Annotated in this window: 51 protein-coding genes and 5 pseudogenes (1 of these 56 only partly in view); 32 read left to right on the top strand and 24 right to left on the bottom strand. The window is 61.0% G+C overall.

Annotated elements, in window-relative coordinates:
* The first annotated feature begins 232 nt into the window (after positions 1-232).
* From P1Y20_RS15165 to P1Y20_RS18780, 7 genes and pseudogenes are all read left to right on the top strand, one after another.
* Positions 233-406: a DUF1059 domain-containing protein gene (locus tag P1Y20_RS15165; protein ID WP_304449548.1), complete on the top strand. Its 174-nt coding sequence runs from the start codon at positions 233-235 to the stop codon at positions 404-406.
* Positions 407-408: 2 nt separating this feature from the next.
* Positions 409-1,014 carry an OsmC family protein gene (locus P1Y20_RS15170; RefSeq protein ID WP_304449549.1) on the top strand — a complete coding sequence of 202 codons (606 nt, stop codon included), beginning with the start codon at positions 409-411 and terminating at the stop codon, positions 1,012-1,014.
* Between the two features lie 15 nt (positions 1,015-1,029).
* Entirely contained in the window at positions 1,030-1,797 is a 768-nt protein-coding gene (locus P1Y20_RS15175; RefSeq protein ID WP_304449550.1) for a methyltransferase domain-containing protein, read from the top strand.
* A 5-nt stretch (positions 1,798-1,802) separates the two neighbouring features.
* Positions 1,803-2,300: a hypothetical protein gene (locus P1Y20_RS15180; protein ID WP_304449551.1), complete on the top strand. Its 498-nt coding sequence runs from the start codon at positions 1,803-1,805 to the stop codon at positions 2,298-2,300.
* A 29-nt stretch (positions 2,301-2,329) separates the two neighbouring features.
* Positions 2,330-2,527, top strand: a complete 198-nt coding sequence (locus P1Y20_RS15185; protein ID WP_304449552.1) for a hypothetical protein — start codon at positions 2,330-2,332, stop codon at positions 2,525-2,527.
* 261 nt (positions 2,528-2,788) lie between these two features.
* Positions 2,789-2,995, top strand: a complete 207-nt coding sequence (locus P1Y20_RS15190; RefSeq protein ID WP_304449553.1) for a hypothetical protein — start codon at positions 2,789-2,791, stop codon at positions 2,993-2,995.
* Between the two features lie 17 nt (positions 2,996-3,012).
* A pseudogene (locus P1Y20_RS18780) lies at positions 3,013-3,229 on the top strand (hypothetical protein); the annotation flags it as partial.
* A gap of 139 nt (positions 3,230-3,368) precedes the next feature.
* On the opposite strand, the gene P1Y20_RS15195 reads toward P1Y20_RS18780, so the two are convergent.
* The gene (locus P1Y20_RS15195) at positions 3,369-4,568 is read right to left on the bottom strand and encodes an LLM class flavin-dependent oxidoreductase (RefSeq protein ID WP_304449554.1); all 1,200 of its coding nucleotides are present in this window, start codon (positions 4,566-4,568) and stop codon (positions 3,369-3,371) included.
* A gap of 627 nt (positions 4,569-5,195) precedes the next feature.
* Between P1Y20_RS15195 and P1Y20_RS15200 the strand changes: the two genes are divergently transcribed.
* The 6 genes and pseudogenes from P1Y20_RS15200 to P1Y20_RS18900 all read left to right on the top strand — a co-directional run.
* The gene (locus P1Y20_RS15200; protein WP_304449555.1) at positions 5,196-6,467 is read left to right on the top strand and encodes an NAD(P)/FAD-dependent oxidoreductase; all 1,272 of its coding nucleotides are present in this window, start codon (positions 5,196-5,198) and stop codon (positions 6,465-6,467) included.
* 301 nt (positions 6,468-6,768) lie between these two features.
* The gene (locus P1Y20_RS15205) at positions 6,769-7,107 is read left to right on the top strand and encodes an ArsR/SmtB family transcription factor (protein ID WP_304449556.1); all 339 of its coding nucleotides are present in this window, start codon (positions 6,769-6,771) and stop codon (positions 7,105-7,107) included.
* The gene (locus P1Y20_RS15210; RefSeq protein WP_304449557.1) at positions 7,104-7,607 is read left to right on the top strand and encodes an SRPBCC domain-containing protein; all 504 of its coding nucleotides are present in this window, start codon (positions 7,104-7,106) and stop codon (positions 7,605-7,607) included. Before P1Y20_RS15205 ends, P1Y20_RS15210 begins: the two co-directional genes overlap by 4 nt.
* A 662-nt stretch (positions 7,608-8,269) precedes the next feature.
* Positions 8,270-9,976 (top strand): nitrite/sulfite reductase, encoded by a 1,707-nt coding sequence (locus P1Y20_RS15215; RefSeq protein WP_304449558.1) that lies wholly within the window; start codon positions 8,270-8,272, stop codon positions 9,974-9,976.
* The gene (locus tag P1Y20_RS15220) at positions 9,966-11,450 is read left to right on the top strand and encodes a Coenzyme F420 hydrogenase/dehydrogenase, beta subunit C-terminal domain (RefSeq protein WP_304449559.1); all 1,485 of its coding nucleotides are present in this window, start codon (positions 9,966-9,968) and stop codon (positions 11,448-11,450) included. Before P1Y20_RS15215 ends, P1Y20_RS15220 begins: the two co-directional genes overlap by 11 nt.
* 391 nt (positions 11,451-11,841) lie before the next feature.
* A pseudogene (locus tag P1Y20_RS18900) lies at positions 11,842-11,943 on the top strand (DUF8069 family protein); the annotation flags it as partial.
* 702 nt (positions 11,944-12,645) lie between these two features.
* Here P1Y20_RS18900 and P1Y20_RS15225 read toward each other — a convergent pair.
* The 4 genes from P1Y20_RS15225 to P1Y20_RS18860 form a co-directional block, all read right to left on the bottom strand.
* Positions 12,646-13,065, bottom strand: a complete 420-nt coding sequence (locus P1Y20_RS15225) for a hypothetical protein (RefSeq protein ID WP_304449560.1) — start codon at positions 13,063-13,065, stop codon at positions 12,646-12,648.
* A gap of 62 nt (positions 13,066-13,127) precedes the next feature.
* Positions 13,128-13,952 (bottom strand): IS5 family transposase, encoded by an 825-nt coding sequence (locus tag P1Y20_RS15230; RefSeq protein ID WP_304449561.1) that lies wholly within the window; start codon positions 13,950-13,952, stop codon positions 13,128-13,130.
* A 146-nt stretch (positions 13,953-14,098) separates the two neighbouring features.
* A complete protein-coding gene (locus P1Y20_RS15235; RefSeq protein ID WP_304449562.1) occupies positions 14,099-14,572 on the bottom strand; it encodes a universal stress protein in 474 nt (157 codons plus the stop codon).
* A 1,305-nt stretch (positions 14,573-15,877) separates the two neighbouring features.
* A complete protein-coding gene (locus P1Y20_RS18860) occupies positions 15,878-16,192 on the bottom strand; it encodes a DUF7509 family protein (RefSeq protein ID WP_438359933.1) in 315 nt (104 codons plus the stop codon).
* Between P1Y20_RS18860 and P1Y20_RS15245 the strand changes: the two genes are divergently transcribed.
* A complete protein-coding gene (locus tag P1Y20_RS15245; protein WP_304449564.1) occupies positions 16,109-16,432 on the top strand; it encodes a helix-turn-helix domain-containing protein in 324 nt (107 codons plus the stop codon). The genes P1Y20_RS18860 and P1Y20_RS15245 overlap by 84 nt on opposite strands.
* A 1,049-nt stretch (positions 16,433-17,481) precedes the next feature.
* Positions 17,482-18,708: an orc1/cdc6 family replication initiation protein gene (locus P1Y20_RS15250; RefSeq protein WP_304449565.1), complete on the top strand. Its 1,227-nt coding sequence runs from the start codon at positions 17,482-17,484 to the stop codon at positions 18,706-18,708.
* 93 nt (positions 18,709-18,801) lie between these two features.
* Here P1Y20_RS15250 and P1Y20_RS15255 read toward each other — a convergent pair whose 3' ends face one another.
* The gene (locus P1Y20_RS15255) at positions 18,802-19,551 is read right to left on the bottom strand and encodes a DUF6517 family protein (protein WP_304449566.1); all 750 of its coding nucleotides are present in this window, start codon (positions 19,549-19,551) and stop codon (positions 18,802-18,804) included.
* A 139-nt stretch (positions 19,552-19,690) separates the two neighbouring features.
* Here P1Y20_RS15255 and P1Y20_RS15260 point away from each other — a divergent pair.
* Positions 19,691-19,810: pseudogene (locus P1Y20_RS15260) on the top strand (transposase); the annotation flags it as partial.
* Positions 19,807-20,517 (top strand): annotated as a pseudogene (locus tag P1Y20_RS15265) (transposase); the annotation flags it as partial. The pseudogenes P1Y20_RS15260 and P1Y20_RS15265, both read left to right, overlap by 4 nt.
* A 50-nt stretch (positions 20,518-20,567) precedes the next feature.
* Here P1Y20_RS15265 and P1Y20_RS15270 read toward each other — a convergent pair.
* Positions 20,568-21,473 carry a CPBP family intramembrane glutamic endopeptidase gene (locus tag P1Y20_RS15270; protein ID WP_304449567.1) on the bottom strand — a complete coding sequence of 302 codons (906 nt, stop codon included), beginning with the start codon at positions 21,471-21,473 and terminating at the stop codon, positions 20,568-20,570.
* A 531-nt stretch (positions 21,474-22,004) separates the two neighbouring features.
* On the opposite strand from P1Y20_RS15270, the gene P1Y20_RS18905 reads away from it, so the two are divergent.
* The 5 genes and pseudogenes from P1Y20_RS18905 (at position 22,005) to P1Y20_RS15290 (ending at position 25,479) form a co-directional block, all read left to right on the top strand.
* A complete protein-coding gene (locus P1Y20_RS18905; protein ID WP_465261620.1) occupies positions 22,005-22,187 on the top strand; it encodes a DUF8118 domain-containing protein in 183 nt (60 codons plus the stop codon).
* 357 nt (positions 22,188-22,544) lie between these two features.
* The gene (locus P1Y20_RS15275) at positions 22,545-22,748 is read left to right on the top strand and encodes a DUF8129 domain-containing protein (RefSeq protein WP_304449568.1); all 204 of its coding nucleotides are present in this window, start codon (positions 22,545-22,547) and stop codon (positions 22,746-22,748) included.
* 9 nt (positions 22,749-22,757) lie between these two features.
* A complete protein-coding gene (locus P1Y20_RS15280; protein WP_304449569.1) occupies positions 22,758-23,093 on the top strand; it encodes a hypothetical protein in 336 nt (111 codons plus the stop codon).
* A gap of 166 nt (positions 23,094-23,259) precedes the next feature.
* A pseudogene (locus P1Y20_RS15285) lies at positions 23,260-23,688 on the top strand (helix-turn-helix domain-containing protein); the annotation flags it as partial.
* Positions 23,689-24,216: 528 nt separating this feature from the next.
* The gene (locus P1Y20_RS15290) at positions 24,217-25,479 is read left to right on the top strand and encodes an MFS transporter (protein ID WP_304449570.1); all 1,263 of its coding nucleotides are present in this window, start codon (positions 24,217-24,219) and stop codon (positions 25,477-25,479) included.
* 39 nt (positions 25,480-25,518) lie between these two features.
* Here P1Y20_RS15290 and P1Y20_RS15295 read toward each other — a convergent pair whose 3' ends face one another.
* Positions 25,519-26,640, bottom strand: coding sequence for a CaiB/BaiF CoA transferase family protein (locus tag P1Y20_RS15295; RefSeq protein WP_304449571.1), 1,122 nt, complete (start codon positions 26,638-26,640; stop codon positions 25,519-25,521).
* Between P1Y20_RS15295 and P1Y20_RS15300 the strand changes: the two genes are divergently transcribed.
* Together P1Y20_RS15300 and P1Y20_RS15305 are read left to right on the top strand one after the other, a co-directional pair.
* Positions 26,585-28,288 (top strand): 4-hydroxyphenylacetate 3-hydroxylase N-terminal domain-containing protein, encoded by a 1,704-nt coding sequence (locus P1Y20_RS15300; protein ID WP_304449572.1) that lies wholly within the window; start codon positions 26,585-26,587, stop codon positions 28,286-28,288. The two genes, P1Y20_RS15295 and P1Y20_RS15300, sit on opposite strands and share 56 nt — an antisense overlap.
* A gap of 27 nt (positions 28,289-28,315) precedes the next feature.
* On the top strand, positions 28,316-28,813 hold the full coding sequence (locus tag P1Y20_RS15305) for a carboxymuconolactone decarboxylase family protein (RefSeq protein WP_304449573.1): 498 nt from the start codon (positions 28,316-28,318) through the stop codon (positions 28,811-28,813).
* Positions 28,814-28,894: 81 nt separating this feature from the next.
* On the opposite strand, the gene P1Y20_RS15310 is transcribed toward P1Y20_RS15305, so the two are convergent.
* The 6 genes from P1Y20_RS15310 to P1Y20_RS15335 form a co-directional block, all read right to left on the bottom strand.
* Positions 28,895-29,719: an enoyl-CoA hydratase/isomerase family protein gene (locus P1Y20_RS15310; protein ID WP_304449574.1), complete on the bottom strand. Its 825-nt coding sequence runs from the start codon at positions 29,717-29,719 to the stop codon at positions 28,895-28,897.
* A gap of 29 nt (positions 29,720-29,748) precedes the next feature.
* Entirely contained in the window at positions 29,749-30,525 is a 777-nt protein-coding gene (locus P1Y20_RS15315) for an enoyl-CoA hydratase/isomerase family protein (protein ID WP_304449575.1), read from the bottom strand.
* Between the two features lie 87 nt (positions 30,526-30,612).
* On the bottom strand, positions 30,613-31,086 hold the full coding sequence (locus tag P1Y20_RS15320) for a MaoC/PaaZ C-terminal domain-containing protein (RefSeq protein WP_304449576.1): 474 nt from the start codon (positions 31,084-31,086) through the stop codon (positions 30,613-30,615).
* Complete coding sequence (locus P1Y20_RS15325; protein ID WP_304449577.1) at positions 31,064-31,603, bottom strand: FAS1-like dehydratase domain-containing protein; 540 nt, start codon at positions 31,601-31,603, stop codon at positions 31,064-31,066. The genes P1Y20_RS15320 and P1Y20_RS15325 overlap by 23 nt, the downstream gene beginning before the upstream one ends.
* Before the next feature lie 51 nt (positions 31,604-31,654).
* Positions 31,655-32,872 (bottom strand): mandelate racemase/muconate lactonizing enzyme family protein, encoded by a 1,218-nt coding sequence (locus tag P1Y20_RS15330; protein WP_368662182.1) that lies wholly within the window; start codon positions 32,870-32,872, stop codon positions 31,655-31,657.
* Between the two features lie 109 nt (positions 32,873-32,981).
* The gene (locus P1Y20_RS15335) at positions 32,982-34,094 is read right to left on the bottom strand and encodes a mandelate racemase/muconate lactonizing enzyme family protein (RefSeq protein WP_304449579.1); all 1,113 of its coding nucleotides are present in this window, start codon (positions 34,092-34,094) and stop codon (positions 32,982-32,984) included.
* A 108-nt stretch (positions 34,095-34,202) separates the two neighbouring features.
* On the opposite strand from P1Y20_RS15335, the gene P1Y20_RS15340 reads away from it, so the two are divergent.
* Positions 34,203-35,507 (top strand): nickel pincer cofactor-dependent isomerase, group 22, encoded by a 1,305-nt coding sequence (locus P1Y20_RS15340; protein ID WP_379737947.1) that lies wholly within the window; start codon positions 34,203-34,205, stop codon positions 35,505-35,507.
* A 50-nt stretch (positions 35,508-35,557) separates the two neighbouring features.
* Entirely contained in the window at positions 35,558-36,688 is a 1,131-nt protein-coding gene (locus tag P1Y20_RS15345; protein WP_304449581.1) for a TAXI family TRAP transporter solute-binding subunit, read from the top strand.
* A 58-nt stretch (positions 36,689-36,746) separates the two neighbouring features.
* Here the strand turns inward: P1Y20_RS15345 and P1Y20_RS15350 are convergent, their stop codons facing one another.
* Positions 36,747-37,901 carry an acyl-CoA dehydrogenase family protein gene (locus P1Y20_RS15350; RefSeq protein WP_304449582.1) on the bottom strand — a complete coding sequence of 385 codons (1,155 nt, stop codon included), beginning with the start codon at positions 37,899-37,901 and terminating at the stop codon, positions 36,747-36,749.
* A 141-nt stretch (positions 37,902-38,042) separates the two neighbouring features.
* On the opposite strand from P1Y20_RS15350, the gene P1Y20_RS15355 reads away from it, so the two are divergent.
* The 3 genes from P1Y20_RS15355 (at position 38,043) to P1Y20_RS18785 (ending at position 42,754) form a co-directional block, all read left to right on the top strand.
* A complete protein-coding gene (locus P1Y20_RS15355) occupies positions 38,043-40,157 on the top strand; it encodes a TRAP transporter permease (protein WP_304449583.1) in 2,115 nt (704 codons plus the stop codon).
* A gap of 60 nt (positions 40,158-40,217) precedes the next feature.
* Complete coding sequence (locus P1Y20_RS15360) at positions 40,218-42,317, top strand: acetate--CoA ligase family protein (protein WP_304449584.1); 2,100 nt, start codon at positions 40,218-40,220, stop codon at positions 42,315-42,317.
* Positions 42,318-42,586: 269 nt separating this feature from the next.
* The gene (locus tag P1Y20_RS18785) at positions 42,587-42,754 is read left to right on the top strand and encodes a universal stress protein (RefSeq protein WP_368662186.1); all 168 of its coding nucleotides are present in this window, start codon (positions 42,587-42,589) and stop codon (positions 42,752-42,754) included.
* Positions 42,755-42,764: 10 nt separating this feature from the next.
* Here the strand turns inward: P1Y20_RS18785 and P1Y20_RS18790 are convergent, their stop codons facing one another.
* The 4 genes from P1Y20_RS18790 to P1Y20_RS15380 form a co-directional block, all read right to left on the bottom strand.
* Positions 42,765-43,565: an IclR family transcriptional regulator gene (locus P1Y20_RS18790; RefSeq protein WP_368662183.1), complete on the bottom strand. Its 801-nt coding sequence runs from the start codon at positions 43,563-43,565 to the stop codon at positions 42,765-42,767.
* A 1,000-nt stretch (positions 43,566-44,565) separates the two neighbouring features.
* Positions 44,566-45,342 carry an IclR family transcriptional regulator gene (locus P1Y20_RS15370; RefSeq protein ID WP_304449586.1) on the bottom strand — a complete coding sequence of 259 codons (777 nt, stop codon included), beginning with the start codon at positions 45,340-45,342 and terminating at the stop codon, positions 44,566-44,568.
* Between the two features lie 65 nt (positions 45,343-45,407).
* Positions 45,408-46,787, bottom strand: coding sequence for an MmgE/PrpD family protein (locus tag P1Y20_RS15375; RefSeq protein ID WP_304449587.1), 1,380 nt, complete (start codon positions 46,785-46,787; stop codon positions 45,408-45,410).
* A complete protein-coding gene (locus P1Y20_RS15380) occupies positions 46,784-48,214 on the bottom strand; it encodes an FAD-dependent oxidoreductase (RefSeq protein ID WP_304449588.1) in 1,431 nt (476 codons plus the stop codon). Before P1Y20_RS15380 ends, P1Y20_RS15375 begins: the two co-directional genes overlap by 4 nt.
* Before the next feature lie 108 nt (positions 48,215-48,322).
* On the opposite strand from P1Y20_RS15380, the gene P1Y20_RS15385 reads away from it, so the two are divergent.
* Positions 48,323-48,697 carry a nuclear transport factor 2 family protein gene (locus tag P1Y20_RS15385; protein WP_304449589.1) on the top strand — a complete coding sequence of 125 codons (375 nt, stop codon included), beginning with the start codon at positions 48,323-48,325 and terminating at the stop codon, positions 48,695-48,697.
* Positions 48,698-48,739: 42 nt separating this feature from the next.
* Here P1Y20_RS15385 and P1Y20_RS15390 read toward each other — a convergent pair whose 3' ends face one another.
* Genes P1Y20_RS15390 through P1Y20_RS15400 form a run of 3 tightly spaced genes read right to left on the bottom strand, consistent with a single transcriptional unit; the run spans position 48,740 to position 52,135 of the window.
* Entirely contained in the window at positions 48,740-49,852 is a 1,113-nt protein-coding gene (locus P1Y20_RS15390; RefSeq protein ID WP_304449590.1) for a branched-chain amino acid ABC transporter permease, read from the bottom strand.
* A complete protein-coding gene (locus P1Y20_RS15395; RefSeq protein WP_304449591.1) occupies positions 49,849-50,787 on the bottom strand; it encodes a branched-chain amino acid ABC transporter permease in 939 nt (312 codons plus the stop codon). The genes P1Y20_RS15390 and P1Y20_RS15395 overlap by 4 nt, the downstream gene beginning before the upstream one ends.
* 55 nt (positions 50,788-50,842) lie before the next feature.
* Positions 50,843-52,135, bottom strand: coding sequence for an ABC transporter substrate-binding protein (locus tag P1Y20_RS15400; RefSeq protein ID WP_304449592.1), 1,293 nt, complete (start codon positions 52,133-52,135; stop codon positions 50,843-50,845).
* Between the two features lie 111 nt (positions 52,136-52,246).
* Between P1Y20_RS15400 and P1Y20_RS15405 the strand changes: the two genes are divergently transcribed.
* Together P1Y20_RS15405 and P1Y20_RS15410 are read left to right on the top strand one after the other, a co-directional pair.
* Complete coding sequence (locus tag P1Y20_RS15405) at positions 52,247-53,746, top strand: FAD-dependent oxidoreductase (RefSeq protein WP_304449593.1); 1,500 nt, start codon at positions 52,247-52,249, stop codon at positions 53,744-53,746.
* The gene (locus P1Y20_RS15410; protein WP_304449594.1) at positions 53,743-55,077 is read left to right on the top strand and encodes an MmgE/PrpD family protein; all 1,335 of its coding nucleotides are present in this window, start codon (positions 53,743-53,745) and stop codon (positions 55,075-55,077) included. The genes P1Y20_RS15405 and P1Y20_RS15410 overlap by 4 nt, the downstream gene beginning before the upstream one ends.
* A 53-nt stretch (positions 55,078-55,130) precedes the next feature.
* Here P1Y20_RS15410 and P1Y20_RS15415 read toward each other — a convergent pair whose 3' ends face one another.
* A complete protein-coding gene (locus P1Y20_RS15415) occupies positions 55,131-55,895 on the bottom strand; it encodes an ABC transporter ATP-binding protein (protein WP_304449595.1) in 765 nt (254 codons plus the stop codon).
* A protein-coding gene (locus tag P1Y20_RS15420; RefSeq protein WP_304449596.1) for an ABC transporter ATP-binding protein crosses the window boundary here: on the bottom strand, positions 55,892-56,413 show its 3' portion. It continues 219 nt past the right edge of the window; 522 of the gene's 741 nt are visible here — the last part of the coding sequence; its start codon lies off the right edge, out of view; its stop codon occupies positions 55,892-55,894. Before P1Y20_RS15420 ends, P1Y20_RS15415 begins: the two co-directional genes overlap by 4 nt.

Raw genomic sequence — 56,413 nt, forward strand, 5'->3', positions numbered from 1 at the left:
ACGGTCCTACCGCATCACTACCCGCGTATGTGAGTAGAGAACGGGGAATCGAATCGCCCGGCATGTGGGTCGCCCTTTCCAACCGGTACCGACTGGGCATCGTCTGCACGGGCGTCAGTCGCTGCCGGTTCGTTGCAACGTGGACACGCCGTCAGCGAGCGCTGGTGTGCCACGAGTTAGCTACCTAACGGTCGACCCCGTATCGATTCTGCCGGAAGGCAACTGAACCACTATGGGACAAGCACACAAACTCGACTGCGAATCGGCAGCGGCCGATTGCCGGTTCATCGTCCAGTCGGAGAACGAAGCCGAAGCGATCGAACTAGCCAAGAACCACATGAAAGAGGTGCACGGGGCGAACTACACGGACGACGAACTTCGTGCGGACCACCTGCAGGTCGTGTAACGATGACGACTGACAAGCAGGTGTCCCACGGGGTGGACCTCGAGACACTCGAGGGGTTCGCTGCGTATGCGGCTGCCAACCCGGACGATGTACAGCTCGGGCTCGGTGCCCGGTCGACCTACGAGGGGACGTGCGCTCACAGCCTCGCACAGATAGACAGCTACACGCTCGGCGGCGAAACGATCGCACGCGAGACCCGTGAATACACGATTCCCTACGGGGCGTGGAAAGAGGTCTTAGACGCGGGCGGGTGGGTCGGCGGGACCGACCGGCTGGAGCCGATCGAGGCCGCGCTCTCCGCGCTGGCCTCGTGTATCAACGTCGGCATCACCATCAACGCCGTCGCCAACGGCGTCGACATCGAGTATCTCCAGACTCGCGTCCGAACCGAGTTCGATCCGAGGGTCCTTTTCAGCCTCGAGGACCTCGGAGAAGCCGGTGCGGTCTTCGAGAACCTGACCGCTGAAATCGAGATCGAGAGCCCGGACCTCGATAAGGACCAGATCGACGAGTGGGCGCGGCGTGCGCCAGTGTATACGCTCGTCTCGCTCGACCAAGATATCCAGCTCACGGTGAACACGCCGCCCGAGGTGGCGGCCGACGACTGATCGAGGTGACGACATATGCCAGAGTCACTCGACATCGACCGCCTCGAGCGGGCCGTCAAGAGCGTCTATCGGGACGTCGCGGAGGAACCGGCCGAGGAGTATCACTTCGAGATGGGTCGTCCCCTAGCGGAACGGCTTGGCTACCCGGACCGGGACCTCGACACGATTCCCGAGGAAGCGCTAGAGTCCTTCGCCGGCGTCGGATACCACTTCGATTTCGCCGGCCTCGACGAGGGAGACGACGTCCTCGACCTCGGAAGCGGGTCGGGCACGGACGTCTTCGTCGCGGCAGTCCACGTCGGGGAGTCGGGAAGCGTGACCGGGGTGGACATGACCGACGAGCAACTCGTGAAGGCGCGGCACTTGCGTGACGAGGGGGAGATGGACAACGTCTCCTTCGAACGGGGATACATCGAGGATCTCCCGTTCGAGGACGGGACGTTCGATGTCGTCCTCTCGAACGGGGTCATCAACCTCTCGCCGGACAAACAGCAGGTGTTCACGGAGGCGAATCGCGTCCTCACCGCTGGGGGGCGCATCGCCATCTCGGACATCATCAGCGAGGAACCGATGCCCGAGAGCATCAAGAACAACGAGGACCTCTGGGCGGCCTGTATCGGCGGTGCCGAACAGGTCGACCGGTACACGAGGCTCATCGAAGCGGCCGGATTCGAGGTGAGAGACGTCCGGGACAATCAGCAGTACGAGTTCGTCTCGGCGCAGGCGGCGAACGCGTGTCAGCAGTACGGCGTGAAGAGCATCTCGCTCGGCGCGCGCACGTGATCACTATGGCAACCGAACAATCAATCGCAGACGAACGGGAAGACCAGACCGAACTCGGGGCACCGCTCCGGAACGGGTCCCTGCTGATGGCGCTCGCCGGCATCGCGTTCATCGGCTACGGGATCGTATTTCTCGTGTTGAACTTCGCGGGAAGCGGGTTCGAACTCGGAGTCAGCACGCTCGACGGAATGACGAAAGCCGACCTGAATCCGACGGTGGCGTACTACATCAGTCACCTGCACGTCGCCACTGCCGCGTTCATCATCTCGACGGGAATCGCGGTCACAGCGCTGTCGTGGTACGGCGTGCGGCAGCGACTTCGGTGGGCGTGGGCGACCGCGGTCGTCGCCGCCGTCGTCGGCCTCGCGCTCGCGCTCCCGATGCACTACACGGCGGACGCGTTCGCCCACGACTGGGTGACCCACCTCGGCCCCATCTACCTGGCGACGATCGTCTTCGTCGTCGGCGTCGTCATGGCCTATCGTGGCTTGACCACGACGTAACTGTGGTCCGTACACCAGCCAACGCACGGATGAATCCACTCTCCATCGTTGTTTTGCACGGCGGCGGCGTCTATGAGATTACGTTCCTCGAATACCTGCTCGGTGTCGGGAGCTACCTGGTCGCTTTCGGTGGACTCGGTGGCATCGTGTACTGGGGATTCGAAGCTATCAGTCCCACTCACTCCGAGGTCACCGAACCCCCGGACGGCAGGGAGGACGACCTGTAACCGAGGACGGTCGTGTCGAGATACCTCGCGTCGCTACCATGTGCTTCCTGCGAAGTTCTCGACCTACAACGAGTTCAGTAGACCCGGTAAACCAGTGTCGCCGATAGGTCCTGGCGGTCCGCCAGAGTCTATTGCCTCCTCGACGAGTGCGGGGCTCGCCGTGATGGTGAGTTCCCGGTACACCGGTGAGAACGATGGCGCTCAGAGGCATCTACGAGACTGACTTCGACGACAGAGGGCGAAGCCGAGGCGGTCGCGTACGTGGTCGCTCAGCACTTCGGGTTCGATGGGAGCACCTCCGCGCTGTTCGTCGCAGCGTGGAGCAGTGAGGCCGTCGACACCATCAACGAGCGAACCCAGCGACTCCAGCGGACAGCTCTCGACCTCATCGAGGCAATCGGTGAGCGTTTCGAGCAGTACATGGTACGCGTCACACCCTGCCTGCGGGCCTCTAGCTACGTCGCTTAGTTCACAATGTACACACGATGGGCTCTATTACGAAGCGTGGACAGTTCAGAGCGCCCCATCGGGGTCTCGACCGAGCCGACGCCTGGTGGCCGTCCTCGGTGCTGACCGACGGACGTGCTGCTGACTGCGCTCCGTGAGTATCTCCAAGACGCTGCACACGACGGCGCGCTCACCCAGGAGATCGGCGCGGCATACTACGATGATGAGACCTCCTTCGAGCAACTCTCGACACTGAGCGCCCAGGCGACTCGTACGGTCTAACGCCCCTCTGCGTCGGAAGCCGTGAGTAGATATCCGATGATGTGACAGGAATTCGAGAGTTGCTCGCTCTATTCTGGAATCATTGTCGTCCGGAGGACCGCGAGTGGAGTCGCTAGTCGTCAGCAGCGAGCGTGTCTTGTGGCCCGATTTTGAAGACGTCCTCGTCGGGAACCGGCTCCTCGTAGGTCGTGACTTGCTGTTTGGAATAGGCCCGTGGACCGAGACGGGATTGGAATGCTGGAATGACCTCCTCCGCGAACCACTCGAGTGACTGGTTCCACTTGTACTGGGGCAGGCCCCAGTCGTGGTGGTTGATGAGGAGCTGGCCGAACGGACCGACCCGATCGTGGAGCGCTTTGATCTGTTTGACGACATCGTCCGGCGACCCGATGAGGAACGGAACGTTCTCGACCATCCATTCGACCGTCAGGTCCTCGACCTCCTGATCGGCGTCCCGTTTCATGAACGGAGCAAGCCCGATGTCGAACATGTACTCGTAGTAGCCCTCGATGCCACTTCGGAGGTCCTCGAGTGCCTGTTCTTTGCTCTCTGCGACGTACACTTCACGGGTGATACACCAGCTCTGTCGTGCTTTCGCTGGATCACGTCCCGCCTCTCTCGCCCCTTCTTCGATGGCCTCCCCCGCTTCTTCGAGACTGACGCAGGCGGGATTGTTCGGCGCCTCCATCGGGATGAAGCTGATGCTCAAGGGGCGGTGGCCGTCCTTCGCGGCGTTGTAGAACGTACTCCGGGAGGTGAGGCCGGCCACGGACGAGAGCGGTTCCTCCTGGTACGTCGGGAACTGGACCATCCGAGCTTCGTACTGGTAGAATTCGCCGTCGTAGTCGGTAGGTTCCTCGGCGTCGAGGTACGTCTCGATGACGTCGATGGCCTCCCACATCCGGTCTTTCATCTCGTCGTCGGTGGCGTTGAACATCTCCATGTCGCTCATCAGCGCGCCGCCACCGAACCCGAGAATCGTCCGTCCGTGAGAGATCTGGTCGAGGAACGCGAGCCGTTCTGCGACCGCGAAGGGGTCGTGGATGTCATACGGGAGGTTGACCGTCGCCGGCATCAACTTGATCCGGTCCGTGACCTGCGCGATCCGCGCGAGTTGCATCTCGGGGAGGGGGACCGTCTCGTGTCCACCGCTGTGGTGTTCCCCGACCCAGTACTCGTCGAACCCCAGTTTGTCCGCGAGTTGTGCTTCCTCGACCATCTGGTCGAGTGCGAGCGTCCAATTCGTGTGTGGTCGCCACGCTGGTTGTGCGAAGATGCCGAAGTCGAGTTCGAAGTACATGCTGTTTGACACCACACTGCACTCCCGAACGATCGAGCATAAGGATTTCGTCGGGTCGTGGAGTTCGGTGTGACTATCGAGCGGGCTCGAAACGCGCCCTGTTCGAGAGGGACAACCTGCGTCATAGACGCCTGATGACAGTCCCTGTGAGGGGTTGGCACCCGGTGATCTCCCATAGTCGTACTCACCGACGCCTGACTTTTCGGTCGTCAGATCGCCGTCGACAGACGCTCGATGTAATCGTTGGTCCGTCCAACAGCGCCTTTTTATCCGAGACGACTCGCGATATCCTGCAGCAGCCACACCGTCAACGTCCGACAATCCCTTGACAGCGCACCAATCATCGGTCGAACGGGAAGCACGGGTGCTTCCGTTCGTGATCGAACCGGAAGTGGGTCTGTTCGGGATGCGCGTACCGCCAAACCCGTTCTGGTTCAGTCGTTGCGTACGTACGGGACGGACCGCTGAGAGGGGTTTCGAATAGAGAGACGCGGATGGAACCGTACGGATGCTCGGTGGTAACACTTAACGCGATATGGCTCCACTGGGGGAGCCAATATGACGTTAGCGACGGTTCGGAGATATCACCCGACTCGGACCCCTCCCTCGAAGGAGGCGGCGGTCGTGGTAGGGGGAAGTATGGCCGGTCTCCTCACTGCCCGGGTCCTCGCGGACAGTTTGCGGGAGGTAACCGTGATCGAGCGGGACCCAATTCCCCCCGAACCGATCACTCGCCGGGGCGTCCCCCAGGGCAGGCACGTCCACCTGTTGCTCGAGTCAGGGCGCGCTACCCTCGACGATCTGTTTCCGGGATTCGGCGAGGAGCTCGCGAGGGAAGGCGGGGTGATACTCGACGGCTCGCGCGACGTGATGCACTACCAGGAGGGCGACTATCTCGTCGACGGGACTCGACAGTTCCCGTTGTATTTCGCCACCCGACCACTCTTCGAACACGTAGTTCGGCGACGCGTGGCCGACCTCGACGCGGTCACGTTCCGGTCGCGGTGCCAGTGGACCGATTACCTCGTGGATGGATCCGCCACGACCGTGACGGGAGTCACCGTCGACGCAGCGGAGGGCGGCTCGGAGGAATTGGATGCCGATCTGGTCGTCGATGCGACCGGTCGGACGTCCCGGACGCCGACGTGGCTACAGACGCACGACTACGACCCGCCGCAAACCGACGAAGTTCGCGTCGATATGGCCTACAGTACGGCGTACATCGAACGGCCCGCCAACGACCGAAAGATGGTCCTGGCGGCCCCATCACCCGAACTCGGTCGTGGCGGATCGACGTTTCCGGTCGAAGACGGTGGACGGCTCGTGACCCTGTTCGGACTGCACGGCGATCATCCGCCGACGGACGAGGACGGACTGATCGAGTTCGCGTCGTCCCTCCCCGTCCAGCGATTCGAACGGCTTCTCGATACGCGGACGTGGCTCTCCGAGGATATCGCACACTACCCGTTCCCGACCAGCATCCGCCGGCGCTACGAGGGCCTGGAGCGGTTTCCGGAGGGGTTACTCGTCGTCGGTGACGCCCTCGCCAGTTTCAATCCGATCTACGGTCAGGGGATGTCGGTCGCGGCCCTGGAGGCGCTGGTTCTGCATCGCACACTCGCGGACGGGAGCCGCGAGGATCTTGGGCTGCGCTTTTTCGACCGTGTCGAAGACATCGTCGACATCGCCTGGACGTTGTCCGTCGGCGGGGACTTCGTGTTCCCGCAAACCGAGGGCCCGAAGCCTCTCGGTACCGATCTGACCAACAGGTATATATCCCGCCTGTTGCGTGGGTCCCACGACGACCAAGTGCTCCGGGAGGCGTTCGTCGAAGTGCTCATGATGGAGCGGCCCCCGACGACACTGTTCTCCCCTCACATCCTCTGGCGCGTCCTCAGGTCGAACACGTGAGCGGGAATGCAACCACGTTCCGCGTACGCTTCGCCGTGTCACAGTGGACCGATAGAATGTCGAGTCAACAGGGTTGGTTCGGTGAATACAGATTCCGTGTTCAGCCCGGATGTATCGACGACTACCGTAGAGGCCAGTGAAGGCAGGGAGCTCGGCTTCGTGAGAGACCTAGATGCCACCCGAACGCTGACAATCGTGCCATCCTCGCTAACGTTGTCTCGTGCACACTGATAGCGAAATCGACGTGGCGACCCTATTTAACTAGAAGGTTTAATACTTGGCGAGTCATACACTTAACTAGATGGTTGAACAACAGCCGGACGACCTGGATCTCGACGCGATTTTCCACGCGCTGGCCCACCCGGTCCGCCGGGGTCTCCTCGAACAGCTCGCTAACGATTCCAAGAGCGTTAGTGAGCTAGCCGACCCCTACGATGTCTCGTTGGCTGCCGTCTCGAAGCACCTTCGCGTGCTCGAGGACGCGGGCCTGCTCGATGTCGAGGCGGACGGGCGGGTTCGACGCTGTCATCTCGACGCTGCGCCGCTGAGCGAGGCGTTCGGGTGGCTCACCCGGTACCGCGTCCTCTGGGACGACCGGCTGACGGCGCTGGCCGACCATCTGGAGGACGAAGACCAATGACAGACACCGACCCAGACGACGGAGTACCGTCCGAGGAGTCCACGACGACTGAGGAACGGAGCGTGACCGTCGATCGCGTGATCGCGGCCTCCCCCGAGCGAGTCTACGAGGCGTTCGTCGATCCCGACGAACTCGCCGCATGGCTCTCGCCGGAAGGCTTCTCCTGTGAAATCCACGAGTTCGACGCCACAGAAGGAGGAACCTTCCGCATATCGTTCAACGCCGAGGTCGAGGAACTAGAACCGCTTGCCCACACCTTCCACGGGACGTACGAAGAACTGGTTCCGGGAGAGCGGATCGTCTATACAGAGACGTTCGAATCCGATGACCCGGGAATGACCGGAGACATGACAACTACAGTTACCTTGGACGCGGTTCCCGAGGGGACCAAGGTCACCGCTCGCCAGACAGGGATTCCCGATGCCATTCCGCCGGAGGACGCCGATGAGGGCTGGACCGACTCCCTCGGAAACCTCGCGGACATCGTCGAGAACGCGTAGCCATAATCGAAACCGACGTCACGCGTCTGGCGATTCGATGGGCGACTACGCCGTCACAGGAGCGTTCCTCGGCCCCGAGGAGGACGTGGGCAGTGCCGTTCTCAAGACGGTCGAAGACGAGAAGCAAATCTCCGGGGGGAGTGGGGCCTATCGCGGAGGTGCCCGAGGTGCCCGTCGGGGAGGTGGAGGCCCACAGACGCGTCGTCGTTGCACCACCGTGACCTCCCGAAGCTCACCGATGCAGGTGTCGTCGAGTTTGATCATACGATGAGCGACGAGCGATAGTCGATATTGACTGACGACGGGGACTGTATTTCGCTGCCGTAGGAGGCGGTGCATCATGACCGATGCTGCAGAGTAGGCACTGAGAGGAGCAGACTGATACAGGCACAACGACTCGACCCGCTGGTCCCCAGCCTCGAGGCCGGTCGTGTGACGGTTCACGAACGTGTCGTATGTGGAGGAACAATTTGCCGGTACTAAGGACCGCTGGTTACGGTCTTCTGGGAGTTCCGTTCGTCGTAAGAATCGCTCAGAAGCGATAACTGCTCTACTTCCGATTACAGTGGACAATCCGTCCGTCCACGACACAGGCAGAAATCCCACGAACGAAGACGTACATCATCGTTCACACGGTAGTGGTGGCGGGGCGCGTGATATCAATGAACACAGTCGAACGATGGAAACAGGAGAAACATCCCCTCGATGTCATCGAAGACGTCTACGAGTACGCCGAGGGAGGGCTCTCTTTCGAGGAGATCGAAGACCGGGCCGGCGACGGCGAATGGGAGCGTCTGAAGTGGGCCGGCATGTACGCCCACGGTCGCCAGGACGACTACTTCATGCTTCGGACGAAGGTGCCCGGAGGACACCTTACTCCCGAGCAGACCGAGGTCATCGGCGAAGTGGCCGACGAGTACGCCACCGCGCCCGAGCAGTACGGCGGTGCAGAACAGAACGCTATCTGGGGGGACGCCTTCCTCGACATCACGACGCGCCAGGACATCCAGATGCACTGGATCGAGGTCGAGGACATGCCTGATATCTGGGAGCGCTACGACCAGGTCGACCTTACGACCGTCCAAGGCTGTGGTGACAGTGCACGCAACGTTCTCGGCTGTCCAGCCGCGGGACTCGACGAGCACGAGTGCTTCGACGCCCAACCCGTCGTCGACGCTGTCTCCGAGTTCTTCACCGAGAACCGGGAGTACGCGAACCTCCCGCGGAAGTTCAAGATGACCGTCACCGGCTGCCGGGAGGACTGTGCTCAGTCGCAGATCAACGACGTCGGGCTCGTACCGGCTCGTAAGACGGTCGACGGTGAGGATATCTACGGTTTCCACGCGCGCGTCGGCGGTGGACTCTCGGATGGGCCTCGCATGGCATCGAACCTAGACGTGTTCGTCCGCCCCGAAGACACCGTCGAGTTCTGCCGTGCGGTCGCCCAGACGTTCAAGGAACTCGGCGACCGCCACAACCGTGGAGTCTGTCGGATGCGCTATCTCGTCCAGCAGATGGGGCCACAGAAGTTCGAGACGGCGGTTCGCGACCGCTGTGACGTCGATCTGGTTGAGCGCGGGCGCGACCTCACGCGAGGATACCGTGGTGACCACATCGGCATCCACGAACAACGCGAGGACGGTCTCTACTACGTCGGATTCAACGTCGTCGCTGGTCGCATGGGTGGTGATGAGTTCACCGAGGCGGCCAGGGCCGCCCGTGAGCACGGAACCGCCGACACCTCGATCCGGCTCGCCACGGACCAGAATTTCCTCATCACCCACGTTCCAGAGGACGACCTCCCCGCCCTGCTGAACGAACCGTTCGCGCGCACCTACGAACACGACCCGGGGCCGTTCGCCCGCGGTGCGGTCGGCTGTACTGGCTCGGAGTTCTGCAACTACGGCATCATCGAGACGAAAAAGCGCGTCTACCGCTGGGCCCGCGCCCTGGACCGTGGCATCGACGTGCCCGCCGACCTCGACGTGGTCCGGATGCACATGTCTGGGTGTTCGGCCTCCTGTGCTCAACCGCAGATCGCCGATATCGGTTTCCGTGGTGAGACCGTCAAAATCGACGATCCCGAGGGGACGACGAACGAGGAGGGCGACAACATCGTCGAGGGGATGGACCTCGGTCTGGGCGGTAGTCTCGGTCCGGACAACGAGTTCCTCGATTGGGTCGAACACGCCGTCCCGGCCCGCGCCGTCGTTCCCGCTCTCCAGCAGTTGTTCGACGTCTTCGCCGAGGAACGCGAGGCGGGCGAGCGCTTCTACGAGTGGACGCGACGAGTCAACAACGACCGGTTGCGGACGGTCATGCAACGAGCCGACGCGAACGTCTCCGGAGGTGTCCCCCATGGGGACTGACGAGACCAGCCACGGTCCCCTGCCTGGCGTGCCCGACGACGGCAGTTCCACCGGCGGTGACGCCTGCGGCTGTCCCGACGAGCGAGGATGCGGCTGTGAAAACCCAGCCGCAGCCGCCGATGGGGGCGTCCGTCCCAGCAACGTCGACAGTGAGGGCAATCTCACGGCGCTGACGTTCACGACGCCCACCGAGGAGAAGAGCCAGGACGTCTCCGAGGGGCATCCGAACCGGCGCGTGCAGGTGCCCGAGGGCGTGGACCTCGACACGCCCGGCTACTCGATTCGTCGCGAGATGAACGACATCGAAGAACCCGATGACAAGACGTGGTTCATGGAGCTCGACGCGGCGGTAATCGACGCGGACCGCTGCATCCAGTGTGGCACCTGTGTCGCCGCCTGCCCATCCGACTCCATCGGCATCGGCGAGGACGGCCTGCCCGAACTGGTCAAGATGTGTACAGGCTGTTCGCTCTGTTGGGACTTCTGCCCGCGCGGGGGGCTTCGCTACGAGCGCCAGTGGAAGATAACCGGCGGTGAGGACAACGTCACGGGCGCCGGTGATCCCATCACGGAGTTTTCCGCGAAGGTCGACGAGGAATGGCGCGAGAACGCCCAGGACGGCGGCCTCGTGACGAGCGTCCTCCTCCACTTACTGGAGGCAGGGAAGATCGACGGCGCGCTCATCGCCACCGAGAGCGAAGACGAACCCTGGAAGGCCGAGAGTCTGCTCGCGACCACGCCCAGAGAGCTCGTCGAGAACGCGGGCAGCTTCTACAATCAGACGATGGCGCTGGGTTCCCTCGACGTCGACCAGTGGCGCGAGAAACTCCCCGAGAAGGACCCCGAAGAGCTCTCGTTGGCACTCGTCGGGACGCCCTGTGAGATCGAGGGCATCCGCGCGCTGCAGGATTTCGAGTGGGACTACGCCAGCCAGGAGGAGGGCGTCAGGGCCATCGACTACACCATCGCCCTGATGTGTACGAAGAACTTCAACTACCATCGTCTCATCGGCGACCAGCTTCAGGAGAAACGTGGTATCGACCCCGAAAGCATCGGTAAGATGGACGTCCTGCACGGCAACATGATCGTCTACGATAGGGAGGGAGAGACGGTTCTCAAGGAGGACATCGAGGAGTTCCACGGCGCGGCACTGAAAGGCTGCAACGAATGTGCGGACTTTACCGGCTACTGTGCGGACCTGACGGTCGGCTCGGTCGGCTCGAGTGACGAGTACTCGAGCGTCATCGTCCGCACCGAACGGGGACTAGAGGCGTGGGAACTCACCGAACCCGACCTCGACTACCACGATCTGGAGGACCGCTCGGCCATCGGCGGCCTCCAGTCGTGGGACAAAAAGAAGGCCTTCGAATCCCTCCAGCGACCGTTCGACCCGGACGCGCCACGGTTCATCGAGTATACTGTTCACGCCGAGAGGTACGGGACCGAACTGAATCCACACGAGGCAGATCACTGACGCCTGCATCCCGGTCCCGATACTTAGCTGAGGAGCAGCTTCACCGTATCAGAACCGAAGGCGCTGGGACTCCTTCCTCAGGCAGGGTCGCGAAGCCCTGAGCAGAGGGGTACGGTCCCCCATTCGATAGGTTGCGACGAGGTACCACCCCTAGATGTCCGTCTCTATTTCGTCCGGCATCTCACGGTTTTCCGGGCGCGTCGACGGTACACAGACCGTCACGGCAGATTGTCGCTTCCCGTAACGGGACGAGATTGGGTTGGTGAGTTGTTCGGGACATCGGTGTCTCTGGACTTGACGATTGGGGTGCTACTCGCAAGCTAATACAATCGAGTGTGTGACGCCGAACGGCGCAGGGCGCGCCTGCGAGCGTGTCGGGGCGTGAGGTTCCATGACTGGTTCAGACACATTCGATAATAGGGCACCCGATCACGAGCGGCTCGAAACCGAACTCCTCGCACAGGACCGGGATGCGGCCCGCCTCCGAACCGCCCGTGCCCCTCGCGGGCTAACATGCATGTGCCCTGGACGCCAGCATTGAGCGCGTTTTCGGTTGCGCCCCTCGCGGGCTTTCGCGTTCCAGCGCTTTGGGCCGTTCCGCGCGGCTTATCTCCGAGTCGGTGGTACTACTACGTGCTGGTCACCTCGCTGGCTCGTTCGGCCGACGAGGGCAGCGACCGGCACCGCTGGAGGTGGACACTCATGCTGGAATACTCCGCCGTCCGATGCGCCGAGTGTGGACACGTGTACAGTGCTCGAAAGCAGGACGGGCGATTCATCCTCTCGACGAGAGATGGGCAGTGTTCCTGTGGAGGGACAGCCTTCGAAGCGGTTGCAGGGGAGGTACGTGGAGACTGACGACAGCCTCCATCCCTCTTCCTGTGCGCGATACACACGCTCTGTAACCAGTCGGGCGGTGGTGTTAATTTTCGAGTATTTCAACAGGGCTAGGGGTTATCGATCGGGGGTTTCTGCTCGCAGCCACGAAACTACGACCCTCGTCTGTCGCACCACCGTAGTCGCCATCGAGGTGAGGGATAGAGCCTGTCTGTTTCTCGGAACACGGGTAATCGGCCGAGACGTCACATCCCCGCCTCCTGCCTGATTTTACTAATGTGGGGCCTTGTTAAGACGCAGAGATACCGGTTGGTTCGTTCGGTAAGACTACGAATCATTCATTTACTCAATCTCCGAGTTAGCATTCCGTTTGAATGAACTCGACAGACATGTCTCTCAATACTCGGATAATCAGTCGTTGATGATAACAACCGGCTGGAGTCCATCTCGTATTAAATGGTCCCGCACTCTGTGACCCATTTTTAGATTCAACCTCTACTTCAACGTTGTAGGCCCCTGTTTCAACAATATTCGAATCACCACCGCGGGAATGCTGTGTCGGGAAAATCCGATACCGACTTTCGTATTCGACTTCGGCAGAAGAAAAAAAGCCGTCAGGAGAAGTAACTGTTGTCTCTACCCATACTTCTTCGTCTCGCTCATTTGCCCACTCGATGTCGGCATACCCGGTCGAAAGCACGGACATTATTGTATAAACGCCTGCACCACCGACGACTCCTCCTCCAACTGAAAACAAGAGCTCTCTGCGCGTAGGCATACGTAAGGAAGAATGAACCGAAGAATCTACATATTTCTTCTGGTCTCTCTATCTAATCGTCATTAGCGAGCAATCTCGACATTTCTCACAGCCGCTTTCAGAACGAGTTCACGGAATTGTCCAAACCACGTTCGAGCACGGAGAGTGCCGCCATACCGCTGCTTGAGTGCAAAGAAAACGGCCTCAACAATTGACCGCCGATGATAGATATCATCGTCATGGCGGGCGTTGTGAGCCGTATCAAGTGGAGAGAACTCCCGGTGTTTGATCACTGGCCGAACGTCGGCCTCCCGAAGTTCTTCACGCAGATCGTCCCAGTCATACCCTTTGTCAGCGGTAACGGTCTGTAGTCGGTTGAGATTCCGCGTGAGTACCTGCCGCCCGACTTGTGTGTCGTGTGGTTGCTTCATCGAACAGTGAATATCCAATACGGTACTGGTTTCACAGTCTACCAATGCTATTGTCTTGACCGATCTGAAGGTATAGTCTGTCCGGTTGGCATAGTGACGGCTGGCCGAGTGGCGGTCGAAGCCAGTTGCGTCGATAGCCTGCACGTCTCCGGCATTACGAAGATCAGCAGAGAGTCGAAGAAGGGTTCGCCAGATTCCCATCTTGAGATGCTGCTTCCGTGCGCAGACACTGGTGAAGTCCGGTAGTTCGCTGGGTTCAAGATTCATTTTCTTGACGACCCCGTGCATCTCGTGGAGAACATCGAGAAGCCGTCGATATGGAAGATCAAGGTATTCACGGAGACCGTGGATGACAACGATAACCCAATCAGCGTAGCCGCCATCACCCTTCTTGACCGCTGGTGCAGGATTGCCAGGGACAGCACGTTTCGATAGTGTTACGAGGCGATCTGTGAAGCGCGAGAGACGAGTGGGCACACAAACCGGGTCTGTTTCAGCGGCCAGTTAGTTCATCGGAGTAAGGCAGTCTCGACAGCGGCTAAACAAGGCCCTAATGTGGTATCTCATTGCGACCAATCGACTCTTCCGTCCCGTTTTTGTAGCTCCTGAAGCAGACGGAGCGCTCACATCCCGACCAGCTCCTCGAGTTCCGTGAGCAACGCCCCGCGATCACCGGCATGGACCGTGACGACGGGGACTGGCGAGACGCGCACGACCTTTTCGGCAACGCTGCCCAACAGATACCGTTCGAACCCGGTCTTTCCACGGGTCCCCATCACAATCATGTCAATGTCGTTCTCGACGACGTAAGCGATGATTGCGACTGCCGGATCGCCCCATCGAACTTCGCGAGTGACGTCGATCCCCCGGTTGACAGCACGTTCAGCGATCGCCTTCGTCGCGCTGTCGCCATCTCCTTCGAGTGCTTCTCGAACCCGTTCCCGAGTACCTTCAGGAATCGATGCATAGGCCGTTTCGTCGACCACGTACAACACGTGAACCGTGGCCTCACAGAGCTCCGCGAGCGACAACGCGTGTTCCGTTACGCGCTTCATCCCGCCACTACCATCGGTCGGAACGAGGATGTCGTTGTACATAAGAACGGTATAGACATACAGAGCTAATAATCTCGGTGGCGCAGCCAGAATACCTCCCTATCCAAGCAGACGAATCGGGAGAGTATCCTCCAGCTTCTCACGTCGACGTATCGATTGTCGGGTTCGATACTCTCTCTTAGGCTCTCTTCGAACTCGTCCTCACCGTCGCCATCGTCTCCTTCCGAAACCGTCATCGATACGACGACGTGTCGCGCCCGCGCCACCAGGTGGTACGATCGTCAGAACCGCGAGCGAACGTCGTGAGTGAACGGACCAAGGAGACCCGAAGGGATGATCGAGTTACCAGCCAGCAGACGAGCTAGAGCGGAAGGGTAGGAGGGCCTCTCGTCGAATACGCGTGGGCCACCATTCTTTGCCATTAATTCCTTCAATTTTTGAGAGCAAACAAAGAGTTTATTTCGAACGGTGTCGTATGATACGAACGAGGAGGTGCGAAGGCTGCCGTCTCGCATCCCACGAGACCATGCTGCCCGGCGGACCCGACGGACGGCGTTCCAACCCGTCTGGCGCATGGCACACCGGTCACCCACCCTACCACCCTTCCGCCTCCTTTCTCGGTCCACTTCACGCGCCTGATACCGTGCGTACCGTGGGGGCCAGTCGTTCGATTGGGTGAAGAGCGATGGACGGGATGGCACGGTTGGCCATCTCCCGACGAATACGTTGGCTCCTGGTAGCCACTGTCGATGTTAAAAAGCCAGGTGGGCCGGGGAACGGTGGTCTCCGCGTGACATCGTGGGGACGCCCTCTGACAGCGTGTTGGCCCGGCGTTAACGGCTAGTCGTTACCAGCGTGGCCTCACGTAGCAACGTTCCCTTTCGGGAATCCTGCAACCCGTTCATCGAACTACATTTACTTCACTGTTACGGTCATAGAAAATATCCGGGTCATCAACAGTACAATTTTATATGACTGGTATCGGGCGATGATTGAGACTTCGCACATGTCTCCGTTGAGGCAGCCCACCAAAAACAGCGTGAGGTCGTGGATACGCCACCTCGGCCGACACTAAGGGAGAAATCGTCAGCCTCCACTGGAACGGTTTGCATCGCAGGGTGCGGTTCGACGCGTTCTGGACGGTCGACAGCTGGGACGACACGAGGATGTAGCGGGTGAGGAATCCAGAACAGCCAGTGCGACGACTGATCGGTTCGTCACCCGAATCCGGCGATTCGTCGGAGAGGACTCGGAGTGATAGTGTGATAGTTCCCGTCAGAGAAACTCGCGTCAAGCCTCGACACTGAATGCCCTTCTCCGATCGTCGCCGCAAGCAACCCGCCTCGATTAGTCGGTCGGGTCGACAGTCGCGTCGATCGCGGGGAGGTCACCGCGTTGCTCGGCCCGCATCACCCCCGCGACGAACCGCCGGAGCTGGTCGGACAGCTCCGAGCGCGTGCCGTAGTCGGTGAGTGCGACTTCGTACTCGTAGGGGACGGCATCGAGTGTCGCACTCGCGACGCCGTGTTCGCGAAACACCTGAAAGCGCGCTGGTGGTCGAGTGGGTTCGCCCTCGCCATGCCCGAGATCGAACCCCGAGAGGACGGCTCCGATCTCGATATCGACACCGTCACGAACGCCCGCTTTCGGGAGGACAAACACGACTGCGTTCTCTATGCGCTCCGGGAGGAGGGGAAGTCGAGCGCGAGGGAGCTCGGCGAAACGCTCGGCCGAAGTGAGAACGGACTGCACTACCACCTCGACCGATTGGTGGACGCCGGGCTCGTCGTCAATCGCCGACAGTCCGTTCCGGGCCGCGACGGGTTGTACTCGTACTACGAACTGACCGGCCTTGGGGCGGACCTCATCGACGCCGAGCGAACGGCGTTCGGAGCGTATTGACCGGTCGATTCCTCCTCGTGTGACCCCCACTGCCGTCAGGTTAGCTCCGCCGAAGCGTTCGCGACGGTCCACGTCCCCCGGAACAGTACACTGTGAGGGGTGCGAGGGGTACCCCCCTCGTTTCCGACGTTAGTGTCTGTTGAGTAGAACAACATATTTAGGTATCGATAATATTCGATACCCCCCTCGTTTCCGACGTTACAAGGACGAAGTCAGACGAGCGAGAGAAGCCTCGAAACGACATCACGGGATCATCGATAACCGATCGGGTTAGCACATCGTAGCGGTACGTCTCAATCAGCGAGCACCCTACTGAGACTTCGGAAACACGACAAGGTATCGGACATCTGTATCTACCACCCCCACCCCACGTTTCCGACGTTAGCAGCGAGAGGTCAGGGGGACATATCCTGAATACACTGGTTCGGCTTTATCTAGATATCTACATTAATACTAGGGGTTTATGCATGTTGTACGCTAACGGATTCCGTAGTGCGCTTCGCCTAGTTAGGTGAAGCGGTAAGTCGCTTCACTTACAGTTGCTAACAGAGTCGAAGCTATTCACCGTGGTACGGTCGTCTCTGGGGGTCTCTCGGTAGTTCACCCAAGTGGTAATCAAGGGAACCTCTGTTTCAAATGGAACGGATGGCTACCGTCGTGTGCGCTAACGTCGGAAACGAGGGGGGTGTGGGGGGCGGGTGGAGAGAGGACCTTCGCCGAACACTATCAAACCTGTAGGTATGCTACTAACGTCGGAAACGTGGGGTGTCTGACGTGTGTCAGACTGCTTTGATACGTAACCAAGCTGTTCAGAGCGAGGTTTCTGTCGGATAATCACAGACCGACGACGCGTGACCGTGCATGCCATCGTCGAAACACGTCCGCGAGAGCCGAAACAGCCCTGAAACGTCGGAAAGAAGGGTCACCGTGACTTGAACGCCTCCGCCGAAAATACACCCCCTGAACCGACTCGTCGGTGTTTACGTCGGAAATGTGGTGCCGCGCTAGTCCATAGACTTATGTGAGTCTCCTTCGCACGTGGAGACAGAATGGCCGAAGATCCACTCGACCCTGAGAAACTCTTCTCCGTCCAGGACAAGATCTTCGCCAACCGGAACCTCCTCGAGACGAGTCACGTCCCGGAACCCGACCGCATCGTCGGTCGAGATAGAGAGATCACGACGCTCGCTGGTCACCTCGAGGACGCCCTTCTCGGATCGAGCCCCGAGAACGTCATCGTCTATGGGAAGACGGGGACCGGGAAGTCACTGGTTTCACGGTGGGTCTCGCAACGTATCGAAGAGAACGCCCCGGAGGAGGTCCGCATCGCGACGACCCGGATCGACTGTTCACAGGACACGACCGAAACCCAGGTCGCTTCATCGCTCGCACGAACGTTCAACGACATTGGTGAGACGGAGACGAACGTCCCACTCACCGGTCTCAGCGCGTCGAACTACTGGAAACTCCTCTGGGAGGTACTTGACCAGCGTTACGACGTCGCCATCGTCATCCTGGACGAGGCTGATTTGATGGCGACCGACAATCCGTTGATGCGTCTTTCGCGTGCGCGTGAGAACGGGGACACGAACACGCGAATCGGAGTGGTCGCCGTCTCGAACAAACTGCAGTATCCGAACCGACTCGACGAGCGAATCGTCAGCTCCCTCCGCGCGAAGGAACTTCCGTTCCCGCCGTACGATGCTGACCAATTGACGGAAATTCTCGAGCGCCGTCGTGAGGCGTTTCGAGATGACGTTCTCTCTGAGGACGTCATTCCCCTGTGTTCCGCGTTCGCCGCCCAAGAACATGGCGACGCCCGGAAAGCGATCGATATTCTTCGCCACGCGGGGAAACTCGCGCACAAAGAAGAGGCTGACCAGGTCGTCGAACGTCACGTCCGGGAGGCCCGGCGACTGGCCGAACGCGACCGCTTCATGGAGACGACGCGGACGGCGACCACACAGGCGAAAGCCGGTCTGCTCGCACTAGCTGTCCTCTCGCTCGAACACGACCAGTCCGTGTTCACTACCTCCGACATCTACGACCGGTACTTCGCGATCGCACACGAAATCGACCTCGACGCGTTGTCGATGCGTCGCTTCCGTGATATTCTCAAAGAGCAGGCCTTCCTCGGCCTCCTCGAATCAGAGAAAGAGAACGACGGGAAGGGAGGCGGAATCCACATCGACCATCGCCTTATGGACGACCCACAACTCGTGTACGAGACGCTCATGGACGACGAACGACTCGCTGAGTGTTCCTTTGATTTCTAGTCTCTCTGTTTTGAACAGGCACACTGTTGACCGATTATGAGTACCTCTTGACAAAATTCAGTCAGTCTACTCTTGGTGTAACAATTCTAAACCTTACACACCAATGCCACTGTCCTCATCATCTCCGCCTTCCCCCTCGTCTTCGCCATCATCGGCCTCGTTGCCATCATCGTCAGCAGCGTCTTCGTTATCGGTATACACATCCACGTCCACAGAAATCGCTTCCATCAGCGTCTTAATGTTTTCCCGCTCTTGACGCCCCAGCTCACGCGGATACACACCGATAGACACCACCAGATCATCAGCCGTCTTGACAGCCTCTGTAACATGCAGATTTACTTCGACCTCTTGGCCGTCGAACTCGGCATCAGCAACAAACACTGACTCAGTCACCGATGAATCCATAATAGAGACCTCTTCATCTGTTTCATGTTGCGCATTCGAGAGACCGTCATAATTACTCGCAACCAGTTCCACCAGTTCTTTCGTGGACTTGTCCTCGACTGGGTTCACTTGCTGACCAACAACGGAGATCTGCGGCGTGGACAACACAATAAATACTGCAGCACGTTGGTCACCTAACGGCCCCATATCGACCGTTTTCTCGTGCTCGACCAGGTAGTTCGTGACGATGACATCTTCCGAGTACCCCATCGCGCCGACTGATTCTTCGATAACTAGTTCTTCCGGCTCGCTTTGTTCGTATCCAGTCTCTCTTCGTGCTTCTTTCTCGACCCCGACGGCGGTTGCCGTGTGTTCATCAACACCGGCCACCCCGAGACAACCTGCTAGCCCAATCGCTCCGGCTGTTCCCAACCCGGCTATGAGTTCACGGCGGTTCATTCATTTTTTCTTGTCTATTCAGAAAGCATGAATTTGTCGGATAGTACTGAACTGGTGACATATCTCGCGGAGGATGCCTATCACCAGGACATCCCGAACCGCCCCGAGGAGAGAGACGATGGATACGAGGTGGTGTCGAAACCGGCGGTATGATGACCGCGTAAAGTGGACTCGTTCGTACTACGTCGGTACGGCGGGAAGCGACTCGAAGGGCGCTGTCGGACAGTACATTGCTGAACAGGAAGGTGGCGACGCATGAAGCGCGTCAACGCCTTCGAGGTCGTGCCACAGACCGAGAACGACAAAGAGTGCCTTCTACGGCTACTCGACGCCTCCGCCACCCTGTGGAACGAGTTGACCTACGAACGTCGCCAGACCTACTTCGGTGACGGCGACGTGTGGGACACCTCCGAATACCGAGGACGCTACCGTTCCAGACGGATTCGACGGCTGTACCGACAGCGGACGAAACGCCGTGCCCACGCACAGAACGCGCTGGTGCGCAACCTCGTTGAACGACTGTACGACGAGGGCGTAGCGACGGTGTACGTGGGCGACTTGACCGACGTGCTGGAAACGCACTGGTCGGTCAGTGAGAACGAGAAAACGCACAACTTCTGGGCGTTAAAGGAGTTCATCAACCGTCTCGCGTGCGTCTGTGAGGAATACGGCATCAGCCTCGAAGCGGAGTCGGATGCGTGGACGAGTCAGACGCGCCCCGGGTGTGGCGACCACGAGGGAACGGTTCGCCATGAAGATACGCTGACGTGTCCGTGTGGTTTCGAGGGGCACGCCGACCTCACGGCGTCAGAGACGTTCCTTCGAGAAAACAGCGGTTGCGAAATCAGGCCGATGGCACGGCCCGTGCGATTCGAGTGGGACGACCACGACTGGTCGGGGATATCACACCCTCGTGAAAGTCCCAAAGAAGTGCACACGAACCCGCAAGTTGCCTCCATGGGTCGGTATCCGAACCCCCAACGGAGGAATCCTCGCGCTTTAGCACGGGGAGGATGTCAAACGTCTGGCGGGGTTCGTCCTTCGACCATCTTGCGGTTTTCAGTGACATCGGATCGGAGGTCAAGCCCGTAAACGACTATCAGCCCAAGTGCGAGTATCCACATGACGCCCGCCAAAATCCAGCTCAGCGCCGTGACGTTTTCGAACGGGAGTAACGTCCCCGCACTCCCCGAGCTAGCGTTGTAGCTGGCGTGGAGGATCATCGCCAGCAGAACGCTACCCTTGGTGCCACGGTACAGCCACGTGAACAGGATCGACAGTGCAAGGAGGCCGATCAGGTACGCCAGGAAATCACCACCAAATTGACTGGACCCCTCCACCATGAACAGCGGGAGGTGCCAGACCGCCCACACTGCACCGATAACGAGACTGGCAGACACTGCGTTGACGTGGTCGAGCAGGCGTGGCAGCGCGAACCCGCGCCAGCCAAGTTCCTCCTGCCCGCCCCCCACGAGGAATATGGGCACCATGCTCACTATGTGAATCAACGGCAGCGCGTAGATCGGTATCTGTTGGAACACGTCCGACTCTCCGATTGGATTTCCGAGTGTTGCGTAGACCCCGGCCGAGGCTGCAACAACGACCACTGGAATGCCGACCGCAGCGAGATACCACCGCACGCCGACGCGCCAGCGAAGAACCTGTCCGGCCCATGCACGAAGCGAATCGCCAGCGAGCCAGGTGATGATCGCAGCGGCGGCTAACGGTCCGAAGCCACCGACGACAACGACGATTCCAGTCACGAATGCGTCGTAATTGACGATACCAACGGCTCCAGGCACCCAGAAGGCCCACGAGAGGGCCAGTGTCAGCACGAAGAAGGCTCCTACTTCGCGGCCAGCGACGAACGCGCCGACCGGCCCGAGTCGAGGTGGTTGAGATGTGTCTATTTGACTAGTCACGTTAGCTACACCATCGGAGTTGAAGTATATAGTACTAGAGGCAGAAGCGGGTCAACACTATCGATCTACGAACTATTCAGTCCAGTAACGGACAACGACTGGGAAAAAGCACGTGGAGTGACGCGAAAGTACTACGATCTCACTCGGGCGATCTGCACACCTACTGGTCAGATGATTCGCAGCATCATTGTCGAAATGAATGGGCCGGGGCCGCGTCTAGACAAGGCCCATCTTCTGTATTCAGCGGGTGGATGGGAGATATGAATCCCTTCGGAAGGACCTGCAGAGTTATACATGCGCCATAACGCTACCAGCTGAATCACGGAGTAGACCGTGAAATACGATGTGTCTGTATGGTGTACGGAACACTGCTCAATACGAACTGTCCCCTCATGGTCTGCCTTTCTTTCCAGCCTCGATGGCGAGCAGCGGCCACCTGAGACGTCCACCCAACACCGCTTCTGACACCGCCCGGTAGTGTTTCTCGCCCCCTGAGGGGTGCGGGGGTGCTCGTGCGCATCCTCGCGTGTGATGAACGAGATAGAACGATTTCATGAGTCGAACAGTGAGGCGACCATCACCGGACCGCATCCGGAGTACGACTGCCACGGCCGGTCGACCGGTGTAGTGTATTATCGGTGTGCAGGATGTGACATCGAAGCGTGTCGGCGCGCAGACGTTCGCGAGCACTGCCAGTGTGGTGATCTACGGTGAGCGTCGACAGTTCGGGTCCGCCATTGGCGATGACCTCCCGGCGAGACGTCCGGGCGTTGAGCGAACTCCTCGCCGTGTACGAGTTCGCGTCAGGAATGTACTGGGTCTACAGTGAGGACGGAACGGAGTACACTGTCGAAGCTGAGACGGGATCGTGTACCTGTCCGGACGCCCGATTCAACGACCCTGCCGGCGGATGCAAACACGCTCGCCGAGTCGCCCTGTGGCGCGGTGATGAACGGATCCCCGAGTGGGTGAATCTAGAGGCGGTCGACTCACTACTCGTCGAGCATCTCGGACTCGAGGAGAACGGCGGACAGCGTAGCGTCGACTCAAAGGCTGTGCGGGTGAGTGCCGATGACCGAGTCGGACGGATTGACGCCCGCTCAGCGGCTCGGAACGTCGGATCCTGGAATGCTCAGGGCAGGCATTGTGACGGTTTACGAACTCGAGACGCTGTACGCCTGTGTCGCCTACGAGAACCAGCATGAACAGCGTGTGCCGGTGCTGCGACGACTCGCAAGGCGAGCAAGTGAAGTTCGTGAGGGCAAGGAGAAGTGACCGGTCGTCGTGGTGTGTATCGACGCCTCAGTGGGTGAGGCGTTACGAGATGATCGACTCACCACTGACATCGAGTTTCAGACTGCCTTCGGTGAGTCTGGGGAGTTAGAGATCACCGAGACGAGCGTCGAGCCCGCGCTCGAGGACTTCGGCGTCGAGGTCGACCCTCGCGAACGTGAGCGACGATTAGCCCAACCAGTCGCTAGCGGGTTCGGTATTGACGACCGACCCGAAGTGGCTAGCCAAACCAAGAGCGAACAGTCCCGGTTGGTCACCGAAGAAAACGAGAACCAACGAACGTTGAGCGGCGAACCGGCACGTGACCCGTGTCTCTATGAAGAGTGAGTGACGTCTGAGCCCCCTAATAACGTTGAAACGATATCTTCCCCTCCAAGCAGCTCTAAGAACTCGGCGAACGTCACTCGTCATGGCGTTTCACTACTGTCTGAGATACAGCCGCAATCTGGATGGTATCCGTTAGAACTTTTTACTCACTTAACGTAGAGGCACTATGGGTCATCTGGACGATATCACGCTTCGTGAGCTCCACGATGCACTGGAACGGGTCGAGGGCAAGAAGCCGACACAGCGGGTACTGGCGGCAATCGCCTACAAGCGTGGAATTTCGCAGACGGAACTCGCTGAATGGCACAACGTCCAGCGCAAGACTATTTACAGTTGGCTCTGCCGGCTGGATCCCGATTCGATCGCACAGTCCGCGACCGACGCTTACCGGCCCGGAAGGCCACGAAAGCTCTCCCCCGATCAGCAACGTCGGTTGAAGCGGACCCTACGCGTTCCTCCCACAGACGTCGGACTCGACGCGCAGACGTGGACACCGACGCTCGTCCAGACACATCTCCAGGCGGAGTTCGGAGTCGAGTATTCCCTACCCAGCTGTCGCCGACTTATGCGAGAAGCGGGGCTCTCCTACCAGGAACTCCATCGGTCAGTCACCGGAGGTACGGACGAAAGTCGAGACGGCGTACCCTCGAAGACGAGCAGGATATGGCGGTAGACAACGATATATCGGAAGTTATATAGTTCGTCCGAATATCGTTCGTAGATTCACAACTCGTCGACGCTTCGCTATCCAAACCGTGGTCTGCTCAAATTATTTCTGGAACTGAATACTGGCCGAACAACGAGACGCTATATTGTGTATTTACTTTTAATGCTTATGTGAACACCTGCACAAGATCGCCTGTTCGATTTCCAACTCATCGTCGTTCGAATGCCTCGTGTGCACCTCGTTTGCCCCATGACCGTCCTCCGGCGAACTCGCGAAGAACAGTCTAACTAGTCCAAGAAACGATAATCCGTTCGTCAGAGCCACCACACAAGCTAATACTCGTGAGAGTGACGGTGACGATATGCGGACGCTCGCAAGGACGGAGAGAGTGGTGACTCGTCCGTTCCCCGGTCACTGGAGGACGACGCGACGCGAAGGCAACCGGGGTGAGCGTTCGTGTCAGTGTTGAACCGACTGTTCGGGAGCGACTCGTCTATCGTTCACGACCGAGCGTTTCAGGTCCTTCTCTTCGTGAACCTCAGTCCACCGCTTGGGGCTGCACTTGTGTCACCACTACTGGATACCCTGACGGGGAAGTACGGCGTCACGGAGGCGCAGATCGGTCTCGTGATGACAGCGTTTACAGCCCCGAGTATCGTCCTCATTCCAGTCATCGGAGTACTCGCCGACCGTTACGGTCGGAAAAGCGTCATGCTCTGTGGTCTCCTGTTGTTCGGAATTGGTGGGACCGCGCTCGCGTTCACGACGGATTTCCGTACTGTCCTGTTCCTTCGGTTCGTCCAAGGGATTGGGTTCGGTGGGCTGACACCGATTATTGTCGCCAGTATCGGTGACTTCTACGAAGGAGAGGCAGAGGCGACAGCACAGGGAATCCGGTTCGCGAGTTCTGGCCTCACGCTACTCCTGTTCCCGTTCCTTGGTGGGGTGCTCGTGGCGCTCGCCTGGAACGCCCCGTTCGTCGTCTATGCGTTGCCGTTCCCCGCAGCAGTGCTTCTGTACCACTACTTCGAGGAGCCACTGGACGTACGCACGGAACGGCGGGCTATGACTGGAATCGACGACCTACTGGCGTTCATTCGGCATCGTCGTGCCGCCGCGCTATTGCTCGGTCGCAGTATCCCGAACTTCGTCTACCTCTCGTTTCTCACGTACAATTCGTTTATCGTCGTCCGGGGTGGAGGCGGCACTCCTGAACAGGCGGGGCTTCTCGTTGCAGTGACGAGCATCGCGCACGCACTTACGGCGACTCAAGCTGGGCGAGTAACGGCACACTTCGCCTCGCGTTTCTACCCCCTAACGGGCGCATCGATCGCGCTGGGTGGCGGCCTTGCCCTATTGGGAGCCGCACCGAACTTCGCCACCGTTGTCTTCGCAGGGGTCGCGGTAGGTGCAGGGTTCGGCCTTTCACTCTCGCTCTATCGAAGTATCTTGACGGGCATCGCCCCTCCGGAAATCCGCGGGGGAATCGTGAGCACCGGGTCGTCGCTTGGGCGAGTCACCTCGACGCTTGCTCCGCTCGCGCTTGGAACGGTCGTTGGACTCTGGCGACCGGTCCTCGGCTTTACCCCCGCCGTCCGAGGAGCTGTCATCGTCGCCGGCGTTGCCAGTGCTCTCTGTGGGGTCATCTCGCTCGTCGTCGCGTATCGAGCGCCCCCACTTGCGACGGAACGAACCGAACCTGTCTCCGGTGATGACTGACTGTCGGCTATCGGTACCCACAGAATCAACCCTCGTGACTCACCCTCCCAGCCCCGCTAGTTCCTCGGGAGTGAGAACCGATCCGAGGACAGCATCAGTGTGTTCCCCGAGGCTGGGCGGCGTCCGGTTGAGGTCGGTCCGGAGCGACGAGAACAGGAGGGGGACGGTGACCAGTGTCAGTTCAGTATCGCCCACCGTCTCCGTCGTCGTGTATGGTGCCGATAAGAGGTGCTCGTCTTCGAACACCTCGGTGGTATCCCGGACGGGGGCGCCAGGGACGCCGTGTTGCCGGAACCGCGCGAACCACTCGTCGGCAGAGTTGCGCGCGAACAGCGGTTCGAGGATCTCTTGGAGTGTCTCCCGGTTCGCCACTCGGTCGGTGTTCGACGCGAATCGCGGGTCGTCCCTGAGGTCCGGACGGTCAATGGCGTCGCAGAACGACTGCCACGACCCTTCACTCCCGATAGCGACGGCGAACCACCCATCGGCCGTCTGGAACGTCCGGTAGGGGGCGAGCGTCGGATGAACAGTCCCCGTTCTGGGATAGGGGGAATCCGTCGCGAAAGTGTAGCCCGCCCGCTCGGTCAGCCACGACGCGAGCCCCCCGTACATCGGCGCCTCTACGTACTGCCCCCCAACCTCGTCTCTGGCCGAGAGGGCGGCGAGCACGCCGATGACAGCGTACATCCCCGCGCAGATGTCCCCGATAGGAAGTCCCGGGCGGAGCGGCGGGCCGTCCGCAGTGCCAGTGACGCTCATGCTCCCGCTCAACGCCTGGACCACCATGTCGAACGCCGGCAGGTCTCGGTACGTCCCACTCGCGAACCCGGAGATGGAACAGTACACCAGGTCCGGATTTGCCGCCGAGAGCGCGTCGTAGCCCAACCCCCAGCGTTCCATCGTGTTCGGGCGGTAGTTCTCGATGATGACGTCGGCGGTGGATGCGAGGCGTTCGAACGCCGCCGTTCCCGGCGGCGTCGAGAGATCGAGGGTGACGCTCTTCTTCCCGCCGTTCAGTGACGCGAAGTACGCGGTCGTGTCGGTCCCTTCGAGCGTCGGCTGGACGGCGCGCGTTAGGTCGCCACGACCGGGGTGTTCTATCTTGATGATCTCCGCGCCGAGGTCTCCCAGGATGAGGGTCGCGAAGGGGCCCGAGAGCATCTGCGTGCAGTCGATGATACGCGTGCCGGCTAGCGGCGTCGGGCGCTCGGTGGTCAGCATCGGTCGGAGTACGGTAGAGTCACTGTTAACTTTTGGCACGTATGGTACCGACGCGACGAACGCCGTCTCAGCACTTATGTTGCCTGGTACGGTCGTTGTTCACATGGCACTCAGAACGAGCGACGAGTTCGTCGACGGACTGTCGGACGGTCGGGAGGTCTACTACGGCGGAGCGCGAGTCGAGGACGTCACGACGCATCCAGTCCTCTCGACTTCGGTCGAACACGCCGCCTCGGAGTTCGACGCGCAGTTCGACGCCCCTGACGTGTTCGTCACCGAACGTGATGGAGAGCGCTTCTCCCGGTACTTCGAACCGGTCGAGGACCAAGGCACACTCGAGCGACGGCGGCGTCTCGTCCGTGAGAGCACCTGCCAGTCCGACGGGGTGTTCAACTGCATCCGAGCTATCGGTAGCGACGGGTTGCACGCGCTTGCGGCCGTTCTCCCGGCCGTAGACGAGCGACAGGGGACTGCGTACACTACGCGTCTACGCTCGCAACTCGAGCGGGTTCGTCGGGCGGACCTGGGAGTGGCCGTTGCGATGACCGACGCGAAGGGTGATCGGAGCAAACGGCCGTCGGAGCAGACGGTTGCCGACACGTATGTCAGGGTTGTCGAACGCCGTCCGGACGGTATCGTGATTCGGGGTGCGAAAGTCCACACGTCTCACGGGCCGGTGAGCGACGAACTACTCGTCCTCCCCGGACGGGGACTCGCAGCGGACGAAGAGGACTTCGCCGTCGCCTGTCTCGTTCCTTGCGAAGCGTCGGGACTTCGGTTCGTCTGTCGCCGGAGTTGGGGGGACGTCGACGCACGGGACGCACCGGTGAGCAGTCGTCGGGACGAGATCGAATCGGTGACGCTCTTCGACGATGTCTTCGTCCCCGCAGAGCGGGTCTTCCTCGATGGGTACCCGAACGCCGCGGGAGAGGTGGTTGAGGCGTTCGCGACCTACCACCGGTTCACCGCGCTCTGCTACCGCCCGGAGTTCGTCGACCTCCTCCTTGGCGTCGTAGAGTTACTCGCCGAGTCGAACGGTCTCTCGGACGCACGGGGCGTCCGCCGGGCGCGGACGGACCTCATCGAGTACATCGAGACGGTGCGAGGACTAGCGGTTGCGGCGGCCGCAACACCGGCGATTCGTAATGGTCGGTACCTTCCGAACCCGACCTACTGCAACGTCGGGAAGCACCGATTTGCGAGCGAGTACCACGACGTCTGCCGGACGGTCCAGGATATTGCGGGAGGCCTCGCGGTCACCGTCCCGCCCGTGGCAGCGTTCGACGACGATACTGTTGGCGAGACGCTCACGGACGTCCTTGGTGGCTCTGACGGGTGGGACGGTCGGAGACGTCGGGCACTGTTCGCGCTCGTGAGCGACCTCACCGTCAGCCGGTTCGCCGGTTGGCAAGAGGTCCTCAGCCTCCACGGGGAAGGGTCGCTCGCTGCCCAGCGACGGTCGATGCACGCTGCCTACGACCGCGCCGCGGCCACCGACCGGGCCAGGGTACTCCTCGACCGCGCCGTCGGGACGGAGAACAACACGCCAGGTGGGGGGTCGGAGGCCCCGTCACGCAACAACCGTTAACACGTAGTGCGCCGACTCTCGGCCGACATGGCACGGATCACGCTCCCTACTCGAGAGGACCTCCCCGAAGAGTACCGCTATCTACTCGGCGAGGACGCACTCGGCGACCTCGACTTGCTGCGAGCGATGGGCACCAACCCGCGGATACTCCAGACGTACATGCGCCACGGCACCGCGCTGTGGCGCGAGGCAGGGCTCTCCGTCCGGCAGGTCGAACTGGCCATCCTGACGATCGCCCGGACGCTCGAATCGACCTACGAGTGGTTCCAGCACGTCGACATCGCCCGCGACGTGGATCTCACTGACGAGGAGATACGCGCCGTCGGTGGCCGCGACGATGGGCCGTTCGACGACAACGAGCGCACGCTTCTTCGCTACGCCCGAGTGGCGGCGAACGACGATGTCTCGACCGACGTTCACGGTTCACTCGTTGCCGCCTTCAACGAGGTCACGGTCGCCGGAACCGCGGCGCTCGTCGCGCACTACGTCGCGACCGGTCGATTCGTCTCCGTCCTCGCCGTCTAACCGGAGGTGACGCCCTATCGGTGGGACCTCTCACAGAAGGATTGCCGAGGAGTGACCGACACCCCGTACGCGCCCCCTTCTTCAGTACCGCCATTCGGGGTCGCGCCCTGCGAGGAACGCGTCGATACCCTCGTCCTTCTCGCCGGAAGCGAACAGCGTCGTGAAGAGCTCCCGTTCGTACTCAAGTCCGGTGTCGAGGGGTGTCTGGTAACTCGCTCGAATCGCCCGTTTGGCCGTCCGCAACGCGAGCGCACTCTTCGTCGAGAGCGCCGTCGCGATGTCAGTAACCCGCTCGTCGAGCGCGTCGTCGTCGTCGCACATCTCGTCGACCAGACCGATATCCACCGCCTCGGGGGCATCAATGTGTTCGCCGGTCAGTATCAGCCGCGACGCTCGACCCGCGCCGACGAGGCGCGGGAGTCGCTGCGTCCCGCCACCACCCGGGAAAATCCCGAGGTTGATTTCGGGGAGACCGAGCGTTGCCTCGCGGTGGGCGATGCGGATGTCGCTGGCCATCGCGAGTTCGCAACCGCCGCCGAGCGCGTACCCCGTGATGCGTGCGACGACCGGTACGGGGAGTTCCGCGATTCGCCGGTAGATGGGCACGTCTTCTAGAGCAGCACGCTGTTCGAGCGCGTCTCTATCGCGCATATCACGGACATCTCCGCCCGCGGCGAATGCGCCGGCCGCCGCCGAACCGGTGAGTACCACACCCTTGAGCCCGTCAGCGGTTGCCAGCGCGTCGCAGACGTCACAGAGTTCCTGCCGAAGCGCCACGTTGAGGGCGTTGCGCCGGTCAGGACGATCGAGTTCGACCGTGACGACATCCGGTGCGTACTCGTCGGAGGTGACGGCGAGGAGGCTCGTCGCGTCGTCGACCGCAGCCATTCTATCTCGGTCGTCCATCGGTCGTGTCCGGGCGCAGGCGGTCGGGTTCAGTACTCACGGTCGAAGTCGGGCGCTCGCTTCTCATTGAATGCCGCGACAGCCTCGTGATGTTCGGCGTCGTTCACGCAGAGCCACTGGTACTCGATGGCCCGCTCGGAGTAGTCCTCGTAGCTCTGTTCGGAGTCGATGAGCGCTTTCGTGTGCTGGACGGCTGTCGCAGGCAAGTCACGGACCTCCTCTGCGAACCCGTGGGCCGCCCCGAGCGGGTCGTCTGTCACCTCAACGGCCAGGCCCAAGTCGACGGCGTCTTCCGGGGTGATGTCCTTCCCCGTGAGGAGGTACTCACGAGCCTTCGCCTCGCCGATGAGCCGGGGGAGCAACCACCCCCCGCCGTCGCCGGGGATGAGGCCGATTCTGACGAAGCCCTCGCGGAGAAGGGCGTCCGGGGAGAGATAGCGGACATCGGTCGCGAGCGCGAAGTCGCAGCCCGCGCCCACTGCGGGACCGTCGACGGCCGCCGCGGTCGGCTTCGCGGTCGTGCGGAGCTGTCGGACGACGTTCTGGACGCTCCAGAGGTAACCGGCGTAGTCTTCCTTCGTCATCTGTGTCCAGTCGGGCATGCTCCGCACGTCGGCGCCGGAGCAGAACCCGTCGCCCGCTCCCGTTAGAACGATGGCGTACACGGCGTCGTCTTCCCGCGCGTCGCGAATCGCTTCATTGAGATGGAATATCGTGTCTCTCGTGAACGCGTTGTGGACGTCCGGGCGATTCATCGTGATGGTCGCGATGCCGCCGTCGACTTCGTACAGGACATCGTCCGTCATCGCTCGCTCCTCGCGTCGGCCGCAGTCATCGCTTCAGTAATGATCGTCATGCTCTCACGTCACAAGGTGATGCGGTGGCGCCCTACTTCAATCCATCGGGCTTTTTGCTGTCGGATAGATCGAGGTCGCGGTTCCGGTGAGTACCACTCCCTCGCCGTCCGAGCGGACCGAGAACTCTATGTCGACGGTCGTTCTGTCATCGCTCCGATCCACTGCTGCGACCGACCCGTCGACGGTCAAGCTGTCGCCCGGCCACACCTGGGCGGCGAACCGCGTCGAGAACGAGGTGAGCACTCCGACCCCGACCCAGTCGACGACGAAGCGTGAGGCGACACCCGCGGTGAACATCCCCTGGGCGAAGACGCTCGGGTAGCCCGCCTCGCGGGCGAACGGTTCGTCGTAGTGTACGGGGTTGAAGTCGCCGCTCGCCCCCGCGTAGCGAACGAAGTCTTCGCGAGACAGGTCTTCGACTTCGACGGTCGGGCCCCCATCGCCGACCGCCACGGTCGCCGGGTCGAGCGTCGACCCGCCGGTGATCTCAGTCATCCCGGCCCACCGCACTCTGGTCGTTCGTGTCTCGGTCGTCCGTTATCGCTCCCTCTGTTTCGATGCGCGTGTTCTCGACCCGAGCGACGCGCGTCCCGTCGGCGGCGGTGAACGTTGTCTCGAATACAGCGAACGTCATCGTTCCCCCGCGGCTCCCCATCCGCTGGTAGACGTCCGCGAGCGTCGTCTTCCCGGACAGCGTGTCGCCGACGAACACCGGCTGGTCGTACTCGTAGCGCTGCTGTCCGTGAATCGTGTGACGCGGGTCGAGGCCGAGGTCGAACCCGAAGTCGATGCCGACGCCCTCTGGTCGGTAGCGCTGGAAGTACCAAGTCCGGAGAAACGTCGGGGGGGCAGGAACGTGGTCGAGCCCCGCATCGCGGGCGGTGTCGGGGTCGCGGTAGAGTGGGTTCGGATCGTGAATCGCCGCCGCGAACTCCTGAACCTTCCCCGGTTCCACCGTCAGGTCCTCGACGGTCGTCTTCGTCTCGCCGATACGCGCTTTCAGGTCAGCTAGTGGATACGACGGCATGGGTCGACGCGCTACCGATGGAGAGGAGCGATAAATAGCTATGCCCCCGGTTCAGAACCCTTCCGTCCCCTCCAGTCGGTGTTCTTCGACGACCTCGTCGTCGAGTTCGATGCCGAGCCCCGGTCCTTCCGGAACCTCGATGTAGCCGCCCCGAATGAGTGGGTCCTCCTCCGTCACCAGGTCGTCCCACCAGTCGACTTCGAGGGCGTGGAATTCGAGCACGTCGAAGTTCGGGATGGCTGCGCCGAGGTGGACACAGGCCATCGTTCCGACCGGGCTACAGACGTTGTGGGGGGAGACGGGAATGTAGTTCTCCTCTGCGCGATCTGCGATACGAACCGTCTCGCCCAGACCGCCAACCGTCGTCGGATCCGGCGTCGCTACGTCGATGCCATGCTCGTAGAGCAACTCCGAGAGTTCGTGGACGCGAAAGCGGTTCTCGCCCGTCGCGACGGGGGTGCGCGTCGCCTGCGTCACCTCCTTTTGAGCGTCCATGTTCTCCGGTGGAATGAGGTCCTCGAGCCACATCAGCTTGAACTCCTCCAGTTCGTACGCCAAGCGCTTCGCGCTCTCGACGGTGTAGTCCCAGTGGCAGTCGAAGGCGAGGTCCACCTCGGGACCGAGTTCGTCACGAACGGCGGCAACGATCTCGCGCTTGCGTTCTATCGCAGCATTGCTCAGCCGACCGTTGAACGGGTCAGGATCGTTGTCCATCGCGAAATCCAGGTCGAACTTCAGTGCCGTGTACCCGAGGTCTCGTACCCGCGCTGCTTCCGCGGCGTACGCTTCGGGACTGTACGCCGCGGAGTCGGCGTAACTCGTGTAACCGTCCTCGACGGCGTACGCCTCACCGGCGTGACAGTCACAGTACATCCGTACCCGGTCGCGGTACTTCCCGCCGAGCAGTTGGTACACTGGCAAATCGAGGATTTTCCCCGCAGCGTCCCAGAGCGCTATCTCGATACCCGAGGCTGCTGTGACGACCTTACCGGTCGTCCCGCCGTGCCCGGACATCTCCTGGAGGATGCGCCGAAAGAGCCGCTGGACATCGAGGGGGTTCTCGCCGACGAGGAAGCGGTTCGTGTACTCGATAATCTCGGGGGTCCCCCCGCCGCGGTAGGACTCGCCGATACCGGTCACGCCGGCATCGGTCTCGACTTCGATGAGGTTCCATTCGAAATTCCCCTCGACCACGCAACACCGGATGTTCGTGATCGCTACGTCTCGGTCTGCCGTTCGGTTCGCCGTCTGGTTGGAGAAGTCTTTCATTGGTAATCGTCTTCGTCGTCGGTCGATCGCACGATACGTCGGTTCGCGTCGCATACGGGGGCGAACGGACGAACCCCGAACGGCCCGGCCGCCCACGAGTCCGCACGCATCACGGCGCCCCACGGAAGCGCTCGACGGCGCGTTCGTCGAGTTCGACACCGTGTCCCGGTCGGTCGGGAACGGAGAGGAACCCCTCGTCGTCCGGCGTCAGCGGGTTCGCCACGAGGTCGTCGAACAGTTTCACCTCCATGTCCCGATAGAAGTACTCGACCCAGAGACCGTTCTCGACTGCCGCGACGAGTGAAGCGTGGAGGTTCCAGTTGTAGTGCGGGGCGATCGGTACGTCGTACGCGGCGGCATGGTGAGCTATCTTGAGCCACTCGGTGATGCCACCGCAGACCGTCGCGTCGGGCTGGAGTATCTCCGCCGCCCCCCGGTCGTAGAGCTGTGTGAACCGGTACCGCGGGCCCTCCAGTTCGCCTGTCGCGACCGGGTAGTCGATAGCCCCGTTGACGGCCGCCATCAGGTCGACCTTGTCTATCATCACCGGTTCCTCGATGAAGTAGGGGTCGTAGGGGTCGAAAGCCCTGCAGGCGCGGATGGCCTCCGTCGCGGTGGACCACGCACCGTTCGCGTCGAGCAGGAGCGTCCGGTCGTGGCCGATCTCGTCGCGGACCGCCGCGACGCGTTCGACCTCGTCGGCTACCGACAGCCGGCCGACCTTCATCTTCACGACGTCGTGACCCTGCTCGACGTAGCGGGCGACCTCGTCACGGAGTGCCCCGTGACATTTCTCGTCGCGGTAGTACCCTCCGCTGGCATACGACGGGACGCGATCCGCGTATCCGCCGAGGAGTTTCCAGAGCGGTTGACCGACAGCCTTCGCCTTGAGGTCCCAGAGCGCGATGTCGACGGTGGAGATGGCGCGTAGCAGGAGTCCCGCGCGGCCGATCTGGACCGTTCCGTCGAACATCTCGCGCCACAGTCGCTCGGTGTCGCGGGGGTCCTCGCCGACGAGCATCGGTCTCAACAGGGATTCGACCGCGCGAGAGACGAGGTCCGCCCCCTCGTAGCCGAGCGAGTAGCCGACACCCTCGGTGCCGTCGACCGCCCTGACGTACGTTATCGCGTGGTCGCGGTACTCTATCGTCCGATTCGAAAAGGAGACCGGTTCTGCGAGCGGAAGCGTCACCGGAAAGGACTCTACCGATTCGATCTCCATGGCATGTAGGCACATCACATTGTGAAATAGTTTTCCACGTCGGCAGGTATCGGACGGGTCGCAAAGAGAGGCGACAAGAGATATGTGCGACGGTCTGTCACCGTGCCTATGGACTTTCCGACCCGCGAGGCGGTCGACGAGCTGCTACCGGAGCGCACACTCCCACCGATGGCTGACGTCAGGTATCGGCCGCCGTCCGAGGCGCTCGAGGACGTCGCCGGAGCGGCCACCGCGGCCGTCGGCGATCTCCCACTCAGGACGCTGTCGGCGGGTGATCACGTCGCGGTGGGGGTCGGAAGTCGCGGAATTGCATCGCTTCCCGCTATCGTGAGCGCCATCGTGGAGGAACTCCAAGAGCGCGACCTGAACCCGACCATCGTACCGGCGATGGGGAGTCACGGAGGGGCGACCGCGGCCGGTCAGCGCGAGGTACTCGGGGCGCTCGGAATCACGGAACCCGCGATGGGGTGTCCCATCGACGCGCGTATGGACACCGAGCGCGTCGGAGTGGTGACCGTCAACGGCGTCGAGATACCCGTCCACGTCTCGACGGCCGCTCGTGAAGCCGACGGATGCGTCGTCGTCAACCGCGTCAAGCCCCACACGAACTACACCGGAGACATCGAGAGCGGTTTGTGTAAGATGTCTGTCGTCGGTCTCGGAAAACAGCGCGGAGCAAACGCCTTCCACGAGACCGCGCTGTCTGTCGGTTACGTTGAGACCCTCCGGACCGCCTTCAGCGCCGTTCGGACCGCTCTCCCATTGCTCGGTGGCGTCGCCGTCGTCGAGGACTTCTACGAGGAAATCGCTGTCGTCGAGGGCATCCCCGCCGCGGCGCTCCCTGACGCCGAGAAACCGCTGCTCGAACGAGCCCGATCGCTGATGGCGACCCTCCCGACGGACCGAATCGATCTGCTGGTCATCGATGAAATCGGCAAGGATATCTCAGGGTCTGGGATGGACACGAACGTCGTCGGCCGATACCGCGTTCTCAACACCGAAGACCCCACTCTCCCCGACGTGAAACTCATCTACGTTCGAGGACTCTCGCGAGCGACGAAGCACAACGGAATGGGTATCGGTCTAGCCGACTTGACGCGGCGGAGCGTGGTCGACGATATCGACATCACGAAGACGTACACCAACGCACTGACGAGCGGGTCGCTCGCCAAGGTACACCTCCCGCTGGTGTTACCGGACGACGAGTCGGCCATCGCAGCGGCGTTGGGGGCGCTCGGAACGGTCGACGACGAGACGGCCCGGGTCGTCTGGATAGAGAATACCTCGGAGCTATCACGGCTCCGGCTCTCGCCGGCGCTCGTCGACGAACTCGCCGACCGAATCGAGGTGGAATCCGTCGTCAATCCGACCTTCGTGAACGGCGAAGTCCAGTTCGATAGGCGTGCCGAGTAACTCGGCATCGCCTGAAAAGGCATATATACAAGGTAATGATATGGTATGTCATGGCTGACAGAGCCAGCGGTAGGACAGTGGATCGACGGACAGTACTACGAACGCTCGGCGTCGGCGGTATCGCAGGAGTCGCGGGGTGTCTCGGCGGGTCGAACGGTGGAAACAGGAGCGATGGTGATGGCAACGGTAGCGGCAACGGGAACGATAGTGGCGGTGGCGGAAGCGGACAGTATAACTGGGTTATCGGGACGAGCAGCGACGGTACGACGGCTCACACTTCCGGCGTTGCGTTTTCGGAGGTTGTCAACGAACACAGCGATATGATAGAGATGAGCGCCCAGACGAGCGGTGGGACCGGTGCCAGTCTGGCGCTCATGGCTCAAGGAGAAAACGAGGCGGGTACCATCACTACAGTCCTCGTCGACCGGGCAAACCGGGGGGTTGCTCCCTTCGAGGACGTCGAGGCCACTATCACACAGACGTTCTCGTACCTCACGCTCGACTTCCACCTGATGAAGCGCGAGGAGGCTGGACTCGACGACGTCGAGACGGTCGACGATATCCCCCCTGATACGCCGATGTCGTGGGGACAACGCCAAGGGACGAACTTCGAGGTTGCTGTCGAGGCGATGCAGCTCTCGGGAATCGATAACCCCACAGAGCACTTCACGGACCTCCGCGACATCGCTGTCGCGGACCAGGCCGAAGCGCTACGTGAGGGGCGCGTCGACATTATCATGCCATATACCGCGAACCTCACGAGCAAACTGGGCTGGGTCCAAGAACTCGACTCGACGGTCGACATCGAGCCGGTCAACTTCACCTTCTCCGAGGAGGAACTCCAGAACAGCAGTCTCCCGGTCGCGTACGGCGAGATATCACCCGATGTGTGGAACCAAGAGGTCTCCAAGCCCGCAACGGCACTCGTCACCGGGTATCTCGTCGGATTCCCTGCTGACACCGACGAGGAAGCGGTCTACGAGTTCACGAAGACCATCCTCGACAACTCCTCCGAGGTCAACGAGTACGCGGAGTACCTCGAGAAACTCAGTCCCGAGTTTGCCCTGGAGTGGCTGCTGAAGAGCGAGAACGGCCCGATTCACCCGGGGGCGGAGCGATATTACAAGGAAAACGACCTCTGGACCGACGACCTCGTCTCGCTCGACGACTACGAGAGCTGAACCACCGTCCGGTGGCCTCGCGGCTTATTATCTGAGAAAGAGACCGCGCGGAAGTAGTCTATCGGTCGAGTATCGACGGAATCCCCTTTTCTTTCAGCGTCCGAGCAATAGTGTTCTTTTGTATCTCGTCGGTACCCGCAGCGATCCGTCGACCGCGTACTAGGCGAAAGAGATACTCGAGTGGATGGCCCTTCTGGTAGGCACGCGCCCCGACTGTTTGTACAGCTTCGCTCGCGACGCGCTCGACCATCTGCGAGGAGTAGAGTTTCGCCATCGAAGTCGCCAGGCGGTCCGGGGGTGTACCGGCGTTAGCTGCCCGCACTCCCTCTCGATAGGCGATAGCCGTCGAGACCTCGATTTCGGTGAGCATATCGGCGAACTTCCACTCCATACCCTGAAAGTCGGCGATAGGCTGACCGAACTGCTCGCGCTCGGCGGCGTAGTCGAGAGCGTGGTCGAGTGCACAGGTCGCCCACGAGTTCGCGACGACAGCGCTACCCAGGCGCTCCCAGTTGAGCGCCTTCAATTGTTGTTTAAACCCTTCACGACCTCGAGTGAGGACATTCTCCTCCGGAATCTCGACATCGTCGATGGTGAAGTGTGTCTGCGTGTAGTTGACCATGTTTCGGTAATGTTTCTCGATATCGACCCCCGGCGCGTCGAAGTCGAGGACGAGCGACCCGAGGCCCTCGGGGAACTTCGCCCAGACGACCGCAGCGTCCGACGACGGGACTCCCCCGACCCATATCTTCTCGCCGTTCAGGACTAACGTTCCGTCGTCGGACTCGGAGACGGTCGTTTTCATCGATCCGACGTCTGACCCTGCGTCGGGTTCGGAGATGGCGATGGCGATGTGGCTTCGACCTTCGGCGATCTGTGGGAGGTACGTCTCCTTCGCAACCTCGCTTCCGAACATCTCGATGGCGCGGGGACCGACCATCTGTTGGGTGTAAACGAACCAAGCAGTGTCCGGGCAGACCCGCCCGACGGCTTCCACCGCCAACATGGCCTCGAACTCGCCGTAGCCCTGGCCGCCGTACTCCGGCGCGAAGTTCGCACACAGCAAGTCCGCCTCGGCGAGTGCTCGAAGGTTCGCCCACGGAGTCTCGCCGTTCCACGAGAACGCACGCCCTCGCATCTCCGCCTCGACGACGTCCTGTACCGATTCGACGTACTGTCGCTGTTCGGCCGATAACGTTGACATCACCTCCATCGAGGCGAATTACCCTAATAAATCATTTCCCCGACGGAATCCCGAGAGTTATACTTCTGTGAGACTCACAACGAATATCGAATTGTCAGATACTATTCCTGAAGGTATATATGTTGTAGCTACATCGTGATATCATAGCCCATGAGTGAGTTACTTACACGTCCTCTTCGGGGGAAGCCACTACTGCGGATAAAGTACCTGCTGTTGCTCGTCATCGGGGTCGTCGCGACGGCGTACCACCTCTGGTACGCTAGGTCGTACCCGTTCTCGATCGGCCTCCACATGGTCATCCACCTGGGGTTGCTTGCCACACTAACGAGTATCCTCGTGTTCGACCCCGACTTTCGCGAGGCCGACAACCTGCTGGCGAAAATCGACAACGCGGTGGTCATCCCCGTTGAGTTTCTGGTGTCCATCGGCCTCACGTACTACCTCTGGTCGAACTACCAGCGACTCGCGTTCGAGAGTCTGGGCATCTATACCGACACCGACATCCTCGTCGGCGGGGTTCTGATACTTCTGGTACTCGACCTCTCGAGGCGAACGTTCGGGTGGGTGCTCACGGGAATCGCGATTTTTGGGCTGGTGTACGCCCTCTATGGGCAATTCTTCCCCGGAATCCTCCAGCATCAGGGGGTCTCTTTCGAGCGACTCATCACGGCGAATACCGTCGAACTCGCCGGTATTTACGGACAGATCCTCCGGGTCGGGTCGACGTACATCGTGATTTTCATCATCTTCGCTGGGTTTCTGGAGGCCTACGGAGCGCTCAGCTACTTCATCGACCTCGGGGCACGCGCTGGTCGGAACATTCGGTCGGGTGTCACCCAGACTGCGGTTATCGCCAGTCTCGGAATGGCATCGGTCAATGGGAGCGCGGCGGCCAACTCTGCGACGACCGGGGCGTTCACGATTCCGCTGATGAAACGCGAAGGAATCCGCTCTGAAACCGCTGCTGCCATCGAGTCGGTGGCCTCTTCGGGGGGACAGGTGATGCCACCGATTATGGGGGCGGCTGCGTTCATCATGGCCGAGATCACCGGGACGGGTTACCTCGGCATCGTTCAGATAGGACTGCTTCCGGCGTTGCTTTTCTACGGGACGATTGTCGTCGCGGTCCATCTCATCACGCTGAAAGAAGGTGCCGGGAAGACGGATCTGGTCTCCGACGCGGAGACGAAGTCGGGGACATCGGTCCTCATCGACACGCGAACGCCCGAGGACCCGACGGACGTCAACGATATCGCGATCGGGACCACGGATGAGGAACTCGCCGCCCAGCTCGACCCCGAGGGGTCGCTCCCGCTCTGGAAACAACTCGTCAAGAGCTCGTTCCTGTGGGTGCCAGTCGGGGTGCTCATCTACACGCTCGTCTGGCTCCGATATGGCGCCCTCCTCGCGGGGTTCTACGCGACAATCTCGACGGTTCCCGTGGCATTCGTCCAACGCCTCGTCCTGAGCGATGAGGAACTCAAGACGACGGTCACCGGGTTCGTCGCCGACACGCTGGACGCGTGTCGCATCGGTATCGAGAACACGGCGCCGATCACGATGGCACTAGCGGTAATGGGCCTCTTTGTTGGCATCCTCAACCTGACCGGATTCACGCAGGTGTTCGCATCGACACTTGTTGACCTCGCCGGTGGGGTTCTGATTTTACTCGCGATTTTCGCGATGTTCGCTGCAATCCTCTTCGGACTGGGAATGCCGACAGTGGCGGCGTACATCGTCGCTGTCCTGCTCATCGCCCCTGCGCTGGTCAACGTGGGCGTTCCTCTCGAGACCGCCCACTTTTTCGTGTTCTACTTCGCCATTCTCTCGGCACTCACGCCACCCGTCGCCATCGCCTGCATTGTCACGACACGGATCGCGAACGCGAACTTCTGGCAGGTCTGCTACAAGGCGGTCCTGCTCGGTCTCCCGCTGTTCGTCCTCCCGTATGTCTTCCTCGTGAACCCGACGCTCCTCTACTGGGAGTTCCCGATGACACTCGTCACGTTCTTTGTCCTCTACCTCGGTCTGGCGGCTATTTCCGTTGCCGTCATCAACTACATCGACGGGCCACTCCTGCTGCCGGTCCGGGTCGGGATGGTCATCGTGGCACTGGTCGCTCTATTCGCCAACGCGTTCGCCGGTGCCTATGCTGAAGCTGTCCAAGTCGTCGCCGCACTTCTCCTGTTGTCAGTCTTTGCTTGGAAAACGCGAATCTACGCGGTGTTACTCGCTCGATTTACCAGCACCGATCTCGGCAGCTAAATCACATCTACGTCACGTACTCCGATAGTTTTACGATATTATGTGTTGCAGAGACATACCATGGGATTCGACTTCGATCCCGACAGTATCGCGATAGTCGGTGCGTCGTCCGACCTGACGCGAATTTCGGGATTGCCACTTCACTATCTGGAGAAGCACGGATACGCGGGGACGGTCTACCCGGTGAATCCGAACCACGATGAAATCGCCGGGAGGCAGTGTTACCCGTCAATAGAGACCGTTCCGGAGCCTCCGGATCTGGCGATGGTGATGCTACCCGCCTCGCTGGTCGTCGACATAGTCACTGATTGTCTCGCTATCGGTGTCGAAAACGTCGTCATCGTCAGTTCGGGGTTCTCCGAGACCGGCACAGCGCAGGGGAAAGCGTGGGAAGAAGAGCTTGAACGGCTGGCTGCCGAGCACGACGCGTTCATCGTCGGACCGAATAGCCAAGGTATGATAAATTTCGTGACGGACGTTACCGCCTGTTTCACGCCGGCGCTCAAGCGTGACGAACTTCTCACCGGTCCTGTGAGTTTCGTCACGCAGAGCGGGGCGTTCGGCGGAGCGCTCACGACGCTCCTCCAAGAGGCGGGCATCGGCCTCAACAAATGGATCGCGACCGGGAACGAGGCGGCCGTCGGGGCACTTGAGTTCGTCGACCAACTTGCGCACGACGAGACGACCGACGTCGTCGTCGGCTACGTTGAGGGGTTCGAGGACGCCCGACAGCTCATCGAACTCAAGCGTACCGACGCGGGCATCGACCTCCCGTTCGTCGTCCTGAAGGTCGGAACGTCGGAGCGTGGGCGTGCTGCCGCCAGCTCACACACCGGGAAGATAGCAGGAGAATCGGCGGTCTACGAGGCCGTGCTCCGTGAGCACGGCGTCATCGCCGTCGACGACATCGACATCCTCGTAGCGGTCACGAGACTACTGATGGAAACCAGCGTCGAGTCGCTACCCCGTGGTCGACTCGGCGTCATCTCGACGTCCGGTGGCGCAGGTGTCTACATCGCCGACCGCGCGGACGACCTAGGTCTCGACCTCGCGACCCTCGCTACTCGAACCCGAGAACGCATCGGACGTCACTTGCCGGAGTATGGGTCGGCGACGAACCCAGTCGACACCACGGCGGCAGTCCTGAATTCGACGGCCGCGTTCGAGGAGTGTCTGACAGCGCTCCTTGAGGACGACGGGGTCGATACGCTGCTGTTCCAGCTCACGAACGTCAGCGGCGAACGTGCGGCGAAACTCGCAGACACGGTTTGTCGAGTGAAAGGCGAGTATGAGAAACCCGTGATGGTCTGCTGGACAGGCGGCGTCGAGAAGACGGGAGGCATCGAGAGATATCGTGCGGCCGGCATTCCGGTCTTCGAGAACCCCGCTCGATGTCTGGAGTCTACCGCCGCTGTCGGGACGTTCGTCGCGGCCCGACCCGCACTCCGCGCCAGTAAGGACTCCCCCGCTCGGGTTTCCATTCCGTCGCTCGACTATGACCGTCCGAAGAAACTGACCGAGGTCGACGCGAAGGAGGTGCTCGCCGACTACGGCATCGAGACGCCAACTGAGCGATACGTGACGAGTGTCGACGAAGCGGTCACAGCGGCTGGTTCGATTGGCTATCCGGTGGTAGTGAAGATCGTCTCGGCTGCCGTTGACCACAAGAACAGAATCGGCGGCGTCAGGCTCGGAGTCGAAGACGCTGACGCGGTTCGGGAGGCGGCCACCGAACTCCTCGACATCGGGAGGACGGTCGACGAAAACGTCGGTCTCACGATTCAACGGCAGATCGAGTTCGAACACGAACTCGGCCTCGGACTGACGATAGATGACGACTTCGGCCCCGTCCTTATGCTTGGGCGTGGCGGGACGGAGATAGAGACTATTGACGACGTCACCTTCCGGACCGTCCCTGTCTCGACAGCGCAAGCCGAGCGTATGCTCGAGGAATTGACGACGGTACCGGTAGAGTCGTTCACCGACAAACAGCGCTCGTCGGTCATAGATGCGGTGACCGGGGTCTCGGAGCTGTTCCTGGACAACCGGTGGATAACCGAAGCGGACGTCAACCCGCTGGTCGTCACCGCCGACGGCACTGTTGCTGTCGACGCCCTCGTGACCGGTTACGAACCTGAGGCCGCCGGCGGAGGAGGGTGAGACCGAAGTGTAACACGTGTTGATACCGCTCGCCGTCCCCGCCGAGCGGACCGATCAAGGAGTCGAGGCCGTTGAGGCTCTTGTGACGAAGGGCTGTTGGGTCGGGGTTACGCTGCTCGACGTCTTCGAGGAGCTCGAGGTAACTGAGGCAGGATTCCGGGTGGCCGCTGCGGAACTGTACGATCCCGGTAACCACTCTAGAACTGTGGCGACTGCTACCGAGTGTGAACGCAGGCGAACGGTATCGAGATGAGGACCCGCCGTGAACACTGGATCCGGTCGAGCGTATCGTCGCTGTCGTGGACGAGGTCGGAGCGGATAACATCATGATGAGTGGACGAAAGCGGAGGCCCATCCCCAAGGCGCGCCTCGGAAGTACTACCCGGCGAGTGCTGCGGGATGCAGACCGACCAGTTACGGCCTGCCTTGGTGAGTAGACGAATCGAACTACTCGACCACGACGCTATCGGTCTGCTCCTGATTGCTGTAGGCGAGCTTCAGTTCGAGCGCATTGGCCGACCCGAGCAACAGGTCGGGGACTGTCTCCCGGAACAGTTCGCCCTTCATCCGGTGTGACGGGGCGGAGACACAGAGCGCACCCAGGACGGCGCCGTCCGCTCCCGTAACGGGGACGCCGACGGCGTTGAGACCGTAGATGTGCTCTTCTTGGTTGAACGCCACCCCTCGCTCGCGAACCCGCTCGAGTTCCTCGTGGTACGCTTCCCGATCCGTAATGGTGTGTTCCGTCTGCTCCGGCAAGCCCCACTGGTCGAGAATCTCGTCCACACGTGACCGCGTGTAGCCGGAGAGGATGGCCTTCCCCGCCGACGAACAATGAAGACGGATCTGTCGTCCGACTTCGAGACCGGCGCGAACGGCTTTTTGCCCCGTTTCTAAGTAAAGGTACACGCCCAGCCCGTGGTCTTCGACGACGAACTGGGCGCGCTCACCGGTCTCCTCGGCCACTTCGCGAACGTAGTCTTTCGCCTGGCGAAAGGCAGGGTCACGGGTTCGAGCGACCTCGCCGAGGCGGGCAAACCGGAGCCCAATCTGGTATTTCTGCCCACAGCGAGAGACATAGCGGAGCGAGTGGAGCGTGTCCAAATGGCGGTGAGCCGTACTCTCTGGCATGTCGAGTTCGGAAGCAATGGTGGAGAGGCGACAGGGCCCGTTCTCTTGCAGAACATGGATAATCTCGAAACTCGTCGCAGTTGTCTGAATCCCCGCCCTAGTGTTTGGTTCTGGCATATGTGAGCGTACCACTCATCTACCATAGTGTTTTCTACTCAGTGGAATCGTGACGAATCCCCTCAATTACATCTCCTATAGGTGTCTGATGCCACTCGACATGGGTAGAATCCATAAGACAAAACTTCGTCTATCGTATTGGCTTCCATCACACAGAACTGGAGCGAAATAGTGCGTCTGAGTAGCCGAAGACTGACTACAATAATGAATATGTAACAGCGGAAGATAGAAATACGCTCGACCAACGCGTTTCAGTTGGAGCTGAATTTGTATAGGCGGACATTGATTTCCATATGACGGAATTTATACGTCAATCTCCGTCGCGCCTCTGGCACCACACCTAACGTTCCCTCAAAATCGAAACACCTCCACCACTATATAACAAAACTACAGTTGTTATATAAAGTTTAGCCACCGTATTCAGTTACACTGCAGGACAGTCTATCTATAGTGAATAATCAATCCTACACCTCTCTCCGTAAAATTATATCGAGAAAATATGTACAGGTGTTGAACAATACCGAATTATTTCAAAGGTTAAAATTTTATATGATACAGGCCAAGAAATTCCCAATCCCCTGTTCCACGGCATCTGAGTCACGCGTATCCCTCGCAGAGTGGATTCACGACGAAGGGTTCTGTTCCCTACAAATAACTGATACCGTCACGGGATTGAGACACAAAAACCCCTCATAGAGTACCTTGACGAGATATTCCATGATCATCTGCGGACGGAGCAGCGCTACAGGTATTTGATGATTACTTCACCCTGTACTTATCACGCCTAACACTTCCGATTGGCGACACTCCAAGTAATGAGCAAGGCGACGAACCAAAGTCTAACAAAAATAGGAATATTATTTCGAAGCGGCATCATTCGATATATACGAACAGATGTTCGTACACTTATGAGAAATCTCGGTCCTTTGACGGCCCACAGCAGATAGAGAGGACCTACGCAAGCCACTTCGTGGATCACAACGTCCACTGGGAGGGCGTCTCAGGAATACGTTACCTTGAGCCCGATGACGCGCGCAGAGCGCTGGACCAGTTTCGGAATCTCTTCGCGGTACCAGTCGCCATTGATACGGGTGGTCGGTCCCGAGATACTGATCGCCCCGATGACACGCCCCTCGTCGGTGAGAATGGGTGCACCCACGGCTCGCATCCCGACGGTCCGCTCCTCGTCATTGAACGCGAACCCGCGGTCACGGATCGTCTTTAGTTCTGTTTTCAGCGTTTCGTAGTCGGTGATCGTCGACTCAGTGTCGTCAGTTAGATCAATGGCTTCAAGCAATTCAGAGCGCTTGTCTTCGTCGAGGAAGGCGAGGTAGCTCTTGCCGACGGCAGTAGCATGGAGCGCTACCATCGTACCGATGTACGAGTCGGTCCGGACCGCCTGCTCAGTCTTCGCCTGGTAGATATAGATTCCTCGTCCCTCCTCTTCGACCATCACTTGTCCACGCTCGCCAACGGAGTCGATAAGTGAGTCTACCTCGGCCTTTGCCACCTCGTACAATCCCGTCCGTGCGCGTGCTCGGTCACCGAGGCCGAGGAACCGTAGTCCGACGTAGTACGTGTCGTCTGCCCCTTTCGTGACGTACCCGAGCTCTCTGAGCGTCGTTAGGTGTTTGTGGACGTTACTTTTCGAACGGCCAAGTGCTGTAGCAAGGTCCGAAACGCCGGCTCCACCCATCTCAGAGAGCTGTTCGAGTATTGCGAACGTCGTTTCGACCGCACTTACTGTGCCAGCCGATGAGTCGGTTTTTTTCGGCATTGGGGGACTTTCACCGACTGCCAATAAAGGGATGTCGCTTCGTTCGCTATCTTAGAACATGTGTTCTATCGACTGGCGAGCGCGGCAGCAACACTCCTCGCCGAACGTCCACGGATATTCGTGAGTGCGTGGAACCCGCCATCAACTCGGGACTCGGGGAGTCCCCACGCGAGCAGTGCCTGGAGGCGCTCGTCGAACGCCTCGTCGTCAACGGGGTCTCGGAAGTCGCCACGTGGGTAGGCTCGTTTGGCCGAGTGTCGGCGGCCGTCGGTGAGTTCGACGGTCACACGCGCCCCCCAGTCGTCGGGGAACGACACCTCGAACTCGTCGTCGACACGCACCTCAACGCGGTCGGCGAGCGCTCGGACCGACGGCTCGGCGATCCGCTCTGGGTCGAAGTGCTCAAGCGTCACCTCGCCGCTTCGGAGGTAGCGAGCTAGCACGTACGGGATGGAGAACTTCGCACCGGTGAGCGTCTCGGGATTGCGGCGAGCCATGTCCACAGCGTTCGCGTACGTCTCGACGACGATTCGGTCAACGTCGTCCGGAGCAACGGATGTCGGGAGACTTATATCGCGAAGCGCGTCGAGCGGTGGGTGGGTGTACCGACACGAGGGGTACGGCTTGAAGTAGTTGTATGTCACCTCCCAACGCACACCTAGATCAGCGAACCGGTCGGTCAGCCAGCCGGGCTCGTCCTCGTCGAACGGGTCGTACACTGCACGGACGGCCGATTCTGACCCAGTCATCCCCGCCAGTGCCTGCTGCGCGAGCAAGACCCCAACCGCTGCGCTCGCCCCGGCGGTGAGGTTCCGCGACGGCGGGCCCGCAGCGTATGGGTCGTCCATCGACACTACTGCCCGGTTGGCCGCGAGCCTGAACGCCTCCCTGACCGCAGCCTCGTCGCCGCCCGCGGCGAGGACACCCGCCAGTGCGGGGCCGACGACCGTCCACGTGGCGTGGGGGTTGCGGACCAGCCAGGGTACCGCATCGTTGATGCGCGCCTTCATCCGGAATATCGCCTCCTCGAGGCGGGCGCACACCTCGTAGGCCTTCACGCACGCTTTGACGAAGCGCGCACCGCTCGCATCAGCCGTCTCCGCCATCGCCAGCCCACCGGTGACGATACCAGACCCCACGTGACCGCCCGTATTGTGGCCCTCCTCAACCTCTTGGACGATGGCCGCGGTTCCGTTGAGCGAGGCCGCCTGCGCTGGGGCGGTGGTCCGATCAGTGCCGAGTACCGTAGCTGTTCCCGGCGGCAGGTCTACCGCCGTCCATGTCTCGCAGTACGGCGGGGCTGCGCTCCCTGCGACGGTCGCCGCGAGGACGTCGGCCACCGTCCGGCCCCCGTGGTCGAGCACGCGTTCGGGAGGCGATGTTTCGAGGAACGTGAACACCGATGCCTCCCAGTCGGCGACGGGTTCGGGGAGTGCTCGGGTCATAGCGTCTCCGAAACGTGGATGCCCGCCAGTCGGCCGTAGCCGAGCGCGGTCGTCAATCCATTCCCGCTTAGGTAGCCGCTGGGGCCGTGGCCGCTGATACCCGCGGCCGCGCCACCGCCTGCGTAAAGGTTCTCTACGACGCTTCCGTCGGTCCGAACGACCCGGGCGTGCTCGTCGACGGTCAGCCCGCCTTGTGTGTGGAATAACGCACCCGTTATTTTCGCACCGTAGAACGGTGCCTCCAACGTTGAACGGCCGTCGGTGCGGCCGACCTCGTCAGGGTCGCCCGCCATGACCGCCTCGTTGTACCGCTCGACAGCCACGGCTGTCCGCTCCGGGTCACAGCCGAGTTCCTCTGCTAACGATGCAACGTCACCAGCGCTAGCGTACGCGCCGAGCCTCGCGGCTTCGTCGAAGTCGTCGAACTCCCCCTCCAGTCGCTCAAAAATGTCGGCGTCGAATACTTCGTACCCGAGTCCATCTGGCTGTTCCAGGACATCGACGGCGAACGCCGAGTATCCCTTCGTCTCGTCGCCAAAGCGCCGTCCCTCCTCGTTGACGAGGATGCCGCCGTTCATCACGACGGCGTACGTCGACAGCGACCCGGTCTGATGGGCGACGGTCGCGTGGGCCTGGTAGGCATCCATACACGACAGTTCGCCGCCCAGTTGCGCACCCCAGCGGATACCATCACCAGTGTTGCCGTCCGAGCCGAAGTACAGCGCGTCGGCGATCTCTTCACAGTGGTTCTTCACCATCCGACGGTTGCCGGCGAATCCGTCCGTGGCGAGGATTACCGCGTCGGCCTTGATAGCCTCAGTGTGGCGCTTTCCAGCGATAGCCCCTACCACCGACCCGTCGTCGGCGACGAGTTTCCGGAGAGGGCTGTTGGTGAGGAGTTCGATGTTCTCCGTCGCCTCGGCGCGTTCAACGAGCTGTGTAATGAGGTTGTCCCCGTTCCGTCCCGGCGGTGCGTGCATCCGGTACTCCGAGTGTTTCGGGTACTTGAAGTCATCTACGAGGTGGAGGTCGATGTTCCAATCATCAACAAGCCAATGGATGAGCGATGCGCTCTCTCGACACAGGTGGAGTACGCGGTTCTCGTCTGTGGTATATCCATTCTTCTCGAGGATATCTCGAGCCATGTCCTCGGGCCGTTCCTCGATACTGGCTGCCCGCTGAAAACGGGTTCCAGCGGCAGGAATCATTCCCGTCGACAGTGATGTGTTCCCTCCAAAAGAGTCCGACTTCTCGACGACAGTCACGGTCAGTTCGTCGTTCTCGGCTGCGGCGAGGCCGGCGACGAGACCGGTCCCTCCACCGCCACCGATGAGTACGTCCGTTTCTACGACCCAGTCAACCTCGTCAGCCGATATTATCTCCGCGTCGGCTCCTTCGATAGTTGGCATATCGTCAAATGATGCCATACGACAAACAGAGACGGAGAGATGGTAAAACTACCTCAACGCGAGGAGCTCTCGACCGACATAATACCTATAGAACTCTTTAAAACCGCTCCGGTGAACCTATCGCGCATGGCGTCGAACCCGCGCGCGGTGGTTGAGGAACTGTTCGACCGGATGGCAGACGAAGAGTGTCGGGAGACGGTCGGTGAACTGTTCGCCGAAGACGCAGTCATCCAGTTCCCCGGGGAGCGCTTCGAGGGTGCTGACGCAGCGGAGGAGATGCTCACGTGGCTTGACGCACAGTACGAGTGGGCGAGAAAAGAGTTCGACCGCTGGATCGTGACGGGTAGCGACGTGGTCTGTCTCGGTACCCTCTATGGAATCGACAGTGGTGGACAATCGTTCGAGGACGTTCGATACGTCGATGTCTACGAGGTTGTCGATGCTCGAATCGAACGAATGGACATCTACAACGACCTCGCGCTCGGGGGTATCGCCGAGTAATCAGCTTACACAACAGTGGGTTCGGAGGGTGTGGGTGTGTACTCAGTCGTCGTCAGACGGTCGCTCCTCACCACTCATCGACTCCCGATTGACCTCATCGGATTCGCCCCACCCGAGTCGATCACCGAGTGAGATGACACCGTTCGGGAGCAACAACGCGATCAGTACGAGTGCGATCCCGTAGACAACTGTATCGAGCCCGGGAATATCGGGGAACGAGACCCGAAGGGCCTCGCTCAATGGGAACACGAGGAACGAGCCGATGATGGTGCCTGGAACCGACCCGACACCACCAATCACCGATGGCAGCAGTATCTCTACGTTGCGAGTCAGACCAAAAACGGTCGACGGTCGGATGATCTCTACGTACATACTCCAGAACGCGCCACACCACGCCGTAAAGAACGCCGAAGTACCGATCGCGAACATCTTGTACCTGAAGGGGGAGATGCCAAGGCTGGCGGCTGCGTCCTCGTTTTCTCGGATAGCGAAGAGATAGTACCCGATCTGGGATCGCTTGATTAGCCACGCCACGACTGTAACGACCAGGAGGAACGACAGGATGAGATAGTAGTAGGAATTGGGCTCACGGAACTGCATCGCGACAAGGCCGAACTCCGCCCCGTAGTCCCCCGGGAACGGTCGGTAGATGCCGACCGCCGCACCGAACTCCTCCATATTCCGGACGACAACCTGCAGGAGGAGGGCGATGGCGAACGTCGCTAGCGCGAAGTAGTGACCTCGCAAGTCGTACCGGAAATTCAGAAAGCCGACCGCGAGTCCAATGACCCCGGCGACCAGGGCACCGACCAGTAACCCGATCCAGGGATTGATCCCGAACGCGACGCTGAGCTTGCTGGTGACGTACGCTCCAACCCCGAAGAACGCGGCGTGTCCGAACGAGAAGTAGCCGGTGTAGCCCGACATGATGTTCCATGCCTGACCGGCGGTCGCGTAAACAAGCGTCACAATCAGGACATTGACACTCAGGAAGGCACCGAGACTGAACCCGAGGATGGAGACACCGAGGAGCTGTGGTAACGCCGCCAGAAAGGCGAATCCGACGACTAGCTTTACCGTCGCTCCGTAGGGGGTACCGTTCAAACGGCTGTACGTGTCCCGGGCTCGAGCGAACGATGCTCGGTCCGACGTCATCGTGAGACCTCCTCCGCCCCGAACAGACCGGTCGGTTTGACGTACAACAACACGACGAACATCCCGAAGATAACGATCTCGTATACTGTTCCCGGGAGGTAGTAGCTCCCGTACACCTCTATGAGCCCGATGACGAGTCCCCCGACGAGCGCACCAGGGAACGAGCCGAGACCGCCCAAGACTACGATGACGAACGCCTTCACGAGGTAGGTCTCACCAGCAAATGGGTCGACTGGTGAGAACAGAACGATGGCCCCACCGCCAAGACCGGCCAACGCAGCCCCCAGTCCGAAGGTTAGATGATCGATTCGAGGAACGTTGATACCCATGTACCACGCAGCGTCGCGGTTGTCTGCGGTCGCGCGGAGCGCCCGTCCGAGTTTCGTGTAATAGAGGAAGGCCCAGCACGCAACGATCGACAGGAGGGCGATGACGAGGGCGTATAGCTGTGCTCTGGGGATACTCGCCCCGAGGACCTGATAGTTACCGAGCTGGATCCCCAGCGAGCGAGAATCGGCGCCGAACGCGATTTCCAGTAGCGCAATGATGATGAACGAGATGCCGAGCGTGACGATGAACTGATTTTCCTCGGGTTTCTCGATAATCGGCTCGATCGTTAGCACGCTCAACGCGACCCCGAGGACGAACAGTAACACGACGCTGACGATAATCGTGAGGAATGGAGACACTCCAAACGTCGACGAAACCCACCACGAGGAGAACATACCGAGGACGAGGAACGAGCCGTGGGCGAAGTTCACGATATCCATCACACCGAAGATCATCGTGAGTCCCAGTGCGGCCAGGGCATAGATTCCCCCCAACAGGAGCCCGAACACTAACAGCTGAAGTAAGACGGGGTTGAGACCTATCAAATCACCGAATAATTCTCGAAGCGGCTCAAGCACCCCGCTCTGTACGGCAAGATGTAACATACCTCGGTGAAGGGGTATCTGTTACTTAATAGTTGCTCAACGGCGGGCCGTCAACTCAGAACTGCGGACTTGTCTGTGCGTACTCTTCCGGGAACACGACGTTCGCTTCCTGGTCCTGAACTTGGTGCATCGGGGCGAGACCGTTCTCGTTTTCTCCATCGTCTTGGAACGTAATCGGCCCCATCGCAGCCGGGTGGTCTTCGACAGTAATGTTCTGGAGTGCACTCTGGATGTCACCCGGATCGGTCGAGCCAGCCTCTTCGATTGCGTTCGCAATGACGATAGTGCTAGCGTAACTCATCGAGGTGTGAATCACCTGTAACGGGTCACCGAACTCCTCCTCGTAGTCAGTGAAGATGGTCTCGGTCCAGTCGAGCGTGTGATCGAAGTCGTAGTTGTTCCCGAACCCACCCTCGACGAACTCCCCGATTTCCGAGATGACCTGTTCGGAGGTGAACGTCGGGGTCGAACAGCCCGTGAGCAGCGATGGCCTGTAGTCAACGTTCTGCAGACTGTTTGCAAGCATGATACCACCGTTTCCGTAGCCGACGAACACGATAGCGTCGGGATCGTTTTCTCTGGCCCTCGTGGCTTCGGTGTCGAGGTTCGACTGGTCAGCGGAGTAGGCGTCGGCGAACGCTATCTCCACATCGTTGTCCGGAAGTGCACTCTGGAGTGTCTCGTTGATAGACTGGCCGAACGCCGTGTCGAGGTAGACGATTCCGGCAGTGTCCATCGTCTGGTCGTTCGAGCGCGCGACTTCAGGCATGAACTCTGCGTAGTTCTGCGCGAACCCCGTTGCGTTGGGAGAGACACGGTAGACGTACTCTAGCTGGTTCTCTTGAAGAATCCGGTTAGCGACGGAAACGTCGATGAGGTGGGGGACTTGCTCGCGCTCGGCGATCTGAGCTGCAGACAGGGTCACCGGAGAGGAGTAACAGCCAGTGATAGCGACCGCTCCGGCTTCGATGAGTTGTTGTTCGACTTCGCCCCCGAGCTCCTGAGTCCCCTCGTTATCGCCCCGCTCGACGGTGAGTGTTGCACCGTCGAGACTGGGGATACCTCCGTCGTCGAATCCCGGGACGACACCCCCCTGGTTGATGTGGGTCACGGCCAATTCGACGGCGCGCGCCATCGCACTTCCTGCCCTCGATAGATCCCCCGACAGTGGGTGGTTCGCCCCGATGACGATTTCGTCCGAGCTACTCGAGGAACCCCCACCGTTGCTTCCGTTCGTGGAATTGTCCCCTCCGCCAGCACAACCCGCTAGCCCGACGAGACTACCGGCACCGACCGTTGCGATGAACCGACGTCTACTGGTTTCCGTGAAATTGCTATCGCTTGCCATGGATTGCTGTGTCACGACCTTAGTCGGATACTATATAAAACTTGGTTTACAGAGAGTGCCACGACGGGTGTCGGTACCAACGCTTATGAGAACGTGTGGCAAGATGTGACTATGTTCGTTCGTAATGTCGACCCAGAATTGGTCGACTGGGAATCGGAGACGGACTTCATCATCGTCGGTGGGGGAGGATGTGGCTTATCAGCCGCAGCGACCGCCGCTGCTCACTGTGATGTAACACTTCTCGAGAAAGCCGACCGGGTCGGCGGGAAAGCGCGTGTCGCCACCGGGCAAATCTGTGGAGTCGGCTCGTCACTCCAACACGAACTCGGTATCGACGATAGCGCGGAGGCGTTCTACGAGGACCTCCTAGTCCAGCAGACCGAGACATCCGCTGAGCGCTACACCCTCAACCACGACCTCGTCACGACCGTTGCCGGCCGTTCGGGAGAGACGCTCGACTGGCTTATGTCAGAGGTCGGTGCGGGCCTGACGCTCCACACCGGCCGGTTCGAGATGGCTGGCCATCGCGTCCATCGGACGCACTATCCCGTCCGCGCCGACGGAGTTATTCCACGAGCAGGCCAGCCAGTCACCGATGCACTCCATGAAACTGCTCTCGACCGCGATGTCGATATCAGAACCGAATTCCCCTGCGACCAACTAGTGCTCGACGAGGAGACGGGACAGATTATCGGTGTCGCCTCCAAAGAGAATCCGAGCGCTGTCCCGCGTCGTCAGTCAACAATCATGATACGGGCTGAGCACGTCCTGCTGGCCTGTGATGGGTTCGCAGCTAATCCAGAACTGGTCGCCGAGCGCCTCCCGGAGATCGCCGACCTGGACTACTGGGGGACCCGCGAGAACACGGGGGATGCGCTCCGCATCGCCGAGGAACTCGGTCTTCGCCTCGACGAACCGTTGTACGACATGCACGGCCCGTTTACCGTCCCGGAGGGCGTCTACCTCCCGAACGAACTCGTCAAGGCCGGCTCTATCATCGTCAACGAGGACGCAGAACGCTTCATGGACTGCGGGAACGTCCCCTACCGGATGATGGACATGCACATCCTCGACCAGGAGAGCTCGACCGGGTACCTCGTCCTCGACGAGTCTATCGTCGACTTGTTCATTGATGAACCGCTCACGACCCACCAGTTCTCGTTCCTGCTCGACGAGGACTGTTTCGACGTTTCGGACTCGGTGGCGGCGGTCGCTGACCGCTACGGTCTCGACGCCAACGACCTCGCCCGCACTATCGAGTCGGTCAACCGAGCCGCCCGCGACGACGACGCCGAGGTCCCTTATGGCCGGGCGTACCCCCACAATCTCGCGCCGCCGTTCTACACGGCAAAGATACGGCCGATGTACGTCAAGGCGCGACAGGGCATCGTAGTCGACGAGCGGATGCGGGTCGTCCGGGAGGACGGGTCGGTCATCGAGAACCTTTACGCGGGGGGAAACGCCTCCGAGAGTCTGGAGGCCGGAGACCCCAACGTCTACATCCCGGGGATGGACCTCATGACGGCGCTCACCGAGGGTCACTTAGTCGGCGAGTTCGTTGGCAAATCGGTCGCCGGGGCTGCAGGCGAGGACACGGAGGGACGGGCGTGAGTGCCGAGACGGACCTCGCGACGTTCGCGGCCGACCTCACATGGGCGGACATCCCCGAGACCGTCCGTTCGCACGCCTGCCTCGTACTCGCCGATACCGTAGCAGCGACGGTCGGCGGGTCTACCGACCCCGACGTCCGAGGTTTCGTCGGGGAGGCCTGCGAGCGCACGCCCGGCCGAGCGACCGTCATCGGTCACGGCGCGACCACGTCGCGGTACCTCGCGGCGTTCGCCAACGGTGCCGCGGGGACGGTGCTCGAACTCGACGAGGGCCATAAGTTCGCTGCGGGCCACCCGGCGATACACGTCCTCCCGGCGCTGCTCGCCGACGCCGAGGTCGATGCCGGGAGCGGCCGTGACCTGCTCGTCGCGTTCGTCGTGGGCTACGAGGCCGCCGCCCGGGCCGGACGCGCGTGCTACCCGCTCGCGGCGGGCTACCACCCACACGGTGTCTGGGGACCGGTCGGCGCCGCCGTCGGCGTCGCCGTCCACCGCGGATACGACGCCGAGGATATCCGGACAGCAGCGCGCATCGCCGCCAAGGATGCCCAGCACACGCTGATGGCGGCGGCGACCGAGGGTGCGACCGTCCGCCAGGCGTTCGCCGGCGGTGCGAACCTCTCGGGGCTCCTTGCCGCCGACCTCGCTGCTGCGGGGTTCTCCGGTGTCGAGGACGGGGTCGCCAGACACCTCGATCTCGCCGCTGACGGCGAGGTCGACCGCGAGGCGCTCGGTGCCGAATTGGGCGAGCGCTGGGACGTCACGCTCGGATATTTCAAACGCCACGCAGCCTGTCGCTACACTCACCCCACCATCGATGCGGTCGAGGCCCTCCTCGACGATGGCCTCGACCCGGCAACCGTCGAGCGTGTCCGTGTCGAGACGTACCCGACGGCGGCCGGTCTCACCGAGACTCACCCACGCAACGCGCTCCAGGCGAAGTTCTCCGTCCCGTTCGCCGTCGCTACCAGACTCGTCCACAGCACCGCCGGCAAGGCGGCGTTCGTCGACGACGCCATCGACGACGCGGCGCTAGCGCTCGCCGACCGGGTCGAGGTGGTCGCCACCGACGAGATGCGCGATAGACTCCCCGACCGGCGGTCCGCGCGGGTCACGATGAGAACGACCGACGGCACCTCGGTCACGGAGGAGGTGGTCCACGCGGCCGGCGGAGCCGAGCGACCGTACGACGAGGCGGCTATCCACGAGAAGTTCGATGCCCTCGTCCGGCCGGTGCTCGGCGACACGCGAAGAGACACGCTGTGGGCCGCGACGCGCGAGGGGCCGGCCGACCCGCAGTCGCTCTGTGCCCTGCTCCGGGCGGACGACTGACCGACAGGAGACGACGAACCGAACGCGAGGCGACAACCGCCGGTCGCGGTGCCTCAGTTGATGCCGAGGTACAGTTCGATGAGTTCGTCCTCCTCGGCGAGGTCAGCGGGCGGACCGTCGAACTGCGTACGCCCCTGTGCGAGAATATAGACGTGGTCTGCGACCCGCAGCGCGGTCTTGACGTTCTGCTCGACCAGCACGACCTGGACGCCGCTGTCGACGAGTGTCTGGACCTGGTCCATCACGTCGTCTACTAGCGCCGGCGCGAGGCCTGCCGATGGTTCGTCGAGGAGGAAGACATCCGCGCCAGAGACCATCGCGCGGGCGAAACTCAGCATCATCTGCTGGCCCCCCGAGAGCGCGCGGGCTTGTGCCGCCGTCTTGTCGCTGAGCACGGGGAACGCATCGAGCGCATCGTCTATGCGCCGCCGTACGACGTCGTCGTCGTCGACCGAGTGGCCCCCAAGCAGGAGATTCTCCCGGACCGTCATCGTCGGGAACAGCCCCCCGTCCTGTGGGACGGTGATGATACCAGCGTCGACCATGTCGCTGGCGTTGGCGTCGGTCAAGTCACGATCGCCCATCCGCTTGCGCCCGCTCCAGAGGGGGAGTTTGCCGCCCATAGCCTTGATGAGTGTCGACTTCCCCGATCCGTTGGGACCGAAGATACAGGTGACCCCCTCGTGGCTCCGCGCCGACACGCCGTGGATGATCTCGTGGTTCCCATACCCCGTCACCACGTCCTCGACGACGAGTCGGTCGGCCCGCGGGGACACGGCGTCGCCGTCGTCGGCCGTCGGGTCCGGGTCGACGCTCATCCGAGCACCTCCTCGATATCGCTCTCGGCGCCGAGGTACGCATCACGGACCCGCGACTCCGCGGTCACCTCGTCGAACGTCCCCTCTGCGATGATGCGCCCCTGATCGAAGACGCTGACCGTGTCCGCAAACTCCCTGATGAGGTCCATGTCGTGTTCAACGATGACGAACGTCGTCCCACGGTCGTTCATCGCGAGCAGTCGGTCGAGGATGCGCTTCTGGAGGGCGGGGTTGACGCCCGCAGTCGGTTCGTCGAGGAGGATGCACTTCGGGTCGAGCATGAGCAGGCGCGCCAGTTCGAGGAGTTTCTGTTGTCCGCCGCTCATCTCGCTGGCCTCGTCGTCCGCGAGGTGGGCGATGTCGAGGAACTCCAGTATCTCGCCGGCGCGTTCGCGCTTCTCGGAGCGGACCCGAAGTCCCTTCGAGTGGACCGCGAGAAGGTTCTCTCGGACGGTCAGACTCTCGAACGGCGAGACGATCTGGAACGTCCGTGCTAGTCCCTTGCGCGCGATCTCGTG

This window comes from Halomarina ordinaria (assembly GCF_030553305.1).
GTDB lineage: Archaea > Halobacteriota > Halobacteria > Halobacteriales > Haloarculaceae > Halomarina > Halomarina ordinaria.

What these genes read in the sequence shown, in the direction of transcription:
- P1Y20_RS15310 (WP_304449574.1), bottom strand. Translation starts at nt 29,719, where the DNA reads ATGGACGACCGAGATAGAATGGCTGCGGTCGACGACGCGACGAGCCTC.
- P1Y20_RS15395 (WP_304449591.1), bottom strand. Translation starts at nt 50,787, where the DNA reads ATGTTACATCTTGCCGTACAGAGCGGGGTGCTTGAGCCGCTTCGAGAA.
- P1Y20_RS15370 (WP_304449586.1), bottom strand. Translation starts at nt 45,342, where the DNA reads ATGCCGAAAAAAACCGACTCATCGGCTGGCACAGTAAGTGCGGTCGAA.
- P1Y20_RS18790 (WP_368662183.1), bottom strand. Translation starts at nt 43,565, where the DNA reads ATGCCAGAACCAAACACTAGGGCGGGGATTCAGACAACTGCGACGAGT.
- P1Y20_RS18905 (WP_465261620.1), top strand. Translation starts at nt 22,005, where the DNA reads ATGAACGAGATAGAACGATTTCATGAGTCGAACAGTGAGGCGACCATC.
- P1Y20_RS15250 (WP_304449565.1), top strand. Translation starts at nt 17,482, where the DNA reads ATGGCCGAAGATCCACTCGACCCTGAGAAACTCTTCTCCGTCCAGGAC.
- P1Y20_RS15390 (WP_304449590.1), bottom strand. Translation starts at nt 49,852, where the DNA reads ATGACGTCGGACCGAGCATCGTTCGCTCGAGCCCGGGACACGTACAGC.
- P1Y20_RS15405 (WP_304449593.1), top strand. Translation starts at nt 52,247, where the DNA reads ATGTTCGTTCGTAATGTCGACCCAGAATTGGTCGACTGGGAATCGGAG.
- P1Y20_RS15330 (WP_368662182.1), bottom strand. Translation starts at nt 32,872, where the DNA reads ATGAAAGACTTCTCCAACCAGACGGCGAACCGAACGGCAGACCGAGAC.
- P1Y20_RS15345 (WP_304449581.1), top strand. Translation starts at nt 35,558, where the DNA reads ATGGCTGACAGAGCCAGCGGTAGGACAGTGGATCGACGGACAGTACTA.
- P1Y20_RS15235 (WP_304449562.1), bottom strand. Translation starts at nt 14,572, where the DNA reads ATGTACAACGACATCCTCGTTCCGACCGATGGTAGTGGCGGGATGAAG.
- P1Y20_RS15215 (WP_304449558.1), top strand. Translation starts at nt 8,270, where the DNA reads ATGAACACAGTCGAACGATGGAAACAGGAGAAACATCCCCTCGATGTC.
- P1Y20_RS15275 (WP_304449568.1), top strand. Translation starts at nt 22,545, where the DNA reads ATGACCGAGTCGGACGGATTGACGCCCGCTCAGCGGCTCGGAACGTCG.
- P1Y20_RS15305 (WP_304449573.1), top strand. Translation starts at nt 28,316, where the DNA reads ATGGCACGGATCACGCTCCCTACTCGAGAGGACCTCCCCGAAGAGTAC.
- P1Y20_RS15325 (WP_304449577.1), bottom strand. Translation starts at nt 31,603, where the DNA reads ATGCCGTCGTATCCACTAGCTGACCTGAAAGCGCGTATCGGCGAGACG.
- P1Y20_RS15315 (WP_304449575.1), bottom strand. Translation starts at nt 30,525, where the DNA reads ATGACGGACGATGTCCTGTACGAAGTCGACGGCGGCATCGCGACCATC.
- P1Y20_RS15180 (WP_304449551.1), top strand. Translation starts at nt 1,803, where the DNA reads ATGGCAACCGAACAATCAATCGCAGACGAACGGGAAGACCAGACCGAA.
- P1Y20_RS15210 (WP_304449557.1), top strand. Translation starts at nt 7,104, where the DNA reads ATGACAGACACCGACCCAGACGACGGAGTACCGTCCGAGGAGTCCACG.
- P1Y20_RS15375 (WP_304449587.1), bottom strand. Translation starts at nt 46,787, where the DNA reads ATGACCCGAGCACTCCCCGAACCCGTCGCCGACTGGGAGGCATCGGTG.
- P1Y20_RS15205 (WP_304449556.1), top strand. Translation starts at nt 6,769, where the DNA reads ATGGTTGAACAACAGCCGGACGACCTGGATCTCGACGCGATTTTCCAC.
- P1Y20_RS15340 (WP_379737947.1), top strand. Translation starts at nt 34,203, where the DNA reads ATGGACTTTCCGACCCGCGAGGCGGTCGACGAGCTGCTACCGGAGCGC.
- P1Y20_RS15170 (WP_304449549.1), top strand. Translation starts at nt 409, where the DNA reads ATGACGACTGACAAGCAGGTGTCCCACGGGGTGGACCTCGAGACACTC.
- P1Y20_RS15175 (WP_304449550.1), top strand. Translation starts at nt 1,030, where the DNA reads ATGCCAGAGTCACTCGACATCGACCGCCTCGAGCGGGCCGTCAAGAGC.
- P1Y20_RS15380 (WP_304449588.1), bottom strand. Translation starts at nt 48,214, where the DNA reads ATGGCATCATTTGACGATATGCCAACTATCGAAGGAGCCGACGCGGAG.
- P1Y20_RS15165 (WP_304449548.1), top strand. Translation starts at nt 233, where the DNA reads ATGGGACAAGCACACAAACTCGACTGCGAATCGGCAGCGGCCGATTGC.
- P1Y20_RS15415 (WP_304449595.1), bottom strand. Translation starts at nt 55,895, where the DNA reads ATGAGCGTCGACCCGGACCCGACGGCCGACGACGGCGACGCCGTGTCC.
- P1Y20_RS15220 (WP_304449559.1), top strand. Translation starts at nt 9,966, where the DNA reads ATGGGGACTGACGAGACCAGCCACGGTCCCCTGCCTGGCGTGCCCGAC.
- P1Y20_RS15225 (WP_304449560.1), bottom strand. Translation starts at nt 13,065, where the DNA reads ATGCCTACGCGCAGAGAGCTCTTGTTTTCAGTTGGAGGAGGAGTCGTC.
- P1Y20_RS15360 (WP_304449584.1), top strand. Translation starts at nt 40,218, where the DNA reads ATGGGATTCGACTTCGATCCCGACAGTATCGCGATAGTCGGTGCGTCG.
- P1Y20_RS15245 (WP_304449564.1), top strand. Translation starts at nt 16,109, where the DNA reads ATGCCCGAGATCGAACCCCGAGAGGACGGCTCCGATCTCGATATCGAC.
- P1Y20_RS15355 (WP_304449583.1), top strand. Translation starts at nt 38,043, where the DNA reads ATGAGTGAGTTACTTACACGTCCTCTTCGGGGGAAGCCACTACTGCGG.
- P1Y20_RS15200 (WP_304449555.1), top strand. Translation starts at nt 5,196, where the DNA reads ATGGCCGGTCTCCTCACTGCCCGGGTCCTCGCGGACAGTTTGCGGGAG.
- P1Y20_RS15295 (WP_304449571.1), bottom strand. Translation starts at nt 26,640, where the DNA reads ATGCTCTCGGGCCCCTTCGCGACCCTCATCCTGGGAGACCTCGGCGCG.
- P1Y20_RS15400 (WP_304449592.1), bottom strand. Translation starts at nt 52,135, where the DNA reads ATGGCAAGCGATAGCAATTTCACGGAAACCAGTAGACGTCGGTTCATC.
- P1Y20_RS15350 (WP_304449582.1), bottom strand. Translation starts at nt 37,901, where the DNA reads ATGGAGGTGATGTCAACGTTATCGGCCGAACAGCGACAGTACGTCGAA.
- P1Y20_RS15385 (WP_304449589.1), top strand. Translation starts at nt 48,323, where the DNA reads ATGGCGTCGAACCCGCGCGCGGTGGTTGAGGAACTGTTCGACCGGATG.
- P1Y20_RS15185 (WP_304449552.1), top strand. Translation starts at nt 2,330, where the DNA reads ATGAATCCACTCTCCATCGTTGTTTTGCACGGCGGCGGCGTCTATGAG.
- P1Y20_RS15255 (WP_304449566.1), bottom strand. Translation starts at nt 19,551, where the DNA reads ATGAACCGCCGTGAACTCATAGCCGGGTTGGGAACAGCCGGAGCGATT.
- P1Y20_RS15300 (WP_304449572.1), top strand. Translation starts at nt 26,585, where the DNA reads ATGATCTCCGCGCCGAGGTCTCCCAGGATGAGGGTCGCGAAGGGGCCC.
- P1Y20_RS15335 (WP_304449579.1), bottom strand. Translation starts at nt 34,094, where the DNA reads ATGGAGATCGAATCGGTAGAGTCCTTTCCGGTGACGCTTCCGCTCGCA.